The 51,918-nt window shown below is 43.3% G+C and carries 40 protein-coding genes and 2 pseudogenes (1 of these 42 only partly in view); 23 read left to right on the top strand and 19 right to left on the bottom strand.

Annotated elements, in window-relative coordinates; translation table 11 throughout:
- On the bottom strand, nt 1-42 hold the 5' end (the start) of the coding sequence (gene arfB, locus AB4154_RS09175) for an alternative ribosome rescue aminoacyl-tRNA hydrolase ArfB (protein ID WP_017059842.1). It extends 369 nt beyond the left edge of the window; only the first 42 of its 411 coding nucleotides appear in the window; it begins with the start codon at nt 40-42; its stop codon lies off the left edge, out of view.
- An 87-nt stretch (nt 43-129) separates the two neighbouring features.
- Between arfB and AB4154_RS09180 the strand changes: the two genes are divergently transcribed.
- Nucleotides 130-735 (top strand): beta-phosphoglucomutase family hydrolase, encoded by a 606-nt coding sequence (locus AB4154_RS09180; protein WP_017069882.1) that lies wholly within the window; start codon nt 130-132, stop codon nt 733-735.
- A gap of 63 nt (nt 736-798) precedes the next feature.
- Here the strand turns inward: AB4154_RS09180 and AB4154_RS09185 are convergent, their stop codons facing one another.
- From AB4154_RS09185 to AB4154_RS09200, 4 genes are all read right to left on the bottom strand, one after another.
- Nucleotides 799-2,703, bottom strand: a complete 1,905-nt coding sequence (locus AB4154_RS09185; protein ID WP_065584255.1) for a diguanylate cyclase — start codon at nt 2,701-2,703, stop codon at nt 799-801.
- Nucleotides 2,704-2,910: 207 nt separating this feature from the next.
- On the bottom strand, nt 2,911-4,659 hold the full coding sequence (locus AB4154_RS09190) for a formate--tetrahydrofolate ligase (RefSeq protein ID WP_372122763.1): 1,749 nt from the start codon (nt 4,657-4,659) through the stop codon (nt 2,911-2,913).
- Nucleotides 4,660-4,953: 294 nt separating this feature from the next.
- Nucleotides 4,954-6,258, bottom strand: coding sequence for an inosine/guanosine kinase (locus AB4154_RS09195; protein ID WP_017069885.1), 1,305 nt, complete (start codon nt 6,256-6,258; stop codon nt 4,954-4,956).
- A gap of 129 nt (nt 6,259-6,387) precedes the next feature.
- Nucleotides 6,388-6,867 carry a CreA family protein gene (locus tag AB4154_RS09200; RefSeq protein WP_017064645.1) on the bottom strand — a complete coding sequence of 160 codons (480 nt, stop codon included), beginning with the start codon at nt 6,865-6,867 and terminating at the stop codon, nt 6,388-6,390.
- A 248-nt stretch (nt 6,868-7,115) separates the two neighbouring features.
- On the opposite strand from AB4154_RS09200, the gene AB4154_RS09205 reads away from it, so the two are divergent.
- From AB4154_RS09205 to AB4154_RS09215, 3 genes are all read left to right on the top strand, one after another.
- Nucleotides 7,116-7,610 carry a hypothetical protein gene (locus tag AB4154_RS09205; protein ID WP_017064644.1) on the top strand — a complete coding sequence of 165 codons (495 nt, stop codon included), beginning with the start codon at nt 7,116-7,118 and terminating at the stop codon, nt 7,608-7,610.
- A 60-nt stretch (nt 7,611-7,670) separates the two neighbouring features.
- A complete protein-coding gene (locus AB4154_RS09210; protein WP_136973507.1) occupies nt 7,671-9,479 on the top strand; it encodes an HD domain-containing phosphohydrolase in 1,809 nt (602 codons plus the stop codon).
- Nucleotides 9,480-9,783: 304 nt separating this feature from the next.
- A complete protein-coding gene (locus tag AB4154_RS09215) occupies nt 9,784-10,509 on the top strand; it encodes an HAD-IA family hydrolase (protein ID WP_017059834.1) in 726 nt (241 codons plus the stop codon).
- A gap of 408 nt (nt 10,510-10,917) precedes the next feature.
- Here AB4154_RS09215 and AB4154_RS09220 read toward each other — a convergent pair whose 3' ends face one another.
- Together AB4154_RS09220 and AB4154_RS09225 are read right to left on the bottom strand one after the other, a co-directional pair.
- The gene (locus tag AB4154_RS09220) at nt 10,918-12,342 is read right to left on the bottom strand and encodes a methyl-accepting chemotaxis protein (protein WP_017064641.1); all 1,425 of its coding nucleotides are present in this window, start codon (nt 12,340-12,342) and stop codon (nt 10,918-10,920) included.
- A 148-nt stretch (nt 12,343-12,490) separates the two neighbouring features.
- Nucleotides 12,491-13,714 (bottom strand): aromatic amino acid transport family protein, encoded by a 1,224-nt coding sequence (locus AB4154_RS09225; protein ID WP_372122765.1) that lies wholly within the window; start codon nt 13,712-13,714, stop codon nt 12,491-12,493.
- Nucleotides 13,715-14,160: 446 nt separating this feature from the next.
- On the opposite strand from AB4154_RS09225, the gene AB4154_RS09230 reads away from it, so the two are divergent.
- From AB4154_RS09230 to AB4154_RS09240, 3 genes are all read left to right on the top strand, one after another.
- Nucleotides 14,161-14,289: a hypothetical protein gene (locus tag AB4154_RS09230; protein WP_017059831.1), complete on the top strand. Its 129-nt coding sequence runs from the start codon at nt 14,161-14,163 to the stop codon at nt 14,287-14,289.
- Between the two features lie 205 nt (nt 14,290-14,494).
- A complete protein-coding gene (locus AB4154_RS09235) occupies nt 14,495-15,106 on the top strand; it encodes an ACP phosphodiesterase (protein WP_017059830.1) in 612 nt (203 codons plus the stop codon).
- Nucleotides 15,107-15,163: 57 nt separating this feature from the next.
- Nucleotides 15,164-16,435 (top strand): DEAD/DEAH box helicase, encoded by a 1,272-nt coding sequence (locus tag AB4154_RS09240; RefSeq protein ID WP_017059829.1) that lies wholly within the window; start codon nt 15,164-15,166, stop codon nt 16,433-16,435.
- 115 nt (nt 16,436-16,550) lie between these two features.
- On the opposite strand, the gene AB4154_RS09245 is transcribed toward AB4154_RS09240, so the two are convergent.
- Entirely contained in the window at nt 16,551-17,294 is a 744-nt protein-coding gene (locus AB4154_RS09245; protein ID WP_017069888.1) for a TetR/AcrR family transcriptional regulator, read from the bottom strand.
- A 150-nt stretch (nt 17,295-17,444) separates the two neighbouring features.
- Between AB4154_RS09245 and AB4154_RS09250 the strand changes: the two genes are divergently transcribed.
- The 3 genes from AB4154_RS09250 to AB4154_RS09260 are packed head-to-tail and all read left to right on the top strand — an operon-like array spanning nt 17,445 to nt 22,644.
- Entirely contained in the window at nt 17,445-18,533 is a 1,089-nt protein-coding gene (locus tag AB4154_RS09250) for an efflux RND transporter periplasmic adaptor subunit (RefSeq protein ID WP_017064636.1), read from the top strand.
- Nucleotides 18,533-19,588, top strand: a complete 1,056-nt coding sequence (locus tag AB4154_RS09255) for an efflux RND transporter periplasmic adaptor subunit (protein ID WP_017065790.1) — start codon at nt 18,533-18,535, stop codon at nt 19,586-19,588. The genes AB4154_RS09250 and AB4154_RS09255 overlap by 1 nt, the downstream gene beginning before the upstream one ends.
- Nucleotides 19,585-22,644, top strand: coding sequence for an efflux RND transporter permease subunit (locus AB4154_RS09260; RefSeq protein WP_372122767.1), 3,060 nt, complete (start codon nt 19,585-19,587; stop codon nt 22,642-22,644). The genes AB4154_RS09255 and AB4154_RS09260 overlap by 4 nt, the downstream gene beginning before the upstream one ends.
- A 179-nt stretch (nt 22,645-22,823) precedes the next feature.
- On the opposite strand, the gene AB4154_RS09265 is transcribed toward AB4154_RS09260, so the two are convergent.
- Nucleotides 22,824-23,561 (bottom strand): EAL domain-containing protein, encoded by a 738-nt coding sequence (locus AB4154_RS09265; protein ID WP_372122769.1) that lies wholly within the window; start codon nt 23,559-23,561, stop codon nt 22,824-22,826.
- Nucleotides 23,562-24,137: 576 nt separating this feature from the next.
- A complete protein-coding gene (locus AB4154_RS09270; protein ID WP_017069925.1) occupies nt 24,138-24,773 on the bottom strand; it encodes a hypothetical protein in 636 nt (211 codons plus the stop codon).
- Between the two features lie 252 nt (nt 24,774-25,025).
- Between AB4154_RS09270 and AB4154_RS09275 the strand changes: the two genes are divergently transcribed.
- The 3 genes from AB4154_RS09275 (at nt 25,026) to AB4154_RS09285 (ending at nt 26,562) form a co-directional block, all read left to right on the top strand.
- Nucleotides 25,026-25,271, top strand: a complete 246-nt coding sequence (locus AB4154_RS09275; protein WP_004730892.1) for a DUF2164 domain-containing protein — start codon at nt 25,026-25,028, stop codon at nt 25,269-25,271.
- A gap of 185 nt (nt 25,272-25,456) precedes the next feature.
- Nucleotides 25,457-25,996 (top strand): cytochrome b, encoded by a 540-nt coding sequence (locus AB4154_RS09280; protein WP_372122771.1) that lies wholly within the window; start codon nt 25,457-25,459, stop codon nt 25,994-25,996.
- Nucleotides 25,993-26,562 (top strand): YceI family protein, encoded by a 570-nt coding sequence (locus AB4154_RS09285; RefSeq protein ID WP_372122773.1) that lies wholly within the window; start codon nt 25,993-25,995, stop codon nt 26,560-26,562. Before AB4154_RS09280 ends, AB4154_RS09285 begins: the two co-directional genes overlap by 4 nt.
- Nucleotides 26,563-26,836: 274 nt before the next feature.
- Here AB4154_RS09285 and focA read toward each other — a convergent pair whose 3' ends face one another.
- Complete coding sequence (gene focA, locus AB4154_RS09290; RefSeq protein ID WP_017064629.1) at nt 26,837-28,288, bottom strand: formate transporter FocA; 1,452 nt, start codon at nt 28,286-28,288, stop codon at nt 26,837-26,839.
- Between the two features lie 273 nt (nt 28,289-28,561).
- Here focA and AB4154_RS09295 point away from each other — a divergent pair, with 273 nt between their 5' ends.
- Complete coding sequence (locus AB4154_RS09295) at nt 28,562-29,467, top strand: LysR substrate-binding domain-containing protein (protein ID WP_017064628.1); 906 nt, start codon at nt 28,562-28,564, stop codon at nt 29,465-29,467.
- A 204-nt stretch (nt 29,468-29,671) separates the two neighbouring features.
- Nucleotides 29,672-30,166 (top strand): DUF1097 domain-containing protein, encoded by a 495-nt coding sequence (locus AB4154_RS09300; RefSeq protein ID WP_017059817.1) that lies wholly within the window; start codon nt 29,672-29,674, stop codon nt 30,164-30,166.
- Nucleotides 30,167-30,337: 171 nt separating this feature from the next.
- On the opposite strand, the gene AB4154_RS09305 is transcribed toward AB4154_RS09300, so the two are convergent.
- Nucleotides 30,338-32,095, bottom strand: coding sequence for an ATP-dependent endonuclease (locus tag AB4154_RS09305; RefSeq protein ID WP_371725487.1), 1,758 nt, complete (start codon nt 32,093-32,095; stop codon nt 30,338-30,340).
- A 238-nt stretch (nt 32,096-32,333) separates the two neighbouring features.
- On the opposite strand from AB4154_RS09305, the gene AB4154_RS09310 reads away from it, so the two are divergent.
- From AB4154_RS09310 to AB4154_RS09340, 7 genes are all read left to right on the top strand, one after another.
- The gene (locus AB4154_RS09310) at nt 32,334-34,073 is read left to right on the top strand and encodes a bifunctional UDP-sugar hydrolase/5'-nucleotidase (protein ID WP_017072165.1); all 1,740 of its coding nucleotides are present in this window, start codon (nt 32,334-32,336) and stop codon (nt 34,071-34,073) included.
- Between the two features lie 574 nt (nt 34,074-34,647).
- Nucleotides 34,648-35,649, top strand: coding sequence for a TerC/Alx family metal homeostasis membrane protein (locus AB4154_RS09315; protein WP_017059813.1), 1,002 nt, complete (start codon nt 34,648-34,650; stop codon nt 35,647-35,649).
- A 313-nt stretch (nt 35,650-35,962) separates the two neighbouring features.
- Nucleotides 35,963-36,151, top strand: a complete 189-nt coding sequence (locus AB4154_RS09320; RefSeq protein ID WP_017059812.1) for a hypothetical protein — start codon at nt 35,963-35,965, stop codon at nt 36,149-36,151.
- 175 nt (nt 36,152-36,326) lie between these two features.
- Nucleotides 36,327-37,067, top strand: coding sequence for a DUF1223 domain-containing protein (locus AB4154_RS09325; protein WP_102319718.1), 741 nt, complete (start codon nt 36,327-36,329; stop codon nt 37,065-37,067).
- 201 nt (nt 37,068-37,268) lie between these two features.
- A complete protein-coding gene (locus AB4154_RS09330; protein WP_017059810.1) occupies nt 37,269-38,558 on the top strand; it encodes a DEAD/DEAH box helicase in 1,290 nt (429 codons plus the stop codon).
- A 214-nt stretch (nt 38,559-38,772) separates the two neighbouring features.
- Nucleotides 38,773-40,491: an autotransporter assembly complex family protein gene (locus tag AB4154_RS09335; RefSeq protein WP_029235239.1), complete on the top strand. Its 1,719-nt coding sequence runs from the start codon at nt 38,773-38,775 to the stop codon at nt 40,489-40,491.
- A 228-nt stretch (nt 40,492-40,719) separates the two neighbouring features.
- Nucleotides 40,720-41,484, top strand: coding sequence for an aspartate/glutamate racemase family protein (locus tag AB4154_RS09340; protein ID WP_372122775.1), 765 nt, complete (start codon nt 40,720-40,722; stop codon nt 41,482-41,484).
- 101 nt (nt 41,485-41,585) lie between these two features.
- On the opposite strand, the gene AB4154_RS09345 is transcribed toward AB4154_RS09340, so the two are convergent.
- From AB4154_RS09345 to AB4154_RS09375, 7 genes and pseudogenes are all read right to left on the bottom strand, one after another.
- Entirely contained in the window at nt 41,586-43,043 is a 1,458-nt protein-coding gene (locus AB4154_RS09345) for a phospholipase D family protein (RefSeq protein WP_372122777.1), read from the bottom strand.
- Between the two features lie 84 nt (nt 43,044-43,127).
- Nucleotides 43,128-43,778: pseudogene (locus tag AB4154_RS09350) on the bottom strand (carboxylesterase/lipase family protein); the annotation flags it as partial.
- 278 nt (nt 43,779-44,056) lie between these two features.
- Nucleotides 44,057-45,266, bottom strand: a pseudogene (locus AB4154_RS09355) (carboxylesterase family protein); the annotation flags it as partial.
- 251 nt (nt 45,267-45,517) lie between these two features.
- Entirely contained in the window at nt 45,518-47,176 is a 1,659-nt protein-coding gene (locus tag AB4154_RS09360) for a hypothetical protein (protein ID WP_104216369.1), read from the bottom strand.
- 326 nt (nt 47,177-47,502) lie between these two features.
- Nucleotides 47,503-48,858: an FUSC family protein gene (locus tag AB4154_RS09365; RefSeq protein WP_017059804.1), complete on the bottom strand. Its 1,356-nt coding sequence runs from the start codon at nt 48,856-48,858 to the stop codon at nt 47,503-47,505.
- Between the two features lie 9 nt (nt 48,859-48,867).
- The gene (locus tag AB4154_RS09370; protein WP_017059803.1) at nt 48,868-49,734 is read right to left on the bottom strand and encodes an HlyD family secretion protein; all 867 of its coding nucleotides are present in this window, start codon (nt 49,732-49,734) and stop codon (nt 48,868-48,870) included.
- Nucleotides 49,735-49,744: 10 nt separating this feature from the next.
- A complete protein-coding gene (locus AB4154_RS09375) occupies nt 49,745-49,957 on the bottom strand; it encodes a DUF1656 domain-containing protein (RefSeq protein WP_017059802.1) in 213 nt (70 codons plus the stop codon).
- Between the two features lie 471 nt (nt 49,958-50,428).
- Between AB4154_RS09375 and aspT the strand changes: the two genes are divergently transcribed.
- Nucleotides 50,429-51,918 (top strand): aspartate-alanine antiporter (aspT, locus tag AB4154_RS09380; protein WP_372122779.1); only part of this gene is annotated, 1,490 nt, incomplete at its 3' end.

Genomic DNA, 51,918 nt, shown 5'->3' on the forward strand with positions numbered 1-51,918 from the left:
TTCCCAGTCTTGAATCGAAACAGAGTTAGATATTTGTAACATAAACATCCATTTTGAACGGTAATATGGCGCCATGATACTGAATATTGGTTATGGTATCAGTAACTTTATTTAAGAGTGGTAGTAGTGATGAAAATAGATTTAACGGCATATGAAGGATTAATCTTTGATATGGACGGTACGTTGATCGATACAATGCCTGCACATGTAAAGGCGTGGGAGCGAACGGCTGAAGAGTTTGGCTTTCATTTTGAAGCGTCTTGGCTGCATAGCTTAGGTGGCATGCCGAGTTATAAGATAGCCGGTGAGGTGAACAGCAAATACGGTTTATCGCTCGACCCACAAGCGGTTTCTACGTTTAAAATGGCGTCGTTTGCGGCTATCGAAGACAAAGGAGACGTTATCCCTTGTACTCACTCTCTGTTGTTAGAGCATCTGGGTAACAAGAAGATTGCAGTCGGAACGGGCAGTCAACGTAAAAGTGCCGAACAGTTACTGGATAAGACAGAGATCTTGAGTAAGCTCGATATTCTCGTGACAGCAACAGACGTTAAGAATCACAAACCAAATCCGGATACTTTCTTAGATGCGTGTTTTGGTATGGGTTTGCAGCCAAAGCAGTGTGTTGTGTTTGAAGATACGAACCTAGGTAAGCAGGCTGCTCATGCTGCGAACATGGATTGTATTCTAGTGGTAGAGGGGAACAAACTAGAGTTCTATCCTGCACCAAGCTGATTGCAAGGATTGGGTTGTTAAACCGCCAAACTAATAGCCTAGCGGAACAATACTGATTTTCTGTTAGGCGATTTCGCTCATTTCGCTGTCTAGGAACAGGCACACACTGTTTCGACCTGCTGCTTTGGCTTCATAAAGTGCTAAATCGGCGCACTTGTAGTTAAGAGCAGGGTCGTTGGTCAGGTTGGTAATTCCACCACTGACCGTCACCACGTTATCGAGCTCAATACTGACTGCGATTCTCAATCTGTTAAGTACATACTCAGCTTCTTCTGTTGTGGTATGAGGCAGAATAACGCCAAACTCTTCGCCACCAATACGAGCCACAAAATCAGTTTCTCGGCACTCTCGTTGTAATACTTGAGCAACGGTTTGAATGACGCGATCTCCATAATCGTGACCAAATCTGTCGTTGATGCGTTTGAAGTGGTCTATGTCCAAAATCGCTAAACAAGACTGTTCGCGAGTAGGGTAACGATTAACACGAGAGCACTCATCTCGCAGCTCAAGATCGAATTTACGGCGGTTCCAACACCCAGCTAAGGCATCTTTTTCACTCAGGTTTCTCAGTTTGTTTTCTAGCTCTTTGTGTTTACTTATATCCACAAATGAAGCGACATAAAACTGAATCACGTCTTTCGAGTCTTTAATGGTTTGGATTCGCAATATTTCCGTGATCAAAGACCCGTCTTTACGACGATTAACCACTTCGCCTTCCCACATGCCTTTCTCTTTGATGATGCTCCACATCTTGATGTAGAACTCTTCGTTGTAGCGACCAGAGGCAAACATGGACGGTTGGCGGCCTTTTACGTCTTCTAACTCGTAGCCACTCACACGGGTGAACTCTTGGTTTACTTTGATGATTCGGTTGTTTCTGTCGGTAATCACCAAGGCAGACATGCCATTCATTGCGGCCTTAGCAAGTTGGCTCTCGATACTGTTCTTCTTGTGGTTGCTGTTCCACAATACGAAGCCAGCGGAGATCATCGAAATCAAGAAAGACAAGGTGATGATCTGAACGACGATCGCTTGTTTTTCTTGTCGGTATTGACTGCTGAACTGCTGATTTTCAATGTGAAGAACCATGTAAATAGGGCCTTCAAACTGTTTGATTTTAGGGCTGATGTCGGAATGAAAATACCAGTTCTCACCATCGAAATAGCTCGAAGATGTCTTGTCTTGAATCGCAGTCCAAAGCTCAGGGTATAACTTTGCGTAAGTCTGCTCTGAACGTGATTCAATTACATGTCCGAAAGATTCCGTAGGATCCGGCCCCATGATTATGTGTCCGGTTTTGTTGAGAATAATAGGAACAGCAGAAGATGCACCAATTTGATAGTGAAGGCGCTTATAAATCTCAAGCATGTTCAGGTTTGCGATGAAGTAACCAATAATGCGGTTGTTTTCAGCGACTGGCGTCATAATGCGTAGCGCTGGAATCAAAGGGCGAACGATCTCTCCGTTTTCGACTTCAAGATCAATACCGCGAGAGCTAATCTCACCAATCTTTAATTGCTGTAGTACCTCATAGTAATCACGCGAAGACTTGTTCTGCAGTTCACTATCTGGAACCACGATTGCTTGATTGTCTTTATAATTAACGCGAAACACTTCGTTGCCAGCTAGATCGAGGTAACGAAGCTGGGAATAGTATTTTTGGCCACGAGCTAACATCACCCAAAGATCTTGCAGGGTTTCTTTATGGATAATAGAAGGTTCTCGAATCGCTCGGAGTAGTGTTTGAGAGTCGGCGATTGAAGGAACAGAGTTAGAGATTTGCTCAACAATAACAGCGAGTTCATGAAAGCTGTATTCGATTTGATTTTGGCTAGACTGCTTAATATTTAGAGTGTGCTGAGCATCAATTCTGTCAAGTTCAGAATTGATGTAGAGGGCAGGGACTAGTCCTAGGGCAAAGATGGTACATAGAAATTGGCTGACTAGTTTTTTTATACTTGTATTCATCACTGTCCTCAAAGAATCAGCGCAATACTATATATTTTATAGGGTTTTTAATGTGATCTTGACCGAGAAGTTAAGACAAGATTCGCATATAACTACGATTTAAGTGCAACTTCTTGCACTTAAGCTTGATTGCTCAATATAGAACGATGTTCCGAAATATTATCCAAATTAATCGCGATTAATTGCCGCTTATCTAACTAAGGACAGCTAGCTTAGGCCTACGATATTTCCATTACTATCAATATCTAACGACATGAACGCCGGTTTGTCAGGCAAGCCTGGCATGGTCATCACATTGCCGCACAACGCGTAAATAAAGCCAGCACCAGCACACAGTTTTAGTTCTCTAACGGGCACGTCAAATTGGGTTGGTGCACCTTTTACGTGTGCTTCTGTCGAGATCGATAGTGGTGTTTTTGCCAAACAAACCGATAGGTCGCTATAGCCATGCAGTTTGAATTCAGCCAGTTGCTTTTTAGCCAGTGGAGATAGCGAAATCCTTGCCGCGCCATAACCAACTTCAGCAACCGCCATCAGCTTTTCTTCTAGGCTTTGCTCTGAGTGATACAAAGGCTTAAATTCACTCTGTTTTTGGCAAGCTTTTAGCACGGCGTGAGCCAGTTGAGTCGCGCCTTCGCCACCTTGACCAAATGCTTCGCTTACTTCAACGCTAACGCTTGAGTCGAAGTCGGTGATCATCTGTTTCAAAGCATCGAGCTCTTGAGTTGAGTCTTGTGGGAATCGGTTAATCGCAACAACTGTAGGCACTTGGTATTGCTTAACGTTGTTGATGTGCCATTTAAGGTTCTCAAAGCCTGCAATAAGTGCGTCTTGGTCATCATTAAAGATTGAATCAGGTAACGGAGTGCCCGGTCTCAAATCGTATAAACCAGAGTTTGCCTTTAATCCACGTAATGTAGCGACAACCACAGCGCAATCGGGCTTCTTGTTCGACGCTTTCGCTTTTATGTTACACGCTTTCTCAAAACCCATGTCTGAGCCGAAACCACCTTCGGTCACAACAAAGTCACTCAGTTTTAACGCTATCTTATCGGCAATAATTGAAGAGTTACCATGTGCGATGTTCGCGAAAGGTCCAGCGTGAATTAGGGTAGGAACGCCTTCAAGGGTTTGCATCAATGTTGGTTCAATAGAATCCTTCATGGTTACGGTCATTGCGCCTGCAACGTTGAAGTCATCTGCGGTTAGCGGCAAGCCTTGTTTGTTGTAAGCAAGTACCACTCGTCCGATGCGCTTTCTCAAATCTTGAAGGTCATTGGCTAGAGCAAGAATGGCCATTAGTTCAGAAGCGGCTGAGATATCAAATCCATCTTCTCGCTCAAAGCCGTTAATTGTTTTGTCTGCTTCGTTCTTGCCAACCGTGATCATGCGTAATGCGCGATCATTATGGTCAAGTACACGTCGCCAAACGATTCTACTTGGGTCGATATTCAGTGCTTTTAAGCCTGAGCGCGTTTCAAAGGCGTCTAACCCTTCACGCTGTTCATGATACAAACGTGCATCAATGGCGGCGGAGGCGAGGTTGTGAGCGGCCGTAACAGCATGAATATCGCCCGTGAGATGCAGGTTTAATTGTTCCATAGGGGCAACTTGAGAGTAACCACCGCCCGCTGCGCCGCCTTTTACACCAAATACCGGGCCCATTGAAGGCTGACGAATGCAGGCCATTGCAGATTGGTTAATCTTTGCGAGGCCTTGTGCTAATCCGATAGTAGTGACGGTTTTGCCTTCACCAAGAGGTGTCGGTGTGATCGCCGTGACTACGACTAACTTACCATCTTGTTGGTTGGCGAGGCGTTCAAGTGATGTGAGAGACACTTTAGATTTGAATTGCCCTAATGGCTGATGTTCGTTGTGGTGCAGGCCAGCTTGCTTGGCAACCTCACTGATGTTTTTAAGGGGAGTAGAGCGACAAATATCAATATCAGACAGCATATTTGATCCTTATATCAGAACCGAAAGGTGGTACGTAAACGTTTGCGTGGCGATAGTACTGTATAAATTTGCCAAGTAAAGGCAAACCACACGAATTATGTGCTGGAAGATAACAGATCTAAAGAGTCATTGCGCGAGATCAAATCTTAAACGAGCAAAATATTCGATATGATTAACTTCAGCTGCCGTTATATTGGTGTTGAATACAAAAAGGGCTGCATATAGCAGCCCTTCAAGGAATGGGTAATCTCACTTGGCGTTAACCTTTAAGAGGTAACTGCCTAATATGGTCGATTAACGATCCCAGTATGTTTCTTCTAAGCTATCTTCGCGTTCAGGTAATGCACGAGAAAGGCGAGGAGAGTGCTGAGTCAACACTTCGTAGCTTACACGGTTTGCGTACTTACAAATTTGAGACAGTGAAGAGTAAGTTAGACAAGTGTGCTCGTGTTTCTCTGAGTTTGGTACATTCACGTGGTGGTAGCTATTTGCTGCCATGTCGTGAAGTAGTGCTGAAAGTGCACCATCGCCAGCGCCATTGGTATTCTTAATCTCAAGTGGGCCACCTAGGTAAGGGCCAATGTGAGAGTACACTTTTACTGGGTCTTTACAGTCTTGCTTACGCATCGCACGGCTGAATTCGTATTTATTGAACTCAGGGATGTTACCCGGTAACAATGGCAGTGTGGTTTCGCGTTTCGCTGGTTCGTCAGTGTAACCTGCCATGTATAGACCAATAGGACCTGCAGTACATAGAACTAGGTCAACCCACTCAAGTGCCTTGTTAGCAGCCAATAGAGGATCTTTTTCACCCGTTAGCGCTTCACCTTCATCTTCGTTCATCGCGACGATGGTTACGTTTTCTTTCAGGTATTCTTGCCACCATTCAGCGTTGCCTTCGATCACATACTTAGTACCAAGTGTTAGTACAACAGGCACATTGTGCGCTTTCGCGTATTCAATCGCTTTTTGTACCGCTTTTGGCATCGGATCTTCAGGTTTGCCACGCATTAGGTATGACGACACAACCAATGCAGAAGCTTTCTCGAAGACTTTTTCAGGAATGCTTTCTGGAAGAAGTTGGTTCATGTGGCCTTCGTTGATTGCAAACGTACGTTCGCCATCTTCAGAAATCAGCGTGTAACAACGACCAATTGGACCATCAACAGTTTGAAGGTGGTTTAGATTCATACGAGAAGAAGTGCGGCAAAGGTAACGATAACCAAATGAGCCAACTTCAATCTTCTTAGACATTACGCCAAGCAGGACAGATTTGCTGTCCGCAAGTACGGAATAGTTGTGCAGTGTGTTGCCGATAGTATCGCCAGGATATTGATGCGTGATCAAACCGCGCTCAACTAACTCTTCATACAGCGCATCTGCTTTACTTTCTTCCAATACCAGTGAGTGACCTTTACTCAGCTCGTATTTTTCTAGGAACTCGTTGTCAACACGGGCTTCGATATCAACAATCGTTTGGCCAACACCCACAATCGTTGCGCGGTGAAGCTTAGGCGTTTGTTGAATTTGGTTGACCAACGGATCACGTGCGTGAGTTGGAAAGTAGTGCTTAGATTTACGCTGTCCAGGAAACTTCATATGAAAAATACAGTGAAAAAATTTTGCCGCATGATATCACATTTTGTTTCTGTTTCTTTCATTTTTATTACATTTTGAATCACCTGCACAATGTCTGTACAGGTGATTCAACTAACTATATGTTTGAAACTACTCGGTTGGCTGTACTAACGTCGCTGGATCAACGTAAGCCTCTGTACCCCATAGTGGAACAGTTGAAAGGCTGTGTTTGAAGCTACCTTCTGTTTCTTTGGTGGTGTAAGACAAGTAGAGCAGCGACTGATTCTCTGCATCGTAGATACGACGAACCTTCATTGTTTTAAAGAAGATACTTTTCGATTGCTTGAATACCACTTCGCCAGACTTACTCTTGTCTATTTGAGCAATCATTTCTGGTGTAATTTCACCTGTTTGACGACAAGATATAGAGCTATCACTTGGATCAGAAAGGCTAAGGTTTGCTTCGATTGATGCGATATGACAGGTAACACCCGCGATCTTATCGTCATCTAATGAAGACATCTTGATATCCTTCATTGTGAAGAAACCCAGTGAGACGTCGCCAACCTCGTTGTCCGAACAGCCAGCTAACATTGTCACGATACCTGCTGCTATTAAGGCTTTTTTCATAAGAAGTCCTTTTTATTTATATAGTTCTGTTTACTATAAGGATATTGAAAGCTTGGATACGAGTGTAGAGCTTTTCGTTAAGTTCTTAAAGGATGTTGTTGGATAATGAAAAATATGAAGCATTTAAAGTACTTGTTGGCCTTGGTCATGCTCTGTATGCTCTCTGCTTGTAGCTCGGCACCTCAGCCGACCGTATGTCTTCCAAATAACTGCGATATTTGGGGATACTAACCGTAGGTACTAAAAGAATGAATAACGAAATACCTGAAATTGCACACAAGAAAAACCAATGGCTATTTAGTCAGCTCGATATTGCTTACCCCGCAAAAGAGAGCCTCCTCGGCCGTGAACTTTATCAAAGCAAACTTCCATCCAAGACATACCAACTCCTAGCACAAGATCAAACTCCTTCCCAAATTGATGAACTGCATAAAGTCGATTTCCATAAATTGACCGTGCTATTTTCACTCAACCAAGCAAGCGTTTACCAAGATGAAATCGAAAGGGCACACATGCTTGAGTTCTTGAGCCAAATTATGCTTTCTGACGATCATGTATTATATATTGGTACTCAAAACGGTGAAGTTGTGGCGAGCGCTATCGTCACAGAAGCGGATGGTTCCCTATTGATCTCGGATGTCGTTGCTGAAAATGGTCAAAGTATCAACAACTTTGCTAAGCAGTTACACGATTTTTGGGCACAAGATCATGCTTCTTGCGATAAAGTATGGATCGAGAACTAAAGATTCTTTGACAAAGCGTTAATCTAAGTACAATACCCCGTCTTATTTAAAGGGTATTGTATGTACAAGCTATTGATATCAATCGCTGTATTATGTGTTAGCGCTTATTCTTCACTCAGTTTTGCTAACGACTGGGATATTAAACGCATCCTAGTTTTACACTCATACGAACCTTCTTATCAATGGACTGCTGACTTCCAAAAAGGGATAGACAGTGCGTTCAGCCAGTCTCAAACCGAAGTTAAACTCTCAATAGAATATTTGGATTCAAAGCGTGTCCACAGCCCAGAGTATTACGACTCTCTCGCGAACTACTTACGTGCGAAGTATGCAGGTTATAAATTTGATGGCGTAATTGCGACGGACGATAACGCAGCCAATTTTCTTGAATCTCTGCCTAATTTGATTGATCGCTCCACACCTGTCGTTGCAGCCGGCATCAATGATTTCAGCACCGACATGTACGCGGTGTCTGACAGAGCAACTGTGCTTTACGAGAACGATCAGATAGACGTTAATATTAAGCTGATCTCCAAATTAAGACCTAATCTAAAGAATCTCTATTTTGTAAATGATTACAGTGTCACGTCTGAATTGATTCATAAAGAAATGAACAAAATGATGGCTGAATTTTCAAATATCAATCTCGTAGAAATTCGCGACTTGTCGCTGGAGCATACGAGCCAATTTTTGGAAGGAATCTCTGCGGACGATGCGGTATTGCTCAGTCATTACAACACCGAGTTAAAGCAAGGGGTTTATCACACTTACCAAGAGATTGCGGATACGTTGTCAAAAGCGAGTGCTGCTCCGGTGTTTGCTTTATGGCAGTTCTATATTTCGGGTGATGTACTCGGTGGTTACGTTAATCACTCACAAAGCATGGGTGAACAGGCCGTCGATGCGTTGGATAAATACCTTCCACTTGGTTTTACTACACCGTTAACTCCCGGAGACAACAAACGTTTTGTATTCAATTACCCTGCAATGAAGAGATACGGGATTAGTGGAAACGCGTTACCTGACGAAGCGGTTTTCATTAACGAGCCTTCATCCTTTATTCGCAAAAACTTCCAGTTGTTATTGGGGCTGTCGATGGTGATTGCGGGTTTGAGCCTGATCATCTTGATGCAATTTGTCACTCTGCGCCAAAAGAAAGAGTTGGCGAATAAGAACAAACGAATCTTAAAGCTTCAGAAACAGACCTTGAATATCCAAAAGGATATGATTCATGTTCTCGGAGAGGCAATTGAAACCCGCTCTGGCGAAACTGGTAATCACGTTAAGCGTGTAGCCAAGTTGTCTGCACTGCTTGCTAAGTATCGTGGCTTGAGCCATCGCGAGGTCGAGATGATTGAGATCATCAGCCCAATGCACGATGTGGGTAAGATTTCAGTCCCTGAATCAATCTTGGATAAACCTGGGAAATTAACCGACCAAGAGTGGGAGGTGATGAAGCTTCATACTACGGCTGGCTATAACTTACTAAAGAGCGGAGCGGGTGATATTACCAACCTCGCGGCAATCATTGCTAACGAACATCACGAGCGTTGGGATGGTGCTGGATACCCGAATGGAAAAGTGGGTGATGAAATACACCTGTTTGCTCGTATCACTGCCGTAGCCGATGTGTTTGATGCGCTGCTTAGTGCACGTTGCTACAAAGAACCGTGGCCGTTAGAGATGGTGGTCGATTTGTTCGAGCGAGAGTGTGGCTACCAGTTTGATCCTCAGCTGACTAAATTGCTACTGAAACACTTACCCGAGTTTGTCGCTATCCGAGATTCGTATCCCGATACTGGAACTATAGAATATGCGTCTTCACCTTCGTTTGAAGCTAAGGTCTTAGAAGAGTCGGTTGTTAGCTAACCGTTGCTTTATCTGAGTGGCCTATACGTCTTGGCTTCTTTATCTATTCACCACGATCCGGCTAGGAAGTAGTGATTTATATTTCCCCTGAAATTGAGTCACTTATGTAAACCTCGCAGTCTTTGATTTCGTAGAATCTGGGGTCATTTGATGAAAACTGTTGCTTATGTCGAGCGATAAAGTGATCAACTCCATATTTCGCGAAGAGAAATAAGCCTGTATCTGCAAACTGTTACCTCAATCATCTCGCGCATTGAAAGAACACTATAGGATAAAACTTGGATTCAATCTGAGTGAGATACCTATGCGGTTAGAACAGACTAAATGTGTGATTTTCGATTGTGACGGAACACTTATCGATAGTGAAAAGCTGTGCTGCCAAGCTTTGGTGAACGTTTTCACTGGCTTTGGAGCGGAGCTAAACGTCAACGACTGCTATGCGCACTTTCAAGGCGGGAAGCTAGCCGACATCTTAATGGATACACAAGAACGTCTTGGGTTATCTATCTCGATTGATACACTTGAGCCGTTATATCGCAATGAATTACAAGCACTGTTCCAGCGTCATTTAAAACCGATGGATGGCGCTATCGAACTTATTGAATTCCTCAAACAACAAGACATCGAGTTTTGTATTGCTTCCAATGCACCGAAATCTAGGGTTGAATCTTCATTGGCGATGACAGGCATGCTAGACGACTTCAAAGGCAAAGTGTTCTCAGCTTTTGATGCTAACAGCTGGAAGCCAGAGCCTGATCTAATCATGTACACGGCCATGAACATGGGCTTTCTGCCAAATGAGTGCATCTACGTGGATGATACGTTGAAAGGGATTGAGGCTGGTGTTCGCGCGGGTATCCAATCGTTTCGATTACGCCCGAGTATTGATGAAGCAATCGTAGATCCCGAAGCCGACTCAGCAGAACTCGCGGCTCAGGATATCTACAGTTTAGAAGAAATTTCAGTTTGGATTAATGGCAAGCACTGCTCAAATGGTGGTATATCGAATTCTGCAGCTTTGGTGGGGTAGAGCTTAGTTGAAGGCTGACTACCTTACTAAATTGTTTGGTGTGGAAACCGCAAGATGCACAAGTAAACTTTTCTCCACTTTCTGAAAGCAGGTACTCGTCGTGTTGGCATAAAGGGCATGTAATGTCGTCGGTGTTTGGTGTTTCTGTTTTATTCATTATGTGTCACCTGCAGCAAGGGGGTAAGCGAAAAAAGACCCGTTCAATTAGATTACTCCTAAGCTCGAATATTAGACAGTTCTGACACTTCTTAATCTCTCCTTTGCGACTTGCTTCATGGTAATTGATAATGTCATCGTTATTGACCATGGTTCTTGTAATGTTATTAAACAAAAGCCAAAAAGAAAGGACCCATTACGAGTCCTCATTAGTTTGTTTTCAATTCACGCCGCTAGTTCACCAGTTGATCCTTAAGTTCGGTAGCGTGCCAATGTCTGAGATAGAGAAACCGACGCTTCTGTTAGCCTAGATACGCCATTTGAAGAATTCTGAGCCACGTCTTTAATCACATCGGATTGGCTTCGAATATCGTTAAGCTCTGCTGCAATCGTATTGGCAACGTTACTTTGCTCATCGGCTGATGTTGCGATTTGGATACTCATGTCCATTAGTGCTTGAGCTGAATCTGCAATCGAGTTTACGTCGTGACCAATGTTTGAAATCAACTGGCTACTGGTTTGCGCTTGGTCAACCGTCTGTTCGGTGATCTTCGCGATATTTTGGCTCTCTTGCTGTAAGCGTTCAATCATCGCTTGGATTTCTACAGTAGCCGACTGAGTGCGGCTTGCCAGTGTTCTTACTTCATCAGCAACAACAGCGAAACCTCGGCCTTGCTCGCCCGCACGAGCGGCTTCAATCGCGGCATTTAAAGCAAGTAAGTTAGTTTGCTCTGAAATAGCATTGATCGTCGTGATGACCTCGTTAATTTGGCTCGTATTCACATTCAAGCTAGTAACAGAAGATGAGGTTTGCTCAATCAAAGAAGAAAGGGTGGTGATTTCCGAGATTGCCTGTTGAACCTTCGCGTGGCTATCGTTGATTTGCTGCGCGTCTTGTTCTGTTTGTTCAGTTGAGCGTGCAGAGATGTTAGAGACTTCATTTGCCGAAGCTGTCATCTGATCCATTGCTGTCGCTACAGAGTCTAGAGAGGCATTTTGGCTCATGATTTGTGTTTCGCTGCGCTTCATCTCAGTTTCGAAAGAAGCCGATGTTTCGCTTAGCGTTGCTGCACTGTGGTTTACGTTGTTGACTAACTCACTAAGCGTGTCCATTGAACGGTCAAGCGCACAACCAATCGTGCCGAACTCATCACGGCCAGGGTGGAAGCCAAGGCGTGATGTTAAGTCACCATCACCAATCTTTTGAGTCGTTGAATAAAGAACCCAAAGTGCGCCGCCTAGGAAAGTCGCTACCCAGTAACAGAAAAGACCAAAAGGCACACACCACAAGAAGCTCAGTAATAAAGTGTACAGTGCTTGCTGCTTTTGATTCTGTATATCGTTAGTTGAAACGGTAAGTGAGTAGTAGTTGCCATCTTGTGCGAGTGCTGTGGCAGTCACAGAACCATTATTTGAAATAGTGGTTTGTTGAGCGCGAGTTTGCTGGCTAACAGAGCGAACAGATGCCGGGGAATCTGATGCTGATAAAATGCCTTGCAGTTGATACTCGACCTGCTGTTTTGCAGTTACGTCAATGTGTTCCATTTTGTTGACGTAGTTCAGTCCAGCTAGGCTTGCCAGAGCGGCAAAAAAGATTAAGAAAATGACCCAAAACTTGTCGTTGATCGACATCTTAATAAACAGTTTGTCTATCGTTCGAAATTGTACTTCTTTCATAAAAACTCCACGGTAAATCCTTTACCGTGGACTCTAAATAACCGACCTCAATAAAAATGTGACTTCAATCGACTAATTGTGAAAATTAATGATAGTGATATGTCATTTATGAGATCTGAATCAAGTAAATTAGTTCTGTATAGGTTTATTAGCCTAAAGAAGGCAGTAACCCTACTGAAATAAGAACTTGAATCGCAATGATACATACGCCAACGCTACCTGCTAAAAACAACGCTTTGCTACCGCCTAACACTTGGTAACTGGCTTCTGAAGATTGTGGTTTGACAGAGAAATCAGTGTAACGAACCTTGTAGACCATCACTGTTGGTAACAGAATCGCGAGCACTGAAAGTGCAATGGCTGCGTAGCCTAAAGCCATGATGAAGCCTTGTGGGTAAAATAAGGCAAACCCCAGTGGCGGTAAGAAGGTGATAGCAGCTGTCTTAACACGTTTTGCGTTACCTAGTTTCTTGCTCAGTGAGTCGCCCATGAATTCAAATAAGCCCAAGCTCACACCAATAAAAGATGTCAGCAGTGCAAGGTCTGCAAACACACCGACGATCACGCTTAGGTTGGATTGATGAACCGTTTGCGATAGCGAGACTAATAGCGCGCCCAAGCTTGTGTCAGACAACAACTGCTCTTGGCTAATCACGCCCAAAGTAACACTTTGCCAGAAAACGTAGATAACCAGAGGCAGTGCCGAGCCAATAATCATTACCTTACGTAAAGAACGAACGTCACCATCTAGGTATCGAACAATTGATGGGATGCTGCCGTGGAAACCAAAAGAGGTAAACACAACCGGAATAGCCGCAACAATCAGGCCTTGCTGTAAAGGCATGCTCATTAAGTATTGAGAGGTAATGTTTGGCGCTAGGAAGCTGAGTACCAAAACCATCGCGATAAGCTTTAAGCCAAACAAAACGCGGTTAACTTTATCAACACTGTGTGTACCAATCGTAACAACGCCGGCAACTAATAGGGTAAATAGAAGCGTGGTGATTTGAGCATTAAGTTCGATACCCGCGATATCCGAAATTCGTTGGTTAAATTGCGCACCGCCGCCAGCTATGTATGCCGCACACAGAGCGTAGAAAAGAAACATCACCGCGAAGCTCGCAATCCACTTTCCTTTTGTCCCCAAAATGGTATGAGCTAACGTGTGTAGGGTAGCGTCAGATTCTGCGAATTGGTGAAGCTCTACCATTAATAGCGCAGTAAAAGCCATTAACGCCCATAAACCCAGCATCAAGAAAAGTGAAGTTGAAAAGCCAATACCTGCAGAAGCAAGTGGAAGAGCGAGCATGCCAGCACCAATGGTTGTGCCTGCAATGATCAAAGTACTACCAAAAACCTTTGATTTATTCATTGTATATAATTCTTTACGTTAGGGTGTGTTTTCATTGTAATTCTTCTAGCTTAAGCGCATAAACCCAAAGAATATCTCGATTTTGAAGTATTCTGATTGAGTTTAATTCCAAATGCAATTCTTATTGTAATTAAAAACATCCACTGTAAATTAATATTTACACAAAGGGGCGTGTCAGCATTCAAATGAGCAAAGCAAACGTTTGACCATGATCGGTTTCAAAATTTATAGAGTAATTTGTTGTACTTGGTGTAAGGTGGCAGTACATATGTCGTTCGCGTATACCCCTTTAGCGCAAAAAAGCGTTAATGATCGCGAGTAGCTTTAAGCTATGAATATGGAATGGGTAGAGTAGAGTGCGTTCATCAAAGTGACATAATATAAGTCCAAGATGGTGCACTAGTTAATCGGACATCATGTCCACATCAAGGAATAGAGGGGGCACAATGAGTGACCAATCTTATAATGACGAAAGTCTAGAGTTGTTAGATGCTATGGAAATTGGCATTGATTTGTCTGACTATGAACAGACAGTGAAACAGTTAGCAGAAGAGCTTTTCAAGTCTTCGAACTAAGCTTTTAAGATCTTTAATTCAGTTTCAACTGAAACGTTTTAAAGCTAAAAGTTTTCTTAGCTAAAGCTTCTCAAAGCAAACAATTCTAAACTGAGCAAATCGTATTCGCTCACACGTCATTCCAAAACTATCCTCATTAAAGTTCGCGAAGATAAACGAGTACGTTTACCATGTTACTTAGTTCTCGATACTTTAATGAGGTTCAATGAACTTTCTCGCACACCTTCACATCGCCAAGCACTGTAACAGCAACTTAGCAGGTAACCTGTTAGGTGATTTTGTTAAAGGCGACCCTAATAAACACTATTCTGATTCCCTTTCTGACGGTATTAGGCTTCATCGATTTGTTGATAGCTATACTGATCGTCATGATGTATCTCGTTCTGCAAAATCACTTTTCTCAGACCAAACACGACGCTTTGCGCCTATCGCACTCGATGTATTTTGGGATCACTGCTTAGCCAATCATTGGGATCAGTTTTCACAGCAGACATTAGAGCGTTTTTGTTTAGATAGCCATGAGCAGATCTTTGAACATCAAGAGCCACACTGGCCTGAAAATTTCGTTATGGTTCATCAGAAAATGGCTGAGCATAGATGGTTAGAGAGCTATCAAGACATGTCATCTATAGAGGTGGTGTTGCAGCGAATGGCGTTGAGAAGGCCTAAGCTCGGTATGCTCGAGGCATGTTACGATGACCTCGAACGTCACTATGATACGTTGCAGTGTCACTTTAATGAGCTTTATCCCAACGTTTTAGAGGAAGCTAAGCAGTTTAATGCGCTTCAAATGAAGAAAAATCAAAAGGAAAGGTAAACAGCGTAATGCAGGTTTGCTACAATCCGCGCCTATTTAATCTTTGAGCATCATACTATGTCTGAATCTACAAAATCTTTTAACCAACTAGGATTATCTGAGCATCTTCTTGCCACGTTGTCTGAGCTTAATTTTACGGCTCCTACCAGTGTTCAAGAACAAGCAATTCCATTGGTATTAGAAGGCAAAGATGTACTGGCTGGTGCTCAAACGGGTACAGGTAAAACGGCTGCGTTTGGTTTACCGATTATTCAAAGATTAATCGAGACAAAAGACAACGTTATTCCGAACCCTAAGCTCGTTCGTGCGCTTGTATTAGTGCCAACTCGTGAATTGGCACAACAGGTTTTCGATAACTTAACTAGCTACGCAAAGGGCACCGACATTAAAGTCGTGGTGGCTTACGGCGGCGTTAGCATGAAGGTGCAAACTGATAACTTACGCGGTGGCGCAGATATTCTTGTCGCGACGCCTGGTCGTCTTATTGATCACATGTTCACTAGAAACATCATGTTGAGCCAAACGGAAGTACTGGTACTGGATGAAGCTGACCGTATGTTAGATATGGGCTTCATGCCTGACATCAAGCGTATTCTTTCTCGCATGAACGAAGTGCGTCAAACTCTGTTCTTCTCTGCAACGTTTGATAACAAAATCAAAGCGATTGCACACCGTATGATGCAGAAGCCAAGTGAAATCCAAGTTACGCCAAAAAACAGCACCGCTGAAACCGTAACACAGATGGTTTACCCGGTAGATAAGTCGCGTAAAAGTGAGCTATTAGCGTATTTGATTGGTTCAAAAAACTGGCAACAAGTGTTGGTGTTCACAAAGACTAAGCAGGGCACTGATGCTCTCGTTAAAGAGCTTAAGTTAGACGGCATTAAAGCGGCATCAATCAATGGCGATAAGAGCCAAGGTGCGCGTCAAAAAGCCCTAGACGATTTCAAGTCAGGCAAAGTTCGTGCGTTGATCGCAACCGACGTGGCAGCTCGTGGTATTGATATTCAGCAGCTAGAACAAGTTGTGAACTATGACATGCCATTTAAAGCAGAAGATTATGTTCACCGCATCGGACGTACTGGCCGTGCGGGTAACAGCGGCTTAGCGATCTCTTTGATGAGTCAGGATGAAGCTTACCTATTGGGTGATATTGAGCGATTACTTGATACTCGCTTGCCTCAAGAGTGGCTAGAGGGCTTTGAACCAAGCCTTGAAAAAGATCTAGCGCCCGATCGTGGTGGTCGCAGCAAGAGCCGTTCATCAGAAAAACGTAAGATGAAAGCGAAGCTTAAGATTCACCAAAACCGCGGTAAAGCACGTCGTTAACAAGCTGGACAAAGCTCCAGTTTAAAGATCTATACATATAAAAATGCGCCGTTACAGTGACTTCTGTAACGGCGCGTTTTTGTATCTTATAAGCTCATCATGGGTATGAACCCGATTAAGCTTTATGTTCCTGGTTACACTTCCATTCACATGGCACTTCATAAATCAGCTCTTCAATCGAGGTTGGGTTTAGAACCCACTCTTCATCAATATTGAACTTGCTGACCATCTGCGTGTTGAAAAGCTGCCAATGCTTAAGTAGAACATCTTCAGGAGAGGTGACCATATCGCCTTCATTCCAAGTGCTTTCCATAAAGGGAGTGAGGCATACAGCGCCGTTTGCGTACATGATCATTTGCCATTTAACTTCGTAAATGTTGATCATTTTGTCTGGGTTAGCTGCATTGTACTCAGCGGCAAGCCCGTTAATCTCTTTTTCAACATCGCCGACATTGTCGATGAAGTAATCAACTAGGTTGTCTTCTTGGCGAACAGAGTCTGAAATAAGCTGCATTGGCCTACGTGAGTGAATCATGTTGGTGAACAGACGCATGCTAAACAGGTAGATAGCGATATTTGGCGCAACATCTTTTGGCAGCTCTTCCATAATCTTACTGATGTAAGACTGAAAATAATCGTGTAAACAATCACTTATTGCATGCCAAATCTTTTCTTTGCTACCAAAGTGGTGGCGGATAAGGCTATGCGAGACGCCTGCCTTTTCACTGATGTTTCGCAGTGATACACGATCGTAGCCAAAGTCACAGAACATGTCTGCGGCAACGCTCATGATCAAAAAACGCGTCTCTTCGGCGTCTTTTGCACTTCTTCTACCTTGCTTCTTTTCGGTCATCTTCATTTCACATAATTACCTGATTACAACATTCTACACTGTTTTTACTGAAATAAAAAATACTGCACAAGTGGAAAGTAAAGCTTGAGAATTATTTAATATTAAATATACTGCCCACCTGTGTAATAAATCATAATAATTAAACGGAGAGGCATCATGCAGTTCAATTTGTCTATCAATGCCATATCGAGCAAGCGCATGGGAGCTGTTATTGCAGCACTATTGCTCGCAGGCTCTCTAACTGGATGTGACAAAGTTCAGTCAGAGGAAAATGTGCAGGTAATCAAGCCAGTCAAGCTGTTCGAAATCCCACAACAGACTGATATTGATCTCGATAGCTTCATTGCAAAGGTTGATGCAACCGACCGTGCGGCACTTTCTTTCCAAGTGGGTGGAGATATAGAAACCTTCGATGTTCGTATGGGACAAGAAGTGAAGAAAGGTCAGGTATTAGCCGTATTAGACGCGACGGATTACCGTATTGCCGTTGACGCAGCCCAAGCTAAATTTGATCTGGCGAACAGCCAATACAAACAAGCTTCTGAGTTGTATGCGAAAAAACTGGTCAGTACCGATTACTACGACCAAGCCGTAAACACCTTTACTGCCGCTGAAGTTGAGTTGGACCAAGCAAAAACAAACCTTGGCTACACTACCTTAGTTGCTCCATTCGATGGCGTGGTATCGATGGTGTTTGGAAAGCAATATCAATTGATCGCAGAAAAGCAGCCTGTACTGAATATTTTGAATCACAGTGAAATGGATGTGACGTTTTCAATTCCAGTATCAAAGCTTGAAGACCGTTCTATTCAAGACCTAACGAGCTCAAACATGTGGGTTGTGATGGACAGCCACCGCGGCATTCGTATCCCGACTCGCTTTAAAGAAATCTCAACGCAACCAGATGAAGATACCAACAGCTACCAAGCGGTTGTGTCTATCGAAAAGCCAGAAGGCATCAATCTACTTTCTGGTATGACAGCGCAAGTTGAAGTTCAGAAAAGTAAATCTGACTACGGCATTGGTATTGTGGATTCAGCTTGGTTAAACAAAGACGTAGGCCATGGTGAACTATGGCGTTATAACCCTGACTCTCAACTGATTTCTAAAGTACAAGTCCTTCTTGATGAGCAAGGCAAGGTTATCGACGGATTGTCGTCTGGTGACCTTATCGTTGAAGCGGGTGTGGATGTGTTATCAGACGGACAACAAGTAAAAGCTTGGCTTCGTGAGGGCGGTATTTAATGAACCTTTCAAAATTATCAGTTGTTGTCGCGTCGGTTCTGTTACTTCAAGCCTGTAACAATGAAGCTGTACACCGTGAACAACCACCTTTGTTGGTTTCTACCTTTGAAGTTGGCGCACCGCTTACTAATCAGTTCAGAAGTTTTAATGGACAGGTGATGCCAGCTGAATTGACTCCCTTGGCATTTAAGCTAGCAGGCGAGATTCAACAAGTATTAGTAGAAGCGGGCGACAATGTCGAAAAAGGGCAGTTACTAGCCACCTTAGATAACGCAACGTACGTACAAGATCTGACTGATGCTCAATCTCAATTCAAACTGGCAAGCAAACAGTTGGCCCGTGGGACGGAGATGTTTGGCAGCGAAATGTTATCGCAATCAGAACACGACCAACTGACGGCTAACTATAAGCTCGCATCGGCGAATTTGGCGGCGGCGAAACGCAAGCTGAGTTACACAGAACTTTTAGCGCCGTTCTCAGGAACAGTTTCAACTGTCGATAAGCAACGATTCGAAAATACGACGCCTGGAGAAACACTACTGAGTGTGTACCAGAACGACAAGGTGTATGTGCGAATTCAAGTATCAGATTCGATCTTGGCGTCAATTAGCCCAGACATGCGTTCAAATAGCTATCGTCCTGAGGCGACCTTTGGCGGTCACACAGGCCAATATCCACTGACGTATCTAGAACACACCAGTGAACTGCACCCACAATCCCGTACCTACGAATTTTGGATGCAGATGCAGCAGCCTGAAAGTGAAATCCTGCCAGGCACGAGCGTTACGGTCAATGTAGATATGGCGAAAGCGGGCCTGAGCGATGTTCAAGGCTACCAATTACCAATGACAACGCTAGAAGCGGGCTCTGAAGCGAATCAGTTCTATGTGTGGAAAATGGAAGACGGACAAGCATTCAAAAGCGAAGTAGAAGTCGACAAGATCAGTGGCCAAGGCGCACTCATCGCTCATGGTGTTGAGCAAGGTGAGCTACTCGTAAATTCGAATTTAAGAAAACTCCGTGACGGAATCCAATTGTCAGGAAAAGCAGAATGAACATCGCAGAATATTCAATAAAGAACAAAGTAATCAGCTGGCTGTTTCTAGTCATTTTGACCATTGGCGGTGTGACGTCTTTTGGTAATCTATCCCGTTTAGAAGACCCAGCTTTTACCATTAAAGATGCAATGATTATTTCAACTTACCCTGGCGCTACGTCAATGGAAGTTGAAGAAGAGCTGACTTACCCACTAGAAAAAGAGATAAGACAGCTTCCGTACATCGACAAGATTACCTCGACATCATCGAACGGTATGTCCCAAATTATGGTCAGTATGAAGATGGACTACGGTCCAGACGAGCTGCCTCAGATCTGGGATGAAATGCGCCGTAAGATCAACGATCTACAACCAACACTGCCAAGTGGTGTAAATTCCGTTCAGATCATCGATGATTTTGGTGATGTGTTTGGTGTGATGATCATGCTGACCGGTGATGGTTACGATTACGTTGAGCTCAAACAGTACGCAGATTACCTAACGCGTGAAATCGAACTGGTTGACGGTGTCGGTAAAGTTAGCATTGCAGGTGACCAACAAGAACAACTGTTTGTTGAGATGTCACTGGAACGCTTAGCCGCATTGAACCTAGATATGTCGACGGTGACAGCATTGCTAGCACAACAAAACAGTGTGGTATCGGCAGGCGAGGTGATGCTGAATGGTCAAAGCCTAACGATTAAGCCAAACGGCACATTAAGCACGGTTGAAGAACTAGAAAACCTAATCATTCATGGTCGTGACACTGGCAATCTAATTCGTCTAAAAGACGTTGCTGAAGTGACTCGTGGTATTCAAGAAAAACCGGGTAATGTATTAACGTACAACGGTAAACCTGCAATCAACTTAGGTATTGCTTTCTCATCAGGCGTAAACGTGGTTGAGATTGGTAAAGCACTGGATGCGGAACTGGATCGCCTAGAAAGCATTAAGCCAGCGGGTGTAGAACTGAATTACTTCTACAACCAAGCGCAAGAAGTAGACAAATCTGTGGCTGACTTCTTAATCAGCCTAGTTGAAGCGGTAGCCATCGTTATCATTGTATTGTTGTTCGCAATGGGCTTACGCAGTGGTTTGATCATCGGTTTGGTTCTTCTATTGACGGTATTCGGTACCTTCATCCTGATGGATTACAACGATGTTGAACTGCACCGCATCTCTCTGGGGGCACTGATCATCGCGCTGGGTATGCTGGTGGATAATGCGATTGTTGTCGTTGAAGGTATTTTGGTGGGCTTGAAGAAAGGTAAGACCAAACTTCAAGCAGCAAAAGACATCGTGACACAAACACAATGGCCACTATTAGGCGCGACCATCATCGCTATCACAGCCTTTGCGCCGATCGGTTTGTCGAAAGACGCAACAGGCGAGTTCATGGGTTCACTGTTCTGGGTACTGTGTTTCTCATTGTTCTTAAGCTGGGTTACGGCACTCACACTGACTCCGTTCCTTGCAGAAATGATGCTGAAAGCAGAAGACAAGGTTGATGCGAACGAAGACCCATACAAAGGCATTCTGTTTGTTGTATTCGGCGCTTCTCTGAAATTTGCATTGCGCTTCAGATGGTTAACGGTAGTGAGCATGATTGCTCTATTAGCAGTTTCTGTCGTCGGTTTTGGTATGGTGAAGCAGCAGTTCTTCCCGCCGTCAAATACCCCAATGTTTTACGTAGACATGTGGATGCCAGAAGGCACCGATGTTCGTGAAACGATCAAGCAGACAGAAAAAGTTGAAAGCTACATTCGCCAGCAAGACGACGTGGAGTTTGTAACGACAACGGTTGGGCAGGGCATGCAACGTTTCGCACTGACTTACCAACCAGAGAAAAGCTACGAAGCGTACGCCCAGTTACAAGTAAGAACCACTGACCGCGACACTATGTTTAAGGCTCTAGCGGCGCTAGACAAAGACTTAGCGAACGAATTTGAGCAACCAACGTTCCAGTTCAAGTTGATTGAGTTTGGTCCGTCACCCGCTTCAAAAATTGAAGCGCGTATTATCGGTGCCGATCCACAAGTACTGCGTAACATTGCAGTTGAAGTCGAAGACATCTTGCTTGCCGATCCAGGCTCTCGAAATGTTCGTCATGACTGGCGTGAACGCACTAAAGAACTTGTACCACTGTTCAACGAATCTAAGGCTCGTCGCCTAGGCATTTCAAAAACTGACTTGTCTGAGACATTACAGATGGCGTTTGGCGGTTACAACATCGGCCTACTGCGTGATGGTACTCATATGTTACCTATCGTGGCGCGTTTACCGGAAGAAGAGCGTTTTGATTTCGAATCGCTAAACAATGTGAAGATTTGGAGCCCATCACTACAAACTTACATCCCAGTTGAGCAAGTGATTGATGGCGTAGAGCTTCAATGGTCTGAGCCACTGATTCAGCGTCGCGACAGAAAACGTACGCTAACAGTATTGGCTGACCACGATGTTCTTGGTGATGAAACGCCAGCGAGTCTGTTTGCTCGTGTGAAACCAAAGGTAGAAGCATTAGATTTACCAGAAGGCTACAGCATTAGCTGGGGTGGTGAGTACGAAAGCTCTAAAGATGCGCAAGAATCTCTGTTTGGCTCACTGCCAATGGGTTACTTGCTGATGTTTATCATCACGATGCTTCTGTTTAACTCGGTTCGTAAGCCGCTTGTGATTTGGTTTACGGTTCCACTCTCTATCATTGGTGTTTCAATTGGTCTGTTAGGTACCAATATGCCATTCAGCTTCACAGCGTTCCTTGGCTTATTGAGTCTAAGCGGCATGATTTTGAAGAACGGCATTGTACTGCTTGACCAAATCAACAGTGAGCTATCAACAGGTAAAGACCCATATTTAGCGGTTGTCGACAGTGCGATTAGTCGTGTACGCCCGGTATCTATGGCAGCATTAACGACTATCTTGGGTATGATTCCTTTGGTATTCGATGCATTTTTCGGCTCGATGGCGATTACCATCATGGCAGGCTTAGGCTTTGCTACCGTACTAACGCTAATAGTAGTACCGGTGATGTTCGCTATTTTATATAGAATCAAACCGTCCACTGCGGGTTATTAGGGAATGATATAAAACAGATTCTTTTAAGCCAGCCCAGTCAAATTTGACTGGGTTTTTTATGCGTGTTGTCCCGTCCTGAAATGTGTTGACACGTGAGAGCGGTATGAGGGTACGAATAGGCAAGCATTAAAAAATCCGCTACTCAATGGTCAAGCGGCTTTGAGAAGGATAGGGCAATTCTAGATTGCTAGGCGTATGTCTAATTCAATCGGCTTTGGCATGGCTAAGTGATAGCCTTGATACATATTGAAGCCTAAGCTCTGCATCGCTTGGAGTTGTTGTTGGGTTTCTATGCCTTCAATCACTGTCTTTGCGCCAATTTGGTTTGCAAGATCAAGCACTAACTCCATTCCTCGAGTGTCGCCTTGTTCAAAGTCCAACATAACCGAGCGGTCTATCTTGATGATATGAGGGTTAATGTGACGAACGCGTTGTTCGGTTGATGCTTGTGTTCCAAAATCATCGACCGCTATTTGAAAGCCATTATCCGCAAGAGAAAGAGCGGCATCTTTCAAGCGCTCTTCACTTTCTGCATTCAACTCTACCAACTCCATCACTATCTGTTCGCATGAAAGATTAAGCTCGTGAAGGCGTTTAGCTAACAAGCTATCGCTGACCTTTTCTGCAGCAAACAACTCACCAACGTTTGGAAGAACGTTCAAAAATAGATGTAAATGACGGATTGTCGATTGTGCGAAGTTACGGATATGAATCGCTCGACTCAACCTCTCTACATTGATTTTGTCTGTGCTTGAGGTTTCGTCGGAATGGAAGAAGTGATCAGGACGAACAATATCACCTTTGTTATTTGAAATGCGCACCAAAGCCTCAACACCTATTTGAGTCATAGAAGAGTCGAATATAGGTTGATAGACGCTTCTAAGCGTCAGGTCTTGGTATTTCGCAATAAACTGCATATCAGCATCTACGGATATACAGCTAATAAATTCACTTCTGTCTGATAAAATCATAGTCGCTAGTAAAGAGGGCTTATTCAATGGCGGACGTACATGTCGCGGCTGTCACAATATTGACAGGTGTAAGTAAATTGTCAATTAATAAAAACTCATTTGTAGAGTCAATATTTAAATAAATATAATTAACGAAAAAACAGCATGATAATTGATATTAGTCATTAAAATTACTTATCATTCACCATTAATAATGACTATTGTGAATTTAATCTCTGAGTAATCTATCTCATATCAACACCAATCAATATAAGCTTTCAACGCCAATACACCAGGTGAAAGTAAGGACAAAGCCCCAGGTTATGGGGGAATGTCAAAGTTGCAATATCAACAAGCAGCTCCGTTTGCATATAAATGATATCTACTTCTCAAAATATGAATGATGATCTGATAAGTTATTATTATATCGAAGATAAACTTTGATTGATTATTGGGCAGGGCTTGATGTGTGTTTTATAAAATATTGGGATAGAGGTCTAACAATGTACTTTCAAAACTGATTGAAAAAGTTGACCCGTATTCTTACTGCCATTGAAGTACTGCGTAAAGTTGCAGGTATTTACGAACCAGTTGTTGATTTCCTGACCGCTTTAAAGGGTGTCCAAATTTAATGAAGCAAGGGCTGATTTTAAAATTATTATTTAAGTCAGTAGCGAATTGAGAATCACTCTCTCTTAGCGTGATACCTTGTTGGCTATATTCCGTGATCTCGTCTGGGAGTTCACCCATCCACCAATGCAATAATTCACCACTGTTTTTACTTCGGCTAATCCAATGGTCGGAGACAATGATCAAAACGTCATTGGGTTGAATGGAAAATCCATACTCTTGTTGCCAATTATGGATGTCCAACATTAACTTTCTACGACAGGTTTTCCCGGCGCTCACCATATGATGACTGATCATCCAAACGGTACCAATTTCGGAAGATATTCGGAAGTGTCGAGGCGTTTCGCCAGAAGAAAGCATTTCAAGTGGGCTGATGTTGCTTGCATGATTAAAGCTAACGAAGGTGTGCTCCATTCGGCGAGCAAATGCCTTTCCTATATGGTGCTCACTGATCCCTTGATTGTGCACCGTAGGGTAGTGGCGTTCACAGAGCTTTAGGCAATCGTCTTGAAATTGATTAACGCTTTTAATCACTAGATCTAATAACAATGAAGTCCCTTATACACAGCTACTATCTTATTGATGGGCAATAGTACGGTAATTGCGGTTCCGTTACCTATCGTCAAAGTGCGAGTTCTTGATCTCTCTATCAAAATTAACCATTGCTGAGTGATTTTATGGATAGCACTGGCGCTCTACAGGTCTGTATTCTAAATTATGAGGAATTCTAGCTAGTTACCTCGACTATAGTCTAGTCAGCAAATCACAATTGATCTACTTACTCTTTATTTGGAAACATTCATGACCATTCAATTAGATTCGAAACAAAAGTCTGAGCTCACTCATACATTACAAAAGTACCTGCAAGATGAACTCGATGTAGATCTTGGTCAGTTCGACACGGAATTCTTGGTCGACTTCATTAGTAAAAAGTTTGGTGCGGTTTACTACAACAAGGGGATAGAAGATGCTCAGAAAGTCATGGAACGAAAAATGTTAGATATCTCAGATGAGCTCTATGAAATTGAACAAATCGTTGAAATATAGACACAGCAAGCGATTGTTCGACAAAGAAATTTGTCAATAAAGCAACTTGTTCAAAAATTTTGAATAACTTGTTTAATTTGAAATGATGTAACTAATGTAAAGCTTGGTAAATAATATGTTACACAAACTTAGTGTAGGGTACGCTTTTCAAAATTACACGACTCGTTAACATTCGGAACAGATGCATGGACAACAACGTTAAAAATTACAATCCCTTAGCAAGAGCAATGCATTGGATTTCAGCTCTCGCGGTATTTGGCTTATTTGGTGTAGGCCTGTGGATGGTTGATCTTTCATACTACAGCGAGTGGTACAAAACAGCGCCAGACTATCACCGCTCGGTAGGCATTCTTTTGGCTGCCGTTACCGTTATCCGCTTGGTCTGGAAACTAGTTACCGCGTCACCTAAAGTGGAAGGTAAAAGCTATGAAGTTGCAGCAGCGAAGATCGCTCACGGCTTCATGTACATCAACTTAGCGGTTTTGTTTATTTCAGGTTATTTGATTTCGACATCAGATGGCCGCGGGATAGAGGTATTCAATTGGTTCACTGTACCAAGTATGGGCGAACTGTTTGCAAACCAATCTGATCTCGCAGGTACGGTTCACTACTATGCTGCATGGGTACTGATCATTATGGCATCAGTGCACGCCTTAGCGGCGATAAAACACCACGTTATCGACAAAGACGATACGCTACGAAAAATGATAGGAGCTTCAAAATGAAAAAGTCAATTATCGCTACAGGATTAGCATTTGCTATGGCAATGCCTTTCGCTGCGAACGCCGCTGATTACGTGATTGATACAAAAGGTGCGCATGCTTCAGTTAACTTTAAAGTTAGCCACCTAGGTTATAGCTTTATCCAAGGCCGTTTTAACACATTCTCAGGTGATTTCTCATTTGATGAAAGCAACGTTGAAGCATCAAAAGTAAACGTAACTATTGATACAACAAGCCTTGATTCAAACCACGCAGAGCGTGACAAGCACATCCGTAGCTCTGACTTCATTGATGCAGGTAAATTCTCTGACGCTACTTTCAACAGCACAAAAGTGGTTGATAAAGGCAACGGCAAACTTGAAGTAATGGGTGACCTTAAGCTTCACGGCGTAACTAAGCCAATCGTTATCGAAGCTGAATTCATCGGTGCTGGTCAAGACCCTTGGGGCGGTGAGCGTGCTGGTTTCGTGGGTACAACTCGTCTAGAACTTGCTGACTTCAACATTCCAGTAATGGGCGCTTCAAGCTATGCAGACATGGAACTACACGTTGAAGGCGTAAAAAAGTAATCTAGCTTTCTAGCTCTCTGACAGGTATCAACATTATTTAGAAATATCAAAAGTTTGGTCGATACTAAATAGGTCAGCAGTTAGAAATAGAGAAAGGCGCAAAGTTTTCACTTTGCGCCTTTTTTATTGAGATAAATGGCAACGCGTTTAGGTCTGTTTTGTGTCAAACCGTTTAGTACGTTAAAAGCCACCATTTGCCTCTAGCCAGTCAACGTTGCCATGACTGAGTTATCTAATTGAACTACTAATCCCTAATAGTTCAACTTACGATTAGTTAAGCTGTTTCTAGTTCAGCTTGAGGAACCACGTTTAGTCGGTCACCGTAGATTGGACGCAGTGCTTGCATCACTTCAATGCGAGTCAACACACCCACCATCACGCCATTTTCTAACACTGGAAGCATATGTGGTTGGCTTACTTTCATCGCTTTTGCACGCTCTTCTAGAGAAAGAGATGTCAAGCGAGTTGCGAAGCCCATGCTTGTCGTCGGGTACAGTTGCTCTTTGTCGATGCATAGGAACTCAGCAACGTCTACTAGCTTGTCGTTTGCATCGATTGCCACAACGTCACGGCTCATTAGGTCTACGACTTTTTGGCCTTTAGTTGGGATGTAATCTTGGCACCAAAGGTCAACCATTACGTCATGAACAGAGAAGATACCCACTAGACGGCCTTCAACATCACAAACAGGAGCGCTAACAAGTTGCGCGTCTAAAAGTGTATCAATCGCGACTGATGTTGGCATTTCAACGCTCAATGTAATTGGTTGAGTGTTCATGATTTGCTTGATAGTAGTTGCTGTGTTCATAGTAATTTCCTTAACTGACGTAATTTCTGTTGTTTGTGTAATAGCGGTAATTTTTGCTGCTTTAAGTTGTGGGCGACGGTAGATACTCCAGTTGGCTAAGCCGACCAATACTGAACCACCTACGATGTTGCCGATTGTCACTGGTATTAAGTTTGCTGTGACAAATTGCATGACGTTTAAGTCTGCGTACTGCGCCGGTGTTGCACCGATTTGCATCCAGAAGCTTTCCGGGGCGAATGTTTGAATCGTGATGCCTAGAGGAACCATGAACATATTCGCCACACAGTGTTCAAAGCCTGAGCTTACGAACATTGCAACGGGTAACACGGTCATCATTGCTTTGGTCATTGCGTTAGCAGAGCTGAACGTTAACCAAATCGCTAAACACACCAACAAGTTACAAAGCACACCCAAAGCAAACGCTTGAACTGGGCTGTGGTGCAGCTTGTGTTGAGCAATGTTTAGAGCGTTTAAGCCCCATTGGCCGCCATCCAGTTGATATAAGCCTGCTGCGCTTACCAAAGCCAATAGGAACATGGCACCGATAAAGTTGCCGACATACACTTTGCCCCAGATAGACAGCATCTTAGTGAAGGTGATTTGCTTGTTAGCCCATGAGATGCTGGATAACACTGAGCTGGTAAATAGCTCACCACCGCAAATCACAATCAAGATCAAACCCATACTGAATGCAAGACCGCCGGCTAAGCGACTCAATCCCCATCCAGCATCAGCGCTGCCCGTGGTTACCGTGATGTAGAACAAAAAAGCAAGCCCGATGAATGCGCCAGCCATGATTGCCAAACTCAATGTCATGCTGCTGGTTTTATTTGCTTTACTTAATGCAAACTTCTCTGCTTCCGCCATCATTTCTGTTGGTGAGAACAGTTGATGATTTTCAGAAGTGCTGGTTGCCATATCCCCCCCTTGAACAATCCGTCATGTGTAATTCCTAGTGTTAATGACTTGGTTAATCCGTAATGGTTAATCAGTAATGTTTTGCAGGGCTCGTTGTGTCCTGCCATTCCAGATTAGGGCGTTGATGGGTAGAGGTAAAATTGATAATTTTTAGAAACCACATCAAATTTATTGATATAGATTGGGTTACGCGTAGAATGAAATTGATTGCTCATTGGCTTTATAAAAAACGAGCATCAGGACACAAATAATTAAAAGCATTAAGGATGAATTTTGCGTTATTCATTAAAGCAACTCGCGGTATTTGATGCAGTAGCAGACTCCGGGAGCGTTAGTCAGGCAGCAGACAAATTGGCGTTGACTCAGTCGGCGACAAGTATGTCTCTTGCACAGTTGGAAAAAATGCTCGGCAGGCCTTTGTTTGAAAGGCAGGGCAAGCAAATGGCTCTTACTCATTGGGGGATGTGGCTAAGGCCTAAAGCGAAGCGTTTACTGCAAGATGCGCAGCAAATTGAGATGGGTTTTTATGAGCAGCATTTACTAAGTGGAGAGCTCAAACTCGGTGCAAGCCAAACACCAGCGGAACACCTAGTTCCTGACCTCATCAGTATTATTGATAACGACTTTCCTGAGATGCGAATCTCGCTCGGCGTACAAAGTACCGATGCGGTTATTGATGGCGTATTAGATTATCAATATGACTTGGGTGTTATCGAAGGTCGTTGTGATGACAACCGAGTTCACCAAGAAGTGTGGTGTACGGACCATTTAACGGTGGTTGCATCGGCTCATCACCCGTTTGCGAAGCGTGAACGAGTAAGCTTGGCGCAATTAGAACAAGCAAAATGGGTATTACGTGAACATGGTTCGGGTACTCGCAAAGTTTTTGATAGCTCTATTCACCATTTAATTGGTGATCTTGATGTTTGGCGAGAGTATGAACACGTTCCTGTTTTAAGAAGTTTGGTTGCAAACGGCCCATATTTAACGTGTTTACCTTATCTCGATGTCGAACAGTTTGTTGAGTCTGGTCAACTGGTCACATTAAATGTCCCTGAGCTTGAAATGGAAAGAACCTTGTCCTTTATTTGGCGTGCAGATATGTCTGAGAACCCACTTGCTGAGTGTATTAAGCGAGAAGGTAAGCGCATGATGAAAGGCAAGCCATCGGTTCTGTAACGATAAATTGATAAAATACTGATAACCAAATATGTTGAATAAGCGATTTCTGTCTCTATCTAGTGATAAATACACATCTGCATACATTATTAATGTGATCGTGATCGGCTAAATAAGGGCTATCTTCCCATAGTATGCTTACTTGATTTTAAGTGAGGCTAAATCCGGTTGCGTTCAATTACGTAATTAGGCTTTAGAAATAGTATGAGTACATTAGTCGCGATTTCATTAACAACAGGTATTTTGTCAGGTCTATGGGGATGGATTGCTATCTCTTTCGGCTTATTGTCATGGGCAGGTTTCTTAGGTTGCACCAGTTACTTTGCTTCGCCAACAGGCGGCGTTAAAGGACTAGCAGGTAGCTTATTGACCAACATGACTGGCGTATTCTGGGCAATGGTGATTATCGAAAGCTCAACCTTCGCAGGGTTAGAGATTTTAGGCTACATGATTACTGCTATTGTGGCTTTCTTTATGTGTATTCAAGCGAAACAAGCGTGGCTAGGTTATATCCCAGGCACCTTCATTGGTTGCTGTGCGACGTTTGCTGCAGGTGGTGATTGGCAACTTGTAGTGCCATCTTTACTGCTTGGTGGTGTATTTGGATACTTGATGAAAGCAACGGGGCTATGGCTTCACGAGAAATCGACTCAATCTTCGGAAGTTGTTGAACAACACGCTAAACAGGCAAAGGCTTAATTCGTTAACCTAACCTTAGTTAGTCACTGTGAACTCTTGCAAGATAACCCCCAATTAATTTGTATATCGATTTATACAGGCACACCGTTTGGTGTGCCTTTTTTGGTTGAGGCGACTAGATAAATATTTCATCAGTAGAGCAACTGATAGCATCTATAAAACAAATTATGTTTAGGTATTTCCATTCGCCATGGTGATCACGCGTTTTAATGTCCACCTTAATAAAAGCGGAATGCATTCTTGTCCTTGATTCTCGCAATGAGAAACAATGGCGAGTGCAAGGTCGGGTTTTGCATGTTTCTTCAATACTTTGGCAACCACTTTCTTTGGAGGGATAGGGTGATCGTATGGAATCTTAACCATGTCACGGAAAAAGCTCTCAAACCCATTCATATATAGGTAATGCTCGATATCTTTATCTGGCAGTTCCGTGAGTCGATGTCTTTCCTGATCATTACCAAGCTTCGATAGCACCGTTGCTGCGTATTTTTTACCCGCCGCATCGCCGTCAGTTACCACATGCCAATCGATGCCAAACTCTTGCGCGACCTTAATCAGTGCCTTAAGTCCTGATTGGGCGAACTCAATAATCTGCACACCTTCTGCTGCTAGGTTATAGCCACATTGGTTGGCAAGTTCATTAAACAACCAAACCTCGGTTTCACCTTCTACTAATAGCCAACAGCGAGCAAATAGTGCCCCAGAGCGGTGGAAGCGGATATGAAAACCAATTCGTCGAAGTTCATCCTTACTGAAATGGTTCATGTTGAGTTGATTGGCGATGGTTTTGTCTGACTGACGAACCAAGCGACGAATCGATTGAAGTGGGACCGCCGCAAGTAGGTCGCCACTGTTGGTGGTCAGGATTTTCTGCATGGGCAATTTCTGCATCAAGCTCCAAGCCCTTGCCAAGTGTGTTGGGTGCAATCGACCTTCTGGATCTTCAAGGATCAACAGAGGGCGCGCACATCGCCTTAAGTCGTTTGGCCCTTTAGCTTGTAGATAAGCGTTAAGTAACCCCATGAATAATAAGCGAGTTTGTTTGTTCTTGGTCTCTTCGACGAGTTGATGAATACTCTGATCATTGGTACCCGCAGAATAAAGCAATCCGTCTCGCTGTTTTCTAGGGTTACGACGAGAAGTACTTTTGAAAGAAAAATAGTGCTCAATCAAACTTTGCATCGACTCTAGGCTACTGCGCATTTCACCTTTATTAACATGTCCGGGTATCGCCATAAGACGGCGGCAGGTGTTGTCTATTCGTTTTTCTATTCTTGCTTGTCGACCATTACCGTTATTGGCGCCGTTTCCATTTGTTGTGCCATTGCTCGTGTGATGGTTCCCGTTCCCGTTCCCGTTTGAATTTGCATTAGTTGCGTGAACATTAGTCGGCAGGTGAGCATTGTGGTTAAGGGACTTGCCGTTGAAAGGACGATCAAAGTGCCTTGCATCACGCAAACGGATAACGGGATGTAAGGTCATTAATTCTTGAGCAAGCTTTTCTGAATGATGAAGCTTGAGCGGATTACCGTCCAAACCAAGAAATGCATAGTGTGTTGTTGTCTCATACTGTTCTAACGTCGCGCTGATGCGATAGTAGATGCGAAATACGCCAAATTCATCTTGAACCCAAATAGGTTTAAGTTTGCGATAACGACCTGCGTTAAGTTCGCTCTTATCGTTAGCTTTTAAAGCGAGAACAATTTGAAGATGTTGAGACTGCGGGTGTGAAACAGAGTAATCGACATGAAAATCGGTCATTTCAAAGTGATATGGCACACCGTCTGAGGGCAGAATGACGGAAAGGGCATCCAATAATGAAGACTTACCCCAAGTATTTTCACCAATAAGCGTGGTTAGCTCGTCAAACGCGAGTGACATGCGCTTGATACCTCGAAAGCCAGAAATCTCGATTCTTTCTAGTTGCATAGGCTTACTCCTAACGGAAGGCTCTGCTAATTATTTGAAAGCTAACAGATATCTTTAATCATAATCGAAAAATCCAAATCCGGTATGCTCACCTGTCACAAAACCCGTTGTTTATTAATACGATGCAAAATGAGATTTTTGATCTATCTCGAGTATTTTTTTGCAGTGCAGTTTCATAAAATTCACGATTCTGTCATGATTCTCGACCTAGTATGAAGGGACAAAGAGAGAAGAAAATATGACTAAAAAGAATAAGCCGACAAAAATAGTGTTGGCACACATCAACGACACCCACTCATACTTTGAACCAACCTCGTTACAGCTATCACTTAAAATGAACAACCACATCATTGAACCTTATGTCAGTGCTGGTGGCTTTGCTCGAATTTCAACACGCTTCAAACAAATAGAACAAGATGCCCAGCGTCAGAAGGTTGGAACCTTGTTCTTGCACGCTGGTGACTGCTTCCAGGGCACGTTGTACTTTTCCTTATTCAAGGGAAAAGCCAATGCCGATTTGTTGAATGCCCTTAATATAGATGCCATGACGCTCGGTAATCACGAGTTAGACATGGGTAATGAGCCCGTCGCGATTTTCGCGAAAAGAATCAAATTCCCGCTGTTGGCCGGTAACTGGAATCTATCGAATGAGGATATCAATAAAACTCATACGCTAGCGGACAACGACATTGTTAAGCCTTATCTGCCTGAAACACGAAGTGCTTCTTTTATAACGAAAGAGTTTGATGGCGAGAAGGTCGCAATATTCGGCTTAAGCATCGACAAGATGGCAGGCATCGCTAACCCAGATATCGATACACCGTTTGAAAATGCTTTGGAAACAGCAAAAGGGACCATTGAGCAAATCCATCAAGCAGGTATCAACAAGATTGTGTTACTTAGCCATCTTGGTTACGAAGCTGATTTAGAGTTAGCAGCCAACGTAACAGGTATTGGTGTCATCGTTGGTGGTCATAGTCATCGCTTACAAGGTGATTTCTCTGATATCGGCTTAGTTAAAGATGATGAATACGGTGTGAAAATTGGCGATACCTATGTTGTGCAAGCGGGTTTCCACGCCATGAGCTTAGGACACTGCGAAATCGAGTTCGATTCTCAAGGCAAAGTGACGCACTTCAATGGTAAAAACGAACTGTTATTAGGCCGTCGACTCTTTATAGACGCGAAACTGAGTGAAGTAGGGCAAGACGATGCCCACGATATGGCGTGTGAGTTTTTAAACAATCACCCTAATATTGCAGTGTGTAAGAAAGATCCTGAGCTGCAGAGCATTCTGACGGATAAATACCAGCCGCGAGTTCGAAAGCTTCAGCAACAAGTGATTGCTCATGCAGACACTAAACTTCGCCATGTACGTATTCCAGATGCTAAAGGCCCGAGTCAACTAGCCCCCTTGGTTGCTCAATCATTTCACCATCTAATGAACAAGAAAGGGCATCAGGTTGACTTTGCCATTCACAACGCCGGTGGTGTAAGAAATTCACTGAACAGCGGCGATGTCTCTGTTGCCGATATTGCCGGAAAACTACTACCGTTTGCCGTACCTATTGGTGTGTATGAAGTAAAAGGTGAAACGATCGCTTGCATGCTTGAAGGTGCAATCAATAACGCGATTGATAATGGTGTCGTGGGCACAGGTTCAGGTAGCTTTCCTTATACACATAATTTGAGGTTTTGTTACCACAAAGAAGCGCCTATAGGACACAGGATTCACCATCTAGAAATTCACTCTGATGATTCAGGTTGGCAAGCTGTTTCTCGCAACCGTATTTACCGGGGCGCGTCGTCAGCCTATACAATGAAAGGCAAAGAGGGCTATAACGCTGTGTTGGATATGATCGGTGATGGCACGGTCACCACTGACTCTATGGCAGACTGCTTCATCGAGTTTCTGCAAGACCACCCAGAGTCGCTTCAACTCAATGAACCGTTGAATTGTATGGAGTGTTTTAGATAACTAAAGCTGATACTGATATTTAACACTATTACTTTGGGTTATTTATAAAATTGGCATTGTTTATGCTTTATCTCTGCAGGTCGCCTTCTTGTGGAGATATGCATGGATAAGAAAGATTGGTTAGATGCGGTAGCGGTTGTCGGTTGGGTATCAGTTTGGTCAGCGTTAGTGTATTTAATACCTGCCGCAGGGCTGTAAATTGCTCTTTTTGCAACTTCATTACGCAGTGCAATATTGTGTTTGACTTGCGAATTTATTCTTAGAATCAATTCGCGTGTTTATTTGACAAAGTGGCATCAATCAGAAAGGAGCGTTTGCTCCTTTTTTGCTTTTTCCGTGCAAATTTATATAGACGAAACACAACCAGAGGATTATTATCCACGCGTTTGGGGAGTAGTTAGCGCAAGTTTACATATCGTCATCTCGTTAGGCCAAGAGTCTATCCGGTATGTAAAAGTGAAATCCCATATTTCACTTCAACGAGACCAACGCAATCACAGTCAAGATCCGTAATGGAGCTTGATATGCTTTGTTTGCGGAAGGTCTTTGTACAGTTCTTCCGCCCGGAGGAATAATGAACTCAACTCAATCTCTATTATCTACAAATAGTGAATCCTTTTTTTCATCGCCAATCATGACGACTTATGCGGGCTTTTTCCTGCTAACGGTTATTCTCGTCTCTATTGATATCTATCAGACTCGTGGCGGTAACGTTACTATCAAGAAAGCGGCAATCTGGAGTGTTTTCTGGTTTGTACTTGCGTTTTTGTTTGCTGGCTCGATTTACCTATTTTGGGACATTTATGCGCCGAACAGTGACTACACAGCGCAAAAAGCAACCGTGTCATTCATTACGGGTTACTTGTTAGAAAAATCCCTTAGCGTAGACAACTTGTTTGTTTTTGCGATGATCTTTGCTCAATACCAAGTTCCTGAGCATCTAAGACCTCGTGCGCTTCTTTGGGGCGTAATTGGTGCATTGGTGCTTCGTGCAATTATGATCGCACTAGGCGCACAGCTATTGGCGGAATATCACTGGGTGCTTTACGTGTTCGCTGCGTTCTTGATTGGTACAGGTATTAAGCTGGCATTAGACAAGGGCGAAGAGGAGAGTGTGAATACTCTGCCTGAAAAGCTACTTCGTAAAGTGATGCCGGTAACAGAGGACTTCCATGGCCCTGCATTAATGGTTAAACAGGGTGCTAAATGGGCATTCACTCCAATGATGTTGGTCATCGGTGCGATCGCAGTCATGGACGTGATGTTTGCATTAGACTCTATCCCTGCGATCTTTGCGGTAACACAAGAACCGTTCTTGGTACTTGCGGCTAACGTGTTTGCGTTACTTGGTCTTCGCTCGTTGTATTTTGTACTGCAAGGTATGATGGACAAGTTCATCTATTTGAAACCCGCGCTTTCATTCATCATGGTGTTCATTGGTGTGAAAATGCTTCTGGTTGATAGCGAGTGGGCTATCCCAACTTACTGGTCATTGGCGGTATTGGTTTCTACGATGACGATTGCGGTTATAGCGTCGGTTTATGCGAAGAAGCCAGGCATTGAACAAGTAAATTAAAAACAAATATAACTTATCGAAAAGTCGATAATGAACACGTGGCTGATGAAGTGGAAAATTTATTTATGTAAATTTTCTGTGACATTGGCCACTGTTGTTTGCGGGGTATTTGTACTAAATGCATGACTTAAACACTATATTGAATTTGTACTCACATAATCTGCATATCTATTTTGTGGTATTGTTAATGGTTTGTTTTATTAGAAAAACTAATCCCAAAATCTAATTTTAGTCATTTTTTAACCTGCAAAAGATCACCTATTATTCTTGTCATCAGAACGAAACACATTAATAAATTTATAGAGAGGCAATCATGGCTCAAGCAGTACAAATGAATACTATCGCTGTTCCTAACTCTATGGATAAGAAAACCTACTCGGTTAACTTCAAAGGATTGATTGCACACATTTTCGATATTCTTTTCGTAGACAACTCTCCACGTAGTTACTACGCAAGCGACCTATCTGGTCACATGCAACGCGATATCGGTATTAACCGTTAATCTCAGCGTTAACATGTAAATATAGAATTTTAAGAAAACGCCAGCCTCTAAAGCTGGCGTTTTTGTATCTGAAATAAACTCAATCTCTTCGTAAACTAAGCACCTGAAAGAAAAACCTAGGCATAACGGTCTGTATTTGAGCGCCATTCAATTCGCTTTGTACAAGGATCTCGGTATGTCACACGCCAAACGCAATTCATCATTGATTAAACTTTGTTTATTTGCCTTACCGATCGGCTTCTATTCCTCAGTGTCGCTTGCACAAACCTGGAGTAATGAAGGCCAGCCCGCACAGGTTATCGAGCTCTTCACCTCTGAAGGTTGTTCAAGTTGTCCACCTGCTGATCAGTACCTCAGTACTTTTGAAGACCATCCAAAACTTTGGACACAAGTTATTCCGCTTGCCTATCACGTCGATTATTGGGATTACTTAGGTTGGGGCGACAAGTTCGCGAGTAAGGCGTTTAGTCAGAAGCAACGACTGTATAAAGCTTATGGCGTAACAAGTGGGGTTTACACGCCGGGCTTTGTTGTCGATGGAAAAGAATGGCGCGGTTACTTTAACTGGTTAGACAGAACGTTGCCTTCGCTCAAACAACAAAATAACCCCAAGCTAACGGTCAATCATAAAGGCGATACGTTCAGCGTAAGTTACGAAGGCAAAGGGGATTATGTTGCTCATATAGCTTTACTGGCGATGAACGAAGTCACCAGCGTTAAGGCGGGCGAGAACAGGGGTAAGAAACTCGAACATGATTTTGTTGTGGTTTACGATGGTTATCAGCGTGGTGAGTCTGAATGGCAATTTAATATCAATTTTGAGCCACTTGTCGCTACACCAGACGCAGTCGCTGTTTGGTTAACCGAGCCGAATTCGTATGCACCGGAACAAACGGTAGCAGGTTGGCTGAACTAACTGCAACCCACGACAATTGTGTAGCTGGAATACTCTTAGACGAAGTTGGTACGGCGAGTATCGAGGTTCTCACATCGATAACTTCGCGTCTGACGGATATTAATCAGTGAAATAGAAGCGAAAGGGCGATTTAGTTACGTAATACTGCTGAAATACGTTAATATAGCGCGCTATTATTTTAGCTTTGAGTTCCTGCAATTAATGACTAACACCACTACACCAACCAACTTCTCTGATCTTGGCTTAATCTCTCCTTTGATGGCTCGTTTATCTGAGCTTGAATACCAACAGCCAACGCCTATCCAAGCGCAAGTTATTCCAAGTGTGTTAGCAGGACGCGATTTAATTGCAGGCGCAAATACCGGTTCAGGTAAAACCGCAGCATTTGCTCTTCCACTGTTACAAAAGATTCATGAAGATGCCCCTCTGGACCGTCGTTCAGGCAAAGGTAACTTTGTTTCTGGCCTTATCTTGGTTCCTACTCGTGAACTTGCTAAGCAAGTGGCTGACAGCGTTAAATCTTACGCTGTGCATTTCAATGGCGCGATTAAAACGGTTTGTGTGTTTGGTGGTGTATCGGTAAACACTCAAATGCAGGCGCTACGTGGCGGCACTGATATCTTGGTGGCAACACCGGGTCGTCTGCTTGACCTTATTTCGAGCAACGCTATCAAACTAGATAAAGTGAAAACGTTAGTGCTTGATGAAGCTGACCGAATGCTAAGCCTAGGTTTTACCGAAGAACTTGATGCAATCTTGAAGCTCTTGCCGAGCAAAAAACAAACCTTGTTGTTCTCTGCAACTTTCCCAGAGCAAGTTAAAACGCTGACTCACGAACTTCTAAGCGATCCAATTGAAGTTCAACTTCAAAGTGCCAATGCGAGCACACTGGTTCAACGTGTATTCGAAGTAGAAAAAGGTCGCAAGACAGCGTTACTCGCACACCTAATTCAACAACATGAATGGCGCCAAGCTCTGATCTTCGTTAATGCGAAGAACAGCTGTGAGCACCTAGCAGACAAGCTTTACAAGCGCGGTATCATCGCAGAAGTATTCCACGGCGATAAAGGGCAAGGTTCACGTACTCGTATCCTAGAAGATTTCAAATCTGGCGAGATTGACGTTCTGATCGCGACAGACATCGCGGCACGTGGTCTGGATATTGAGAAGCTTCCAGTGGTAATCAACTTTGACTTACCGCGTAGCCCGTCAGACTACATGCACCGTATCGGCCGAAGTGGTCGTGCAGGTGAAGTTGGTCTTGCGTTATCTCTGATCGATCACGAAGATTACCACCACTTCAAAATCATCGAGAAGAAGAACAAGATTCGTCTTGAGCGTGAGCAAATTGAAGGCTTTGAAGTGGATGAAGAAGCGACAGCTGAACTGATCGCAGCACTAAAACCTGTTGCGCCACCGGCCGGTACTGGCAAGAAGAAAAAGAAGAAGAAAGCTCCAAAAAACCAAGATGTGTGGCTGAACAACAACTGATCTTGAGTCAGCAAGCCATATAAATCAATAAGTAATAGACATTCAAAAGGTGCTTAATTGCGCCTTTTTTGTGTCTGTAGGGCTGGGATTTGAGTCGTTAATAAACGACTGTTGCAGTGTTAAACAACCCGATAAGCCGTTCGAAGGATAGCGTCCTCCATAAGAGATTCGGCGATTTAACGCTTTGCTCATAACCTGTTCGGGTTTTGAGCAATTGGGTAACCGCGTGAAGACCTCGATTAAACAATTAGTGCTGGCCACTTCATTTTTCCTGTTTACCCAACACTCTTCTAGTGCTGCTGAATTTGAGGTTAAAGGGGTTAATAAAACTCTCACCGAAAATGTAGAATTATATTTAGAACCTTTAGCCGATGTTCCTGCATCACAGCTATCGAAAACGAAGCTATCTAAACGTATTCAAGATGCACTCAACCCTTATGGTTATTATCACCCACAGCTCGATATCGACCTCAATGATTCTGATAACGTGATCATTAACATCGATTCTGGTCCTGTCATGCGCATCGCAGAATCGATAGTAAAAATAACAGGTGAAGCTAGCCTAGATGCGGAGTTCATCAATATACTCAATCAAAGCAAGTTAGGCTCAGGTTTAACTTTGTCTCACCAAGAATACGACCAAACTAAGCGTGCGATTTTCTCTTTAGCAAAGCGGAAAGGTTATTTTGACGGCAGGTTTATCGAGTCAAAGATTGAAGTTATTCCTAGCGAGAACATCGCGAATATACACTTGTATTTTGCAAGTGGTCCACGCTACAAGTTCGGTTCTATAAGTATTCCTGATGATGGGGTTGACCCTACTCGTATCGAGAAAATACCCACCTTTAAAAAAGGTGATGACTTTGACACCATCAAGTTAGGTGAACTGCAATCTGATTTGTCAGACACTCAATGGTTTCGAAGTGTCATCGTACATGGTGACTTTGACAAACTTGATGACAACCTAGAAGTTCCAATTGAAATCATTGCCGAGCCAAGTTCTCGAAATATCGTGCAGGTCGGTGGCGGCTATTCTACAGATCTCGGTTTACGCGCCTCTCTCAGTTGGTCAAAGCCTTGGTATAACCGGAGAGGCCACAGCTTTGAAACACAGACATATTTGTCTGAACAGGAGCAATCACTTCAGTTGGGGTACAAAATCCCCACAGAGAAAGTCACAACGGATTACTTTGGTATTCAGTTTGAATCGAAACGAATTGATCATCGAGACACCAATAGCTTTACAAACGATCTTAAGTTCGAACGTTACTGGCAATTAGACAGTGATTGGCAAAGCACCATTTATGTCAAATACTTGCACGAACAGTACCGTCAGGCGTCTGAGGAAGAGCAATCGCAATTACTGTTACCTGGCATCAGTTTTTCTCAGGTTGATCGTAAAAATGATCAGTTGGAGCTCAATCATCGACACATCTATTCTGTCGAGTATTCTGACCCTAGTCTGTTCTCTGACTCAAGGCTGTTGCGGTTGGAAGGAAACAGTGTCCTTTCATGGGATATTAGTGACAGGCAGAAGCTCCATTTCCGCTCCAACGTAGGCATCAACATTGCCAAATCATTATCTGATGTGCCGTCGTCACTGCGGTATTTTGCTGGTGGCGATGGAAACCTGCGAGGTTATGGTTACGAATCTATCTCCCCTAGAGACGAGAATGGTGAACTAACGGGGGCACGTTATATGTTAACTGCTGGGCTCGAATATCAGCATCAAGTCTATCGTTCAATTTGGTTGGGCGCATTTCTTGATGTGGGTGATGCATTTGATCAACAAGCGGATTGGAAGCGTGGGACGGGCGTGAGTTTGATTTGGAACTCACAGTTAATGCCAGTTAAGCTCGATTTTGCTTACGGCTTAGATGCGCCTGAAGGCGACGAATTTCGTATTCATTTTTCCTTTGGTACTCAATTCTGATTTTTGTACGCTGTTTATGCACTCGCGAGGATGAGAACCATCTAATAGGATTCAAGTAAATCGAAAGAGCGTAATAACCTTTGTGCTTTAGCAAACACAAAGGTAAAAACAATGAAAAAGCTACGATTCGGTGTATTTGGTAATATGGGCCCTGAAGCAGATGCTCTGTTCCAAGATATCGTCGCCAAGAAAGAAATTGAACACGGCGCACTTAAAGACTAAGACCACATGGCCATGATAGTGGTGAAAAACTCAGATATCCCCGATCGATCTGAAGTGATTAACGAAGGCGGTACCGATCCTGTGCCTGAACTGATTGAGTCAGCGTGCATTTTAGAACATGCCAATGTTCAGTTTGGCGTAATGACCTGTAACACCGCTCATTACTTTAGACCTGAGGTTCAAAAGCACACCAACGTTTATATCGTCGACATGCTTCAAACCACCGTTGATCAAATCAAAGAGCAGAACTCTGAATCTGTTGTTGGTATTTTATGTACCAACGGCACATACAATTCGGGAATCTATGATCGTTACCTAACGGACGCGAATCTGGTGTTCGTTAAGCCAGATTCCTTTGAGCAAGAGCATAACGTGCATAGTGCTATCTATGGTGAAGTAACCGGTGAGATGACAGAGTGTGGACAAGCAATCCGAGAAACCAACGGGATCAAAGCGGGCGAGTTTGAGCGTAATACCGCACTGCTTGCTGTAGCGATTCAATCCATCGTAGAGAAGGGCGTTGATACGGTTATTTGGGGATGCACGGAACTTCCTTTGGTTAGAAAGCAACTTGAAACGGCATTTCCAACAGTCACTTTTATTGATCCTATGGAAGCGGTATCTGAGCGTGTCGTTGATATTTACCGTCTCGCTGAGCAATATGTGGAGCGTGGACATGTGGATTACAACATTAATGATGTTAATTCGATCTTCACAACGCTTGATATGGTGAACTACGTAGCCCAAAGAGCGATGACCTACCGTCTATAAGCTCAGATACGTGTATTTGAAACATGAGAAAGCCGCGAATTACGCGGCTTTTTTACATTTGGACTGGAGAAAATTAAAAATTAAGATTCGAAGCTGAACACTTAAAGCTCGAACTCGCCATTCATTTTTCGAAATAACCAATCAGGTACCTTGTTCCATGAACTGTAGTTCGGGTTCTTAGTATGGATTTGTTCCTCTGAAGCCCAGATGGTGTCACCTGATTGTTCTCGCGACACAGCCCAGAACAACTCCTCTTTCTGACGTGTTAAGTAGTGTGTCACTTGCTTCGCAAACTCTTCACTGTCAACCAACACCCCAAACTCAACGTTGAGAAAGTCTGATCTTGGATCGAAGTTAGAAGAGCCAATATAGGTGACACGCTCATCTAAAATTACTGTCTTGTTGTGGTAGTAGGTATCAACATGAAAGTAGTGATCATCATTGATCGCTTGGCTTTTGTACTCATAGATACTTACGCCCTTGTCGAGTAGAGTCTCACGGTGTTTTTCGTAATACGCAGGCACAAAGCCCGAATCATTAGAAGCCGATGAATTCGTCAGTAAGGTGACTTCGGCTTCGCTCTCTCTAAGTGCATCGACGAATACAAACTTGTTATCGCTTGGCACCATATAAGGCGTAGAAATAATAACCTTAGAAGGTGTCGGTACTTTTTGCTTCATCAAGTGTTCAATACGTTGGCGAAAGTAGGGCTTGTTGTCATTGAGTTTCTCCAGTGAGTCAAATACCGGCGTGACAGAGGCTGAAATGAACTTCGGTTGGTTTAAGCTCTTTATCTGCCTTTCGACTTCAGACGTGATCAATGCTTGATTCTTTTCACCTTTGTTCAACGCTTTGGTGAACGCTTGGTATTGCTCTTTCTCTTTGATTTTAATGCGTTCTTGAATTGGCACTACATGCTCACTGTTCCACAACGCTTGGTAGTTTCGGTCGAAAGCAGCAATCACGTCGCCTTTAAACAGCACATCCATATCAAAGAAGTTGGCACTTTCGCTGTAGCCAAAGTAGTCATCACCGATGTTGCGCCCACCGAGGATCATCGATTGGTGATCAACGTTAAAGTATTTCTCATGCAGTCGATTATCTAACTGTTTTTGATGAGTAGAGAAGTTGAGCGCACGACCAATCCAGCCAGCTTTACGTGACTCAAAAGGGTTGAACAGTCGAATCTCAATATTGGCGTGTGAGTCCAACTCCGCAAGCCATTTGTCATTGAATACCAACAAGTCATCCAGTGTGAGGCGCACGGCCACATCGCGGTCAGCGGCGTGTTTCAGCTCGTTTAACAGCATCAGACCCAGAGTGTCGTTTTCCCAAGAGAAGTAAGTCATATCAATCGAGTGTTTTGCTTGGCGAACCAGATCAATGCGGCGCGCAAAGGCTTCAGGTGCATTCGGGATCAAATAGATTTGAGCTTGATGTTCTGTGCTTTGCCAGTTAGCTTCGAAGTCGGGTTCAACATCGGGGTAAGGTTGGGCACATCCTGTGACCAAAGCAATCAACATTATTGTGCATGCTGTTTTTAGTTTGCTAAGTGTCATAACTAACCTGCGTTTAAACATAAAATTTGGATATAGAAACGGCCAGCGAGCTGGCCGTTAAAGTAGGAAGGGTGTTGAATATGTTTAGTTTAGGTACCAGTCCCAAGGCATAAGACCTTGCTCTGCTAGACCCGTTAAGCGACCTTCACGAAGCTTAGGATCAACACCTGGGTTTGTGACATAGTCCCAGTCGAAGGTAGTGCTGTTGTCGCTGAATCCTGCACCATCAATGACAAGCACATTGTCGGTAGCATCGCTGTACTGGTAGCTCTGGAACAATTCATCGCTAAACCAAAGACGCGACATTTCGTTCATAAGGGCTTTATCTTTGCTTGATGGATTTACTTCGCTTCCATCAAAACGTACAGCTTTGTTGAACATAAATGGCAGTTCTGAACCGTTACATGCACCGCTGATGCAACCAATCGTTTTGAATAGATCAATGATTGACAGTTGGTCGTATTCGCCCGTTTCTTCATTTAGACCTGTTTTATAGTTCCACATGTTAAAGCTTGGTTTGTGCTCAAAGTGGTATAGCGTTGCTTCTACTTCGCTGTTTGCTGCCATATAACGAGCTGGGCCATTGAACAAGGTGTCATTTAGCAGGGTTTTAAATTGCTTCATGTTGTCAAAAGCGCCACCTAAGCTAGATTCTGAATTAGGGAAAAAGTCAGTTAGGTTTAAAACTTTATTAGTTTGTTCATGGCCGTTTAATTCAATATCTACATTTTTTACGATACATTCGATTACCTCTATTGGGTCGTCTTTAGCTAGACAAATTGGCGTAAGAACTCCTATATCAACAGATGAATCCATCCCCCAAAATAGTTCACTAACAGCTGTATATGCAGTGAGTGAAAGACCTTCATTTGCAGCAACGTCCTTAGAACTCATGTTATTTATTCTTGCCAATAAACGATCTTGATTGTGCTCATCATCTAGCCATTTCAACGCATCTAAGGCAATGGCCTCTGAGCGCTTACCTTTTATTGCTTCAGTTGAAAGAAATTCGTCAATGATAGTTGGAATCAAAAAGGTCACACTGAACAACATCCCAAAACTATTTGCTTCATGAGCATTGTTTCCCAAAATCGTTTGTACAGAAAGATCAGAATTTAGTGGTGATTTAGATGGTTCTATACATATTGCCTCTGACTCATCAGTGGTAGCAAGTGACTCACAACCTAGATAAGGAGCAAATGGCATCAGTGTTTGCATAGGGGTCTTTCCTGATTTGGGGCCTACTTCTAACTCTTGACCCAAATAAGAAACTGAAACCGATAGCGAACTCAATAACCAATTTTTTAGCTGTTCAATACCATCCAAAGCTGTTTCTTGCGACGCCATGATCTTGTCAAGCGAAGTGTCTGCTGTAAAACCCTTACTGCGATCTTTTGCAACGTCATAGCTAGGATACTCAAAACCATACGGGTTGCTCTGCATGATGGCACGTTGGAAATATTGACCTGCGATATCGTCATCTTGCTGCAAGAAACCAATAGACATAGCGCCTGAGCCTTGACCCATAACGGTTACGTTTTGAGCGTTACCACCGAAGTCAGCGATATTATTGTGTACCCACTCCAAGGCACGCTTTTGGTCACCTAGGCCATAGTTTCCATCTTCGTTCTCGCCTTTAATCCATTGAGTACCTAACTGACCAAGACGGTAGTTGAAGCTTACGTAGATGAAAGGCTTACCATCGTCGCTTCCTTGAGCAACCACGGTATCACCTTGGATGAGCGGCTCTGCACCAGAACCGTATTCGAAATCACCACCGTGAATGAATACATAAACCGGTAGGTCTGCATCAGCATCTACGCCTACTGGGCGCCAAATGTTCAGATTCAAACAGTCTTCAGATTGTGTCTGTGAAACGGTCTTCAATTGAGGACATGCATCACCAAACGAAGTGGCATCAATGTCACTCCCAAGATCAACCATTTCACTGTGCTCAAAACGCTCTGCATCGGCAAACTTAATGCCTTTAAAAGACTCAACAGAAGCCAGTTTATCGTCTTCGGTATTAGATGTAACAACCAGCTCTTCTTTGGTCGCAGTAATCATCACATCGCCGATTTGAGTGGTAAAGGTTTCTGAAGGGGCAGGTACGAGAGGTTCAGGTTTGTCTGGCATTGGAACCGTTGGTTCAACGTCTGTGTCACAACCAGCAAGAGCGGCCGCAATAGCGAGCGCGATGAGAGAACGATATGCAATAGTCATAAAAAAGGTGTCCACAATAAAATTTGGTAAAGTAACGAACAGCGCATCGATACCGTCAAACCTGTCCTTCCATCAGGTGATTCGCTCCATCATTGGTGCGTTTGACGTGGTTGTTTATTTCACTTGCTCTCTGTTGAAAACAAGGGGGCGCAATGTCGTTGGTATGATGTCGGCGCAAGTAAACGTGAGATTTACACCGATATCAGAGTTCAATGAGCTAAGAGCTTATTAGGTCTAGAAGATCAAACGTTCTAGAAGCGATAGCCAAGGTTCAATGTCACAGCCGAACGAGTTTCACCTTTGTTGTACAACACGGTCATGTTGTAATGCTTGCCAATCTGTTTGTTGACTCCGGTTAAAAATGCCCACTGGTTAATGTCGACACCAACGTCGTAATCAAACTCAATATCGTCTGTCTTTACAGTACCTTGCATACGTGAATCTAAACCTTGGTATTCAGCACCAACGAAGAATTGAGCGCGATAATCAACTAATTGGTAGCCCAACATTGGCTGAATCGTGACAATGCCGTCACCCCAATCATCCATCCCTTTCAGACGGGTTTGTGAATAGGTGCCGGTCAGTGATGCAAAGAACTCTTTGTAACCAACAGATAGTGTTGTACCCGCACCGCGTAAGTCATATTCGAGATGCAGTGGTACATTTAAACGCCCACTGTTACACAGTGCTGATACGCCCTCGCACAGTTTGTCACCTAGACCAGGTAGTTTGTTATTGAGTTTATCTTGTAGATATTCTCCCGCAGCGCCGGTGTAAGAGGCATCAACATTCGCGTCAACGTTTACCTTTCCTACATATCCGAATACATTCCAGAACGGCAGAATATTCACATCACCACGTATTGAAAGACTTTCTGCTTTAACCGTTGCAACGCTATCTTCAGGGTCGAACAGGTCATTCAAGCGCACACCGCCAATCACGTAATCGGTCATAGGAAGGTTCATGTCTTGATTGCGATAAGCAACTGAAACACCGAATGGTAATGGCAAATCGATACCTTGACGACGCACCATGTCACCCATTAAAGGGAATACTCGATCTAACTTAACACTCGCTTCTTGCATACGAGGATCTGAAACTTCTTTTAGACGCTCTTCATGCAGGACATTAACGCCGTTGTCGTCTTCATAAATTGCGACGGGTTCAGTTACAGCGCTCATGGTCATCGGTTTCGTTTTAGACGTACCCTCGATGTTAGTTGTCTTACGTTCAATAACGACTTTACCAGAGTCTAACGTTTGGAAATCAATCACTTGGTAATAGGTATCGACTTTTGACTTACCAAGATTAAATGGCTTGTCGTTGGTGATTACCATGCGTTTTGGTGTGCCGCCTACAAGTTCAATATCAACATTCAAGAAACGGAAATAGGCGATGTCTTGTGGTAAGCCGTATTTCGAATAGTTGAAGCTAATGGTCACGTCGCCGTTGTCTTTTTCATTGACTTTCACTGACGATGGATCGAAGCTTTCTGCATAATTTCTTAGTCGATACTCAGTGCGCGTAAACTCTTCAATTTCATCGATCAGTTTTTCGTTTTCATCCAGCTCTTGCGGGTTGTATTTGACGCGCAGGTCGATGTTGCCTTTGCTGTCTGTGTTTTTTATCAGATAGACGCTTGAGTCACGAACCTCATCGCCAATTTGTATGGTTCGATGTGCGTGTTCAACTAGGTGTTCGCCCTGTACGAGCGAACTGATTGCTAGCTTTGGTAAATCATGACTGATGCCATATTTGTCAAATAGTGCTCGACCCTTTTCCATAACTTCGCTGTAAGTATTGGTTTCTGCCGCAGACGCAAAATTGGGGGTGGTAAGTAATAGGGCGCTCGCTAACACAGAAAGAGTATGGGTCTTACAAGCGCTGGTGCGTATTTCAAAAAAACTCATGACGGTTTCCACGCTGAGTGGCCTCAAACCTTCGAGACTCAAACAGTCGATGTAATACTGAACGTCGTGTTCAGTTGTTATGTATTTATCCGTTAGGATTGCTAGTGTGAATGTCGCGACTAAAAATGCATTGCGTCAATCAATGAGAGGATTTTAAGAGGAGGTGGCAGATCGCGTTAATCGCTTTTGATGGACGCTATCCTCACTTAGTAATAATTAGCGTTAATCAATTGATTTATAATGATTTTCAATAGATAAAAAAACGGCCTGTGAAGTAAAAATACTTGGCAGACCGTTTTGTTGTGAGTTGTTAAGCGCATTTAGTTCTAAGCAGTTACCCTCACTCTAAATAGATCAGTAAACAACTTCGCTATCATCAGAATAATCAAAATGTTTACGAGCATCAAAAGTGGCGTTTCAATTCCATAAACAGGTGTGAGGTTGAGCGCACCAGATGTGAGAACAACTAATAAGTTAATACCCAATATTCGGTGTACCATGAGCTTAGGTGTCGCGAACACTTTCCATATCACCATAATGTTAAGGAAGTAGAATAGTCCCAGCTCCCATAGTTCTGTCATTAATGGCATCACAAAGATGTATTGCAACAGAACCACCGACCCTGTACCCAACACACCATAAAAAGCGTCCTTAATAACGCTTGGTGGCATGGTCGGCACCATAGAAGAGAATACACCGGCTAACATAGGAAATATGAAACCACCTGGAACTGGAAGATAAATCCAAACCAACAGCGATGTGATAAACATCGACACGCCTTGCAGCACTTTGCGCCCATCTTCATTCAAATGTTCAACAAACGTGCGATGTGCATGATGCCAAGACACGTCTTTATGATCACCTATGACATTGAGTTCACCCTCAACAAGAGATTGTTCTGGTGTTAATACATCGAACGTCTTCAAGTTGTGAGTAAGAACTGCCCATTGGATATCTAAGTCTGATTCGCTGTTACTTTGTTTGAGTAATGTATCTTGGATATGTGCCATTTCATCGATACGCAAGCGCCATGTTTGGATGTTCTCTTTAAGGTGGTAGCTTCCGGTCAGTGGCAGATCTAAAAGTTGATACAGCTTATCAATATTCGCGGTGTTGCTTTCAAGTGCGGCAATGTCGATGTTGTCTGTTTTTTCCATCGCATCTAACAACGCTTGTTTACTGGTTTCGAAACGTTGTACAAAGTTGAGTTCAGTATTCACAGGCCACACGATGCGATACACAATAGAGAACACAACAACACCTAATAGTGTTTCTTGAAGTCTAAGTACAGCAAAGTGAAAGGTGGTTTGGTTATCAAACCCGCCCATACAAGCAACAATCGAACACACGGTAAATCCTATTGAAAAGATGTAGCCGTATTTCTCGTCACTAGACATGAAAATACAAGTGCCTAAGAACACGGTAAGAAATGTTAGAAACAAAAATCGATCTTGTGAAAACATCGCAATGAGGAAAAAGGCATAACCGGTCCCTAACAAGGTTCCCATTAACCGGTTATGGCCTTTGTTTATTGAATGGGCGAAGCTCTCGTTCAATGCCATCACTGCGACGGCTATCGCAGCCCAATACGGTTTTTCCCAACCAAACCACAACGCTAGGCAGATTGCGATAACGATAGAGAGTGCGACTTTAATCGCGTCTTTAGTCGATGCAGTGAACATAAGAATCACCTAGCTATTTTTGATTATTTTGATCGAGGCAGTCATACCAACACGCAGTTGTACGTCTTCTGGTATTTTGTCTAACTTCACTTTGATAGGGATGCGTTGAGCTAGGCGTATCCATTGGAAGTTTGGATTCACGTTTGGCAATAAATCATTACCTGTGCTGCCGTCTTGCTTCGCGATACCAAAACCAATACTTTTGATATGTCCTTCTAGCTGAACATTGTTGTGCATCATTAAGGTCACATAAGCAGTGTCCTGAGCATCGACACCGACTAAATCAGTCTCTTTGAAATAACCTTCAATCCAGAAGCTATCTTCATCAATTAGCGCAACCACAGGTGAATTCGCGACAACTTGAGAGCCAACACGTAGGTTCAGATTGGTGATATAGCCGTTAGTAGGCGCATATACCTTGGTGTACTCAAGGTTGAGATGTGCTTCTTCTACGTTCGCTTTTGCCAGTTCGACATTTGCGGCGCTGGTTTCTACCGCGTTGTTCAAGTTGTTTAGTGTCAGCACGGGCACGGCACCGGGCGTTCTTTTCTCTAAATTCAACGCGCGTTGCTCTTCGTTTTTGGCTTTGGCGAGTAGGGCAAATGCTTGTTTTTGAGTCGCAAGTGCTTTTCTGTAGGTCGCCTTGTAAATACTCGGATCGATCTCAAAAAGAAGATCGCCTTTTTTTACCTTCGAGTTGTCTTCGACATGCACTTCAATGACTTGACCCGTGACTCGAGGTGTAATCGAGACGATATAAGCGCTGACTTGTCCGTCTCTGGTCCATGGGTTACTTGAGTACGACTGGTAATAGCTATAAACCACAGTTCCCGCAGCAGCCAATAATAAAAGTGTGATGAGATAACGTTTGATCACAGTAAGTGCCTCAAAAAATGGTAATAAAATGGCCGATAGCGCCAGTAAAAATCACGATCAAGCTCAGTTCTGCTATTGCAGGAAAGGCGACGTACTTATGAAGGCCAAACCGTGTCGCGATTGACCCTGTTAGCATTGTCAGTATGTAAGCCAGTGCGATAACCAATAACAGCGGTGGGAAGTAGACTTCATCCCACACAAGCTCATGCGGCATGGTATTCATGGTTCTGTTCTCTATTTGTTTGATGAATGCAACGATAACGGAGTTCGATTTATTGTGATAATCGCTTATAGAGGATCGTACCCATCAAAATCCAACTTTATTCGGTGATTATGCCAACTGCCTCTTTGTTGAGAGCCGTAAGCCAGTAAAACAACGGTAGGTAGGTTGTCGTTCTTGAAGTGGAAACACTTAATTGAAATTGATTTCGAAAATCATCTACTTTTGCCGGTTTAAGATAAATCTATTTAAACCAATCACTTAAGGTGTAAATTGCACTTCAAAAACTATGCGAACAGTTAAAGTGATGATTTGATCCATCAAATGGGATTACATAATAAAACCTTTTGTTCTTAATATTCGGTTCGAAGCAACGAGATGCTTTATTTATTTTGAATAATCCAACAAATATCATTATTAAGTTATTCGTTAGATTATTTACTCCTTATATTTAGTAACAAGAGTAAATTTGTCATGGACATTATTTCTAATCTGTTTGACATGGCACCATTTGTCGCACTATTTATTACACTCTCATTGGGTTATATGGTTGGTAAAATTACTATCGGCCGATTTGTTTTAGGCGGTGTGGCCGGAACATTATTAATGGGCGTAATTATTGGGCAATTTGGTGTTCAGATTGATCCCGGCGTAAAAAGTATTTTCTTTGCGCTCTTTATTTATGCTGTGGGTTATCAAGGTGGCGCACAATTCTTTAAAGCGCTTAACTTTAGAACCATCAACATTCTGTTGTCTGCGGTTGTTATGACGGTTTCAGGCTTATTGTGTGTACTTGCCGCTGCGTGGTTGTTTGACTTAGATAGAGGTACTGCTGCGGGCCTAGCTGCCGGTGGTTTAACTCAGTCTGCGATCATTGGTACTGCAGGCGATGCGATCGCCCGTTTGGGTGGTGTGTCTGAAGAAGCCAAACATCTGATGCAAACTAACGTTGCTGTTGGTTACGCTGTAACATACATCTTTGGTTCATTAGGTCCAATCCTAATGGTGACATGGGTATTCCCAACACTAATGAAATGGGATATCCGCGCTGAAGCAATCAAAATGGCAGAAGCGAACTCAGATGGTAATGCAGAGCTTGGTGCTGGTGAATTCAATGCGATGACAAAACTTGAGACTCGCGCTTTTGAAATCAAAGCAGAGAGCAAACTGAATGGTTTGACACTAGCCCAAATCAATCAAGATTCAATAGACGCATGCATCGAAGTTATCGAGCGTGATGGCAAAGCGATTGAAGCAGACAAATTTACTAAGCTTCAACAAGGCGATGTTCTGGTTATCACAGGTACTCGTAAAGCCATTGGTCAGTTGAAAGGTGACTCTGTTGGCTCTGAAGTTGTGCTTCCAGAAGAGTACGAAGTCATTGAAGAGAACCGTCAGCTTATCGCAGACAACAAACAACTGATTGGCCGTACACTAGGTCAAATCAAATCAGAAGCGAACAAAGGCACTTACCGTGGTGTTTATGTGACTGACTACCTTCGCGAAGGTGTATCAATCCCAGTTCACGCTGACCTTGTTGTTAAGAAAAATGATGTTATTCAATTAACTGGCTCACCAAGCGATATTAATCGTGTTCAAGGTACAATCGGTAAGCCAATGAACTCAGCAACAATGACTGACTTCATTGTACTAGGCATGGGTATGGTATTGGGTCTTTTGATTGGCCTAATCAACTTCAAAATTGCAGGTATTCCGGTCACTATCGGCTCTGGTGCAGGCTGTCTAGTGTCAGGTCTGATTGTTGGTTGGTTACGCAGCCGTAACCCACATGTGGCGCAATTCCCAGAATCAGCAGCAAGCTTTATTCGCGACTTCGGTCTAGCAGCATTCGTGGGTATCGTTGGTCTTGAGGCTGGCCCTCAAGCGGTAGACACCATCAAAGAACACGGTATGAGCCTACTATTCTTGGGTGTTGCGGTAACCATCATTCCACAGATTATTTC

The sequence above is a fragment of the Vibrio sp. 10N.286.51.B11 genome, from assembly GCF_041469245.1.
In the GTDB taxonomy this organism is placed as follows: domain Bacteria; phylum Pseudomonadota; class Gammaproteobacteria; order Enterobacterales; family Vibrionaceae; genus Vibrio; species Vibrio crassostreae_C.

Bases quoted from the DNA above. Each gene is read 5' to 3' on its own strand.
- AB4154_RS09190 (WP_372122763.1), bottom strand. From the start codon at position 4,659: ATGCTGTCTGATATTGATATTTGTCGCTCTACTCCCCTTAAAAACATC.
- AB4154_RS09245 (WP_017069888.1), bottom strand. From the start codon at position 17,294: ATGAAGATGACCGAAAAGAAGCAAGGTAGAAGAAGTGCAAAAGACGCC.
- AB4154_RS09255 (WP_017065790.1), top strand. From the start codon at position 18,533: ATGAACCTTTCAAAATTATCAGTTGTTGTCGCGTCGGTTCTGTTACTT.
- AB4154_RS09365 (WP_017059804.1), bottom strand. From the start codon at position 48,858: ATGTTCACTGCATCGACTAAAGACGCGATTAAAGTCGCACTCTCTATC.
- AB4154_RS09330 (WP_017059810.1), top strand. From the start codon at position 37,269: ATGACTAACACCACTACACCAACCAACTTCTCTGATCTTGGCTTAATC.
- AB4154_RS09280 (WP_372122771.1), top strand. From the start codon at position 25,457: ATGGACAACAACGTTAAAAATTACAATCCCTTAGCAAGAGCAATGCAT.
- AB4154_RS09215 (WP_017059834.1), top strand. From the start codon at position 9,784: ATGCGGTTAGAACAGACTAAATGTGTGATTTTCGATTGTGACGGAACA.
- AB4154_RS09275 (WP_004730892.1), top strand. From the start codon at position 25,026: ATGACCATTCAATTAGATTCGAAACAAAAGTCTGAGCTCACTCATACA.
- AB4154_RS09250 (WP_017064636.1), top strand. From the start codon at position 17,445: ATGCAGTTCAATTTGTCTATCAATGCCATATCGAGCAAGCGCATGGGA.
- AB4154_RS09205 (WP_017064644.1), top strand. From the start codon at position 7,116: ATGAATAACGAAATACCTGAAATTGCACACAAGAAAAACCAATGGCTA.
- AB4154_RS09305 (WP_371725487.1), bottom strand. From the start codon at position 32,095: ATGCAACTAGAAAGAATCGAGATTTCTGGCTTTCGAGGTATCAAGCGC.
- AB4154_RS09210 (WP_136973507.1), top strand. From the start codon at position 7,671: ATGTACAAGCTATTGATATCAATCGCTGTATTATGTGTTAGCGCTTAT.
- AB4154_RS09225 (WP_372122765.1), bottom strand. From the start codon at position 13,714: ATGAATAAATCAAAGGTTTTTGGTAGTACTTTGATCATTGCAGGCACA.
- AB4154_RS09180 (WP_017069882.1), top strand. From the start codon at position 130: ATGAAAATAGATTTAACGGCATATGAAGGATTAATCTTTGATATGGAC.
- AB4154_RS09240 (WP_017059829.1), top strand. From the start codon at position 15,164: ATGTCTGAATCTACAAAATCTTTTAACCAACTAGGATTATCTGAGCAT.
- AB4154_RS09195 (WP_017069885.1), bottom strand. From the start codon at position 6,258: ATGAAGTTTCCTGGACAGCGTAAATCTAAGCACTACTTTCCAACTCAC.
- AB4154_RS09320 (WP_017059812.1), top strand. From the start codon at position 35,963: ATGGCTCAAGCAGTACAAATGAATACTATCGCTGTTCCTAACTCTATG.
- AB4154_RS09300 (WP_017059817.1), top strand. From the start codon at position 29,672: ATGAGTACATTAGTCGCGATTTCATTAACAACAGGTATTTTGTCAGGT.
- AB4154_RS09185 (WP_065584255.1), bottom strand. From the start codon at position 2,703: ATGAATACAAGTATAAAAAAACTAGTCAGCCAATTTCTATGTACCATC.
- AB4154_RS09345 (WP_372122777.1), bottom strand. From the start codon at position 43,043: ATGACACTTAGCAAACTAAAAACAGCATGCACAATAATGTTGATTGCT.
- AB4154_RS09285 (WP_372122773.1), top strand. From the start codon at position 25,993: ATGAAAAAGTCAATTATCGCTACAGGATTAGCATTTGCTATGGCAATG.
- AB4154_RS09360 (WP_104216369.1), bottom strand. From the start codon at position 47,176: ATGAGTTTTTTTGAAATACGCACCAGCGCTTGTAAGACCCATACTCTT.
- AB4154_RS09325 (WP_102319718.1), top strand. From the start codon at position 36,327: ATGTCACACGCCAAACGCAATTCATCATTGATTAAACTTTGTTTATTT.
- AB4154_RS09235 (WP_017059830.1), top strand. From the start codon at position 14,495: ATGAACTTTCTCGCACACCTTCACATCGCCAAGCACTGTAACAGCAAC.
- AB4154_RS09220 (WP_017064641.1), bottom strand. From the start codon at position 12,342: ATGAAAGAAGTACAATTTCGAACGATAGACAAACTGTTTATTAAGATG.
- AB4154_RS09340 (WP_372122775.1), top strand. From the start codon at position 40,720: ATGGCCATGATAGTGGTGAAAAACTCAGATATCCCCGATCGATCTGAA.
- AB4154_RS09315 (WP_017059813.1), top strand. From the start codon at position 34,648: ATGAACTCAACTCAATCTCTATTATCTACAAATAGTGAATCCTTTTTT.
- AB4154_RS09375 (WP_017059802.1), bottom strand. From the start codon at position 49,957: ATGAATACCATGCCGCATGAGCTTGTGTGGGATGAAGTCTACTTCCCA.
- AB4154_RS09230 (WP_017059831.1), top strand. From the start codon at position 14,161: ATGAGTGACCAATCTTATAATGACGAAAGTCTAGAGTTGTTAGATGCT.
- AB4154_RS09260 (WP_372122767.1), top strand. From the start codon at position 19,585: ATGAACATCGCAGAATATTCAATAAAGAACAAAGTAATCAGCTGGCTG.
- AB4154_RS09310 (WP_017072165.1), top strand. From the start codon at position 32,334: ATGACTAAAAAGAATAAGCCGACAAAAATAGTGTTGGCACACATCAAC.
- focA (WP_017064629.1), bottom strand. From the start codon at position 28,288: ATGGCAACCAGCACTTCTGAAAATCATCAACTGTTCTCACCAACAGAA.
- AB4154_RS09265 (WP_372122769.1), bottom strand. From the start codon at position 23,561: ATGCAGTTTATTGCGAAATACCAAGACCTGACGCTTAGAAGCGTCTAT.
- AB4154_RS09200 (WP_017064645.1), bottom strand. From the start codon at position 6,867: ATGAAAAAAGCCTTAATAGCAGCAGGTATCGTGACAATGTTAGCTGGC.